This is a genomic window from Tardiphaga sp. vice304 (assembly GCF_007018905.1).
Lineage (GTDB): Bacteria > Pseudomonadota > Alphaproteobacteria > Rhizobiales > Xanthobacteraceae > Tardiphaga.
The window spans coordinates 2,529,500-2,583,148 of sequence record NZ_CP041402.1 but is presented as its reverse complement, the minus strand read 5'-3'; the positions used below and the strand labels follow the sequence as shown (position 1 = coordinate 2,583,148).

Below are 53,649 nucleotides of genomic sequence, written 5' to 3'. Positions count from 1 at the left end.
CTGTTGTTGCAGGAGAACGCGCTAAGCGCAAACCCGCACTGCGCGCAGATTATTGGTGCTCGATTAAGCGCTTTCGGCTTCTGCTTCCATCTGCTCGCCGAACGCATGTTCGACACCGGAAAACAGATTAAGAAAACGAGTGAGACCACCGATGAGAAGCGCATAGGTGCCGATGACAGCTGCGACTAATAGGAATAACGGAGACTTTAGGGCGACCATCGCAAACATAGCCTGCCGGGCTTCTGTCATTATTCGACGAGCTTCACCCTGCGCATACTCATCGACAATCCTTCTGATTGCCTTGCTCGATTCAGATGGACCTTCAGTTTCGCCCGCGGCAATCGCGAATATAAAACGCGTAAGAGTCAACTCGTGAGCAAAGCGGATCAACGAATTGAGTGCGTCGCGCACTTGCCTATACTCGGTCGAATCAAAATCGATGTGCCCTGCATGCGCTAAATCAAACCACTGATCGCGACGCTCGAAGACAATTTGCCTAGCAAAATCGGTGGCTGTCTGCTGCCAAGGACCGAACAGAAAAAGCAAAAGCAAGGAAAATGCAAATAGTCCGGCGATCGCTTCGGCATAAACGGTCATTTGATCAAGTCTCCCGGATGCGTCTGGCCTGTAGTCGTTAAGCCGGAACTACTACGGCCAGAATCAATGATGGTTTCGAGGCGCTTGATTCGCTCCTGTAAATAATCAACTTTCCTGTGACGCAATTTGCGTTCAGCTATAGCCCATATGGTCGTTGCGCTAATGCCTGCCAGCGCTATCGCGAATTTCAGCTCTGCAAATGCCGAGAAAACCAGCGATACTGCGATCGACAGGTTCGTATCTTGACCTCCTAATGCCTCCAGCGCCTGAAACGCGAAGTAGAAAACAGCGACGGTTGCTGCGGACCGTATCGCTGTTCGTATCGTGGCATAGAGTTGATCAACATTGCTTGGAGCGCGGTCGGACACTGCTTGGGACATTTGGCCTCACCTACAACTTGAAGTAGGCATGTTCGCGGCCGAAAATCAAGGTTGCTCACTCGGATACCATGTGCCGGTGCCGAGCCTGTAGCGTGATATCTGACGTTACTGGAAGCAGGCATGGTTGTCGTCATCGATGCTGCGGACAGACGCGCGTTGCGGACCAAGCAACATCGTAAACGTCAGAATTTAGAGTTCGGTTACCGTTTGCAGAAGCCATGAATGTCTCTGGTTCTCGTATAATCAGACTCGACAATCCGTTCTTGTTTCGTTCTAATCACCTCCATGACTGACAGACCCGCGAGCTGGCGCATGCCGACACCGAAACAGATGGACAAACTGGCCGCCGACGCCGCGCGGCGCGCGGCCGTGCCGCCGGAGCCGGTGCCTGGGCCGGGCGATCCCCTGCCCGAGGCCTATTGGGACGCCGTGCTGCGCGATCCTCGCGGCCGCACAAAGGGCGTGCCGATCCAGAGCCGCCGGCTGGCGGAAATCCCGCTTCATCTGTTGCGCGTCTGGTGCCGGCGCTGCGACCGCACCATTGAGATCCAGACTATCGATGCCATCCGGCTCAATGGCCCGAACGCCGTCTGGCAGGACGTCGGCCGAAGGCTGCTCGACAATGGCTGCCAGGAGCGCACCGGCAGCCATGAGGACGACGGCTGCTGGCCGGCGTTCGAGGAGCGCTGACGGGCCGCGCGCACCCGCGCCGCCCTGCGCAGGAGGTGATGTGGTAGCAGTCATTCGCAACGCCGCGAATCGTGGGGAATCGACGACATGACCTATCTCAAGCGAAACTGGATGTGGCTGCTGGCGGTCGTGCTGATCGGCTCGGCCGTGGCCGGCACCTTCGTCTATAAAAGCAAATGCCGCGGCGTCGATGCCTGCGCGGCAGCCGAGGCGGAGAGCCACGAGCGCGACCGGCCGAGCGAGCCGCAGTGATCCTCACAAACGTGGCGGATTACGGCGCATCCGCCTTCGCCCTGCGGGCTCTGGCGGAGGCGCCTAACCCGCCCTACGCATTCGTCAGCTCACCGCAAACTTCATCAGCTTGATCGCGTCGAAGTCCTGCACGCCGCCGCCGACGCGCTTGGTGGTGTAGAACAGCACGCAGGGTTTCGCGCTGTAGGGATCGCGCAGCACGCGGACGCCCTGGCGGTCGACGATCAGATAGCCGCGGCGGAAGTCGCCGAAAGCGATCGACAGCGAGTTCGCCGCGACGTCCGGCATGTCTTCGGTATCGGCCAGCGGAAAGCCGATCAGGCTGGCGCGGCCCGACGCCGTGGCCGGCGGCTGCCACAGATAGGTGCCGGTCGAGTCCTTGAACTTGCGCACGCTGGCCTGGGTGCGCCGGTTCATCACGAAGCTCGCATTCTGCCGGTAGCCCGCCCGCAGCGCATAGATCAGGTCGATCAGCGTGTCGGACGGATTGCTCGCCGCAAAGGAGCCGGCTGCGCCGGAGGCGACGTAGCCGAGGTTGCCCCAGCTCCACGACGCGTTGGCCACATTGGTATAGCTGAGAAAGCCCTTCGGCTTGTTGACGCCGTCGCCACTGACGAAGGCCATGCCCTCCTGCTCGGCGAACACCTGGTCGATCTCGCCGGCCAGCCAGGCGTCGAGATCGACGGCGGCATCATCGAGCAGCGTCGAGGTCGCCGCCGGCATGGCGTAGAGCTCCATCGCCGGGAACGATAGCGCATCCAGCGACGGCGAGGCGGTCTGCGTCCGCGCGCCGGTCTCGCCGACCCAGCCGGTCGCCGGCCCCGTGATCAGGAACGGCTTCTTGTAGACGCTGCCGGAGATCTCGCGGACGCCGGAAATGCTGCGGATCGGCGAGATCACCGCCAGCCGCGCGCCGATCGCCTGCTCCAGCTCGACCGGCACCAGATGGCCGCCGTCGGGATTGGAGCCGATCGTCATCGCCTTGGTCTCGATCGCGCGCAGCCCTCGGTGTCGCCGGAGCGCACATAGGTGTGGAACGCGCTCTTGTGCTCCCTCGCGATCGCCGCCACCTCGTCCGGCCGCCGCCCGCCCTCGATCGCCGGCCGCGCCTGCTTCAGCGCGACCTCGTCGAGCCTTCGGTGCTGCGCGTCGAGCGCGGCGTTGATGCGATCGACCTTCTGCTCCAGCACGACGTCGCCGCGGCCGCGCTCGAGTTTGGCGAGGCGCTCGTCATTGGCCGATTTGAATTCCTCGAACGTCGAGCGCAGCTCGTCGACGCCGTCGCGGCCGGGCGCAAAGCCGGCCTTGTGCTCGGGAGCGGTGTCGGTGATGTCATAATCCATGGTGGTCTCCTGGTTTGTGGGTGATTTCGGGGTGAACGGACATGCGAAGCCGCCACGCGCGACAGCTCGCAACAAGCGGATCGACGGCGTGAATGGGTCGGTCGCGCGGCGTCGGGTTTGTCGCTGGCGCGCTGCATCCCCTGCCGGTCGCCGCGGCAGGATTGATCTGTCGCAATGCGCCGCGCGGTCGAGCGGCGAGTATGTGCGCCCTGCAACGAGAGGGTTCGGACATGACACTGCTTCGTGGAATGATGTTCGCCGCACTGCTGCTGGCGGCGGGTGGCGGCGCGGCCTCGGCCCAGCCGTTCAACGGACCGCCGATGATGATGGATCGCGGCTTCTGGCCGGGCCACGGGCCGGAGAGCGCCCCGGGGTTCGGGCGGATGTGCCGGTCCGGTTCGCGCGCCTTCACGGTCGCCAGCGCCAGCCGCGTCGCCCAGGATCTGCGGCTCGACGACACCCAGCGCGCCGCCTACGAGGCCTATGCCGCCAGCGCCGCGAAGGCCGCCGAGACGATGCGCGCCGCCTGCCCTTCCAGCCCGTCGCGCAGCGTGCCGGCCCGGATGGAGGCGATGGAAAGCCGCGCCGGCGCCATGATAACGGCCATCGCCATGGTGCGCCCGTCGCTCGATACGTTCTATGCCGGCCTCACCGAAGCGCAGAAGGCGCGGTTCGATTCCGGCTCCGGCCGCCGCCACTTCTGGCACATGCGCGAGGCCTGGTAACGCCGCGGTCGCGCCCGGTGGCGATCCGTCCGACGATCACCGTCGCGGCGGGTCGGCGCCCGGGTTGCACGCCCGCAGGCTGAACATGGCTCGCGCCGCGACGCCCTGCAGCGCGCGCTTGCGCTCGGCGCGGCCGCGCAGCGAGGTCGTCGCGCGGCCGCGTCTCGCCGGCGCCGGTACGTCCGCGGCGCCGGTGAGATCTTTGGACAGGCTGCCCTGCTGCATCGCCTGCCAGTCGCGTTCGGCCTGGGCGCGGCCCCGCGACGGCGGCGCCTGTTTCACCGCGTCGATGCGGGCGCCGTCGAGCAGCGGGAAGGTGACGATGGAAATCTCGAACAGATCGACCTGGTACAGATGGCGGATCCGGCTGCGCGGCTCGATCACGCCGCGCTTCGTGCGGTAGCCGATCGACAGCCCGTCGATCGCGCCCGAGCGCAGCAGCGCCAGCAATTCGCGGGCGCGGCGCACGTCCGGAATCAGTTTGCCGCGCGCGCGCAGCCCGCGAAAATCCTCTGTTAGTTCGAGCCAGATGCCGATCGGCTCGGCCGGGTCGTGCTGGAACAGCATCGGGATTTTGCGCAAGCCGCGCGTCTTCAGCGTTTGGGTGAAGGCGCCGGGCATCACCATGTCGCGCGCCTGGTCGACCGCGCCGAACAGGCTGGCATAGCCCTCGATGGTGCCGTCGGCATGCAGCTTCAGCCGCGACGAAGGGGTGAGCGGCGCATGCATCGGCAGCCTCGCAGGGTGCGGGGGAAGAAGTCTGAATTGTTCGGTGCGGCGCCGATGGCCTCCCCCCCCTAGGCGGGAAGGGTCGGCCGAACGGACGACGATGCGACAGCATCGTTGGAAGTGGAGGCCGGGGTGGGGGTGCCACAAGCGACGGCGCGCGTGGCACCCCCACCCGGCCGCGCTATCGCGCGTCCACCCTCTCCACCCGGCGCAGCTGCGCTGCGCCCTGGGGAGAGGGAAGAAAGAAGCCCTACCCGGCCTTGCTGCGTTTCACCGGCTTGCGGCGCGGGGATTGCTCGCGCGGGCGCCTGGTCGTCGCCGCGCGCTGCAAGGCATCCAGTTGCGCCAGAAATTCGCGGAACACGTCGAGATGGTCGGGGCCGGATTTGGTGTCGGGGCGGATCGAGCGCAGCATCTGGTGCAAACTATCCATGATCGCTCCTCGCATGGTCATCATCGGGGCTATCGACCAGCCGCAGCCTTCGCTCGGCGCGGCGGTTGAAGGATTGCAGCTCGCGCACGAAATCGTCGAAGCGGCGCATCGCGGCCACCAGCTCGCGCAGCAGCAGGAACGCCGCGGCACTCGCCGCCAGCGCCCATGACAGCAGAGCGAGATGCGCCAGATCGCCCCGCTCCGAGAAAATCCGGATCAGGTCGGTCATGTCGGTTGAACCTGTGCAGCGGCAATGACGCGGGCTGCGTCAGGCGCCGTCGGGATGATCCGCGGTCCAGGTGTCCGGTGCCGGATTTTGCGCCGGATTTTGCGCCGTGGCCGGCCGGTAGCTCGAGGGCTGCGCGAAGCGCCGCTCCAGATCGATGCGGCTCAGCGGCTCGACGAATTGCACGGCAAAGCCGCTGGCGAGATGCCGCACCACGCGGCCGATACAGGCGCCAACCGCCAGCGGCGTGCCGATCTCCGGCTGCAGTTCGGCCGAGACCGCCGCCCCCGACACCGAGACGTCGATCACGAAACATTCGCGGGTCGAGCCGTCGGCCAGCGTCAAGAGCGCATGCGGGTTGGCGGGAATGATGCGCGCCTGCTTGCGGACGTCCTGCACCCGGATGTCCTTCTGCATCTGCTCCAGCCAGGCCAGCTTGTCGGCCATCTTGCGGCGCATGATCCCGGTCATCGACAGTTCGAGCAGGAATTCACCGCTCTGAACGTCGCTGATGCGGCCTTCGAGCTGGCCGAAATCGCCGAAATAGGGCATCAGCCGATCGCCGATCCGGCCGGTGACCGGTGCATCGACCATCATCCGGAACGGCGAGACCCGGCTGGTGCGGCACGCGAAGCTGCGCGGCCGCCCCTGCGGATCCAGCGAGTGCGGCAGCACATAGTGGCCGCTGACCACGACATTCACCGCACGCTGCTTCAGGAACTCTTTCACGGACATCGGCGACTCCCTGCGGCATCATAGCACCACACATCCACTCGCCTAGAAGTAGTTTTATAACACCAGCCAATTATTTCCGATCCGTTATCAGATCCTTCCACAGGCTCCGAAGCTTCGAACCAAAATGCTCAATCTTTCAGCAGCTTGGCGGCAAGGCAACGGGGAACGAAAAGCCGGTCATCGACCTTGTCAGCCATACTACCACAAAGCGAACAGCAAAACCGGACGGCCAGAGGCCTCCGGCATGGGGCCTTCATGAACATCAACGCCACCGACCGAGCGATCAGCATCTACGAAGCGCTCGCCGACCGCACCGAGACTAAGGGCGCCCGCGAACAGCTGGCACGCCATCTCAACAAGCTCTATGTCCAGGGCGAGCACGACCAGCACCGGCTGACCGTGCACGGCCTGTCCTTCCTGCGGGAGTACGACCGGCAGCGCAACGCCGCCTGAAGGCGGCCACGGAGCTTTGCATGAAACACCTTCACTCCTCTGCGGTCGCCGCGCTGACGCTGTTTGCGCTTGGCCTAATGATGGAGATGCCGGTCGCCGAAGCGCGCGGCGCGGGCTCCAGCATCATGAATTCGCCCGGCTACCAGCGCCGGCTGCAGGAGTCGCGCGGTTATGTGACCAACCAGTCCGGCTCGCTGTTCACACCGCCTTCGGCCAGCGCCGCGCCGCGGCCCAATGTGCGGCCGAAGCCGCGCGATCGTCGCCGCTAGGCGTCATATCAGCCGGTCGCCGCCGTCGATCGGCGCGTAGCCGACGGCTTCGCGTTTCTCGTTCAGCGTCAGGAATTCCGCGGCGCTAACGCGCTGCCAGAGCGCAGAGCGGTCGGCCGACAGCGCGTCGATACGGTCGGTATCGATCGTCACGCGGATGCCGTCGCCGAATTGCGGCGCCAGCCATTGCGACAGCGCGTGGCCAACGCGGCTCGCCAGCGGCAGCACGGTCTGGCGGAAGAACACCCGGTTGGCCTCCTGGAAATTTGCATAGGTGTTGTCGCCGGGAATCCCGAGCAGCATCGGCGGCACGCCGAAGGCCAGCGCGATCTCGCGCGCCGCGGCGTGTTTGGCCTCCAGAAAATCCATGTCCTTGGGCGAATGCGACATCGCCTTCCAGTCGACCCCGCCTTCCAGCAGCAGCGGTCGCCCGGCATTGACCGCGCCCTGATAGCTGCCCTCGAGCTCGCGCTTCAGCCGGTCGAACTGCGTATCCGACAGCACCGAGCCCTCCGGCCCGACATAGACCAGCGCGCCGGACGGCCTGGCGGCATTGTCGAGCAGAGCCTTGTTCCACTTCGCCGCGGCGTTGTGGGTATCGAGCGCGCTGGCCGCGGCTTCGATGGGCGCCAGGCCGTAATGGTCGTCGAGCGGATGAAAGAACGTCAGATGCAGGATCGGCGGCACCGTGCCGTGCTGCTCGAAGCGCACGCTGCGTCCGCCGACGCTGTAATCATAGGCCTCGGCCCAGCCGTCCGCGCCGGGGATCAGCTTGATGCGATCGGGCCGCAGCGCATAGATCTCGCGCACCTCGCGCGACCGCACGCCGTCATCGAGCGCCACCGCCTCGACATAGGCGTTGCCGGCGAGCAGGAGATGCGCGTACAGCGCCTCGAAGAACACACCGCCATCCTGCCGCGGGTTCGGCCGCGTCAGCAGCGACGCCAGCGGATGCGCCTCTTTTTCCTGGGCGCCCTCGAACACCAGAAACTGGCACGCCGCGGCATTCTCCGCGATCAGCCGTACCGCGCGATGCACGATGGCATTGCCGAGATAGCCCTCGCGCGCCAGTCCGCGATAATCCCGCGCCGTCCACCGCGCAATTCCGCCCCCCATCGCCATCAATTTTGCGGTGCGTGAGGCTTTGGCTTCCGGGGCGGCGAGATAGGCTTTCAGGCGATCGAACATGGAATTCTCCGTGCACTCAATTTGGCGGCTGCGCGCCAGCCCGCGAAGCGCGGCTAGAGCTGGCGTATCCGCGGCCCGCTGCTGCGCGCGACGAGCGCCAGCGCCGTCACCGCCCAGACCAGCGCATCGAGCCGGTCCGGTGAGCGGCCCGACGACAACCCGCTGCTGGCGAAATCGCACATCTCGTCTTCCAGCGCGGTGAAGCATCCGGCGTGCTTCACCCGGCCCTGCTCGTACAAGGTCGCGACCGGCTCGGCGCGCAACCACTTACCGCGGGTGGCGCGCACGCTCGTCACCGGCACGCCGGCATCGACCTCGTGGATCACGCTGCGCACCATCTCGCCACCCTGGTTGACCTCGACGACCAGCGCGTCCGCCTCGCATTTTCGCCATAGCGCGATCGCGATATTGGCCCAGGCCGATGGCGTCACCGCCGACACCGTGTCGTCGGCGAGCACGTACACGATGCCGGCCGTACAAATGCCTGCCGCAACGATGCCGCAGGCATCCGCGCGCTTGCCCGACGACACCGGCGGATCGACCGCGACCACGATGCGCTGCAGCGCCGGCGCCTGCGTGACACGGCAGCTTTCCAGCAGCGCGCGCGACCACAATGCGTCTGCGCGGTCCTCGATCAGTTCGCCGTCGAGCTCCTGTCGTCCCAATTGCGTTCCCGCATAGCGGCCGACCACGCTCTGCAGAAAGCTCGGCGCGAGGTTGAAGGCATTGCTTGCCGTCGCCGCGCGCGTCACGGCGCTCGACGGATCCGCCATCAGCCGCTTCAACAGCGCGGTCGGTCGCGGCGTGGTCGTAATCAATTGCCGGGGCTGGCTACCCAGCCGCAGGCCGAACTGCAGCATGTCGAAGGCGGCTTCCGCGTGGCGCCATTTCGCCAGTTCGTCGGACCACGCGCAGGAAAACTGCGGCCCGCGCAAACTCTCCGGATCCTCCGCGGAAAATGCCTGCGCTACCGCGCCGGTGCTCCATTGCAGCCGCTTGCGCGACGACAGCCACACCGGACGCTCGTACCGCGGATGCACGGCAAGCAGGCCGGAGACGCCCTCGATCATCACCTCGCGGACATCATGCTCGGTCTCGCCGACCAGCGCGATCCGCATCTGTCGCTCATGGCCGCCCGGCCCGCGGCCCATCGCCTGGGCGCGCACCCATTCGGCGCCGGCGCGGGTCTTGCCAGCGCCCCGGCCCCCGATCATCAGCCAGGTCAGCCAAGGCGCATCGTTCGGCGCGACGGCGGGCGGCAGCTGATGCGGATGAGCGTGAAGCTCCCACAACGTATCAAGCAGTTCGATCTCGCGGGGCGTCAGCGACGCCATCAACCGGTGGTGCATCCCCTGCTTCAACCATCTGCGCCAATCGTTGCGAAAGGCGTTGACGGAGTTCTTCAAGGTCGCCGGGGCGTTCAACATCATCGGGCTTTTGCGTTTCATCTGCGGCGCGCAGCCGGCGCACTTCGCTCAGCGTGCGCGCCAGCGAGGCCAAGGTGCGGGCGCGGCGTTCGGCCTCGGTGGGCCGCGACTTGCCGGTCATCTTGGCGACGATGGCTTCGATCTCGGCCAGTTCGCGATCGACCGCCTGCGCCACGCGCTCGACCAGCGTCGCGCTGTCTGGCGCCGCGGTATCCAGCCGAGCGGCGGTGCCGCGCTTGGCAGGTGTGGCTTTTTTCGCCGACGTCACCTTGCGGGCCGCCGTCTTTGCCGCTGTCGTGCGAGGAGCGCGCATCGAGACTTCCATGAAAAAGCCCGCGCCGGACAAGGCCGGGCGGGCTGATTGAAATGATAGTTTGGGCGAACTCAATCAGGTACGGAAAAAGACGAACCAGACGACGGCCATCAGCAAGATCGCAAGCCCCGTGCTCATGGTGAGCAGCGCCAGTATCGATGGGCCCGGTTCGGCCTGCCGCGCTTCGGTCGCGGTTTCGACAATCCGAACGTCTTCTTTCCTCGCCATGCTGTCCTCGCTAAAGCCTGCCGATCGGCATTTCCAGCTGGAGTAACGTTGGATATCAGTCGATGTTCCGGCCTGCGTGCCGCGGGCGTGGACCGCAGCTGCGGCGCGGCGGCCTCGAAACCCAGTTGTGGAGCATGCCGTAAACCTACCTTCGCAGCGTCACGCTGTCAAGGCTATAAATCCTAGTTTTTTATTCCTATAAGAAATTGATCCTAGATCACTGGAATCGCGCGGGTTTTCTGCCGCGCATGGTCCTAGCGGGCGCCGCGCGCCCAGGTCGCGCCGGTGGTGTCCGGCGGCGGGCCGCGGTAGTCGATGTTGGCGACGCAATTGCCACGCCAATCGGCGGCGGCCTGCAGGCACTGCTGGTAGCCGAAGAAACGGCAGATCTGCGGCAGCGCAGCGCCCCGCGGAGCGCCGATCAGCACGCAATAGGGCGCCACGCCGGTTTCCTGTCGCACCGCGGGGCGCGCCTCGGCCAGGCTACCGCCGAGTGCGGCGGCCAGAGTGACCAATGCCGCAGCGGCCGTGATCTTGCGTCGAAAAATGCTCATGTGTCGCCTCTTGTGATTCGCAGCCGATCGGGCAACGGCCCTTGTTGAATCGTAGCCCGCGTGCACGCGATGCAACGCTCGGCACCGATCCCGACAAGGCAGCAGCAAGAGATCGCCGGAATGCCATATCGATCGTCGCCGCACCTGCTACAGATAGATCGTAAATCGCCGGGCGCCAGATCCGATCACGCGATTGCGCGCCGGAAAGGCTATTTCAGGGAGGCGTTGATTCCCGCGAAGCGGCCGTTCAGCCTCGTCCCGATGCCCTGCACCGCGACGATGATGACAAGGCTGATACCGGCTGCGATCAGCGCATATTCGATGGCGGTCGCGCCGGATTGATCGTTCCAGAATCGAGCTAGCAAGCGCGGCACCGCGGCCTCCTCGGATGCAGGCACGGGCTTCCCCCACGCCAGAGGTGTCATGCTAACGCCGATTGGTTTCCACAAGGTTCACCGAATACCGCAATTCCGGAGCGTTGGAGGATAGCTGGGGTGTTACGGCTTGAAGAATGCCGGATCGTTCAGCGCCTTGATCAATGTGTCGACCATATCGGCCGCGGCGTGGTCGTCGCGCTCTTCGAGCAATTCCCACATCTTGCGCAAATTGGCGCGCATCGGCGCCTTCAGCGAAGAATCGCGCTCGATCAGCGTGCGCGCGATGCAGAAGGCGATCGCCTCACTGCCCATCTTGGTCTGTTCGACGGTCGGTTTGCTCATGATCCGGTTCCTTGCCGCGCAATCTGCTGCGCGGCTGTTAGGCCGTGAGAGCATTCCGTGTCAATCTAGCGTCGGTCCACTCACCAATTGTATCGCACCGCGCAACGGCCCGCGTAATAGCGCGTCACCTCGGAGAACTCGCCCTCGAACGTGGTGCCCAGCGTGATGCCGTTGCGGAAAGTCAATTGGGCCGCCGCGGTGGTCAGCGCGGCGTTGGCTGCCGGCGACGCGCCGCCCACCACGAACGATGCGCCGGGCAGCGACTGGAACGTGGCCGACGCCGAGCGATCAGTGTTGAAGTCGTACGCCCAGGCGGCGCGGCCGCGTGAGGATCGCGTCGTTGACGAAAAACGACTTGTCCGAGCGCAGGCCGAGTTCGCTGCGGCGCGCTGATGCCCTTGGCGGCCTAGGCCAGTGCGAAGGTCGTCGATCCCGACAACGTGGTCTCCGCATAGGCCGGCAGGTCGAGATACGTCACCTGCCGCCGCGTAAGGCGTCAGCGCGATGCCTAGCCATGGCGTCGCATAGCGGTTGCCGGCTTCGAGTCGTGCCGAATAGGAGTTGGTATCGAAACGCGCGCGCAGCGATTCGGCGCCGACATTGCGCTCCGCTGTCACCTGCTGCCAGCCATAGGCCGCACTCGCGGTGATGTAGGCCGAAGCGATGCTCTGCCGCACGAAGCCGCCGACCTGGAACAGATCGGAGCGCCCGCCGCCGCCACCCGCGACGCTGAAATTCGTCGCGCCGCCGGCCATGGCAAAGCCGACCACGGTCTGCGCCGACAGATGATAGTCGGCGCCCACCGCGACGCCGCCGATCCGGCTGCTCGGTGTGTTTGTGCCGGACGCGGTGTTGCCGTCGGCGGTCTGGGTGCCGCCGAAGCCGGAAGCCCGGACGTTCCAGCGCCCGGCGTAGACGCGCGGCGGCGCCTTGGTGATCATGGCATAGGCGTCGCGCTCTGTGCCCGATCGCTTGCGGCCGGTGAGGCATAGGCGTTCATCGCATCGCCCTCCTCCGCATACCCCAGCGGACCCGGCGCGTCTGCGCCGCGGCCCGCCACGGTCGGATCGGACATGGTGCCGACGAGCTGCGTCGCCGCCATTGCTGGCATCGTTGAAGCCGATTCCGCCGGCGCCGGTCGGGCTGTCGACGCCGCCCAGGCCTCCCGAGGAATTGCCGCTCCTGCCGCCATCGGCACGCGCAGGCTGCACCGTTGTTGTTGCAAGAACCAGGCAGGCAAGCGCCATGCGGGGCACGGCGGCTTTGCTCGCGCGCCGCAGCCCATCGATGGGATTGAAAAGCAATCCGCCTGGCTTGAAACCGATCTGCCAGGACCCACCGACAAAATCACTGCGCGGACGCTAGGGGGCCGCACCCAGGCGCGCAGTGCCGGCGCAACAGGAAATCAAGCTATCCCCGCCGATGCGCTGTTTGCGCCACACTGCGCATCACCTCGCAACGCGCTGCAAGCCTTACTCGCCGAGTTCCGTCGCCGCGGCCTTCGCCGGTCCTGCCAGCACGCGCTCTTCCATCAACATCAGGAACAGCGCCGACAGCGCCAGCATCGCGGCGGAGGCCTCGAACACGTAGCGGAACGCCGTGACCATGTCGGAGGCCGCGATCGCGTGCGCGGAGCCGGCATGGTCGCCGGAGATGGTGATTTCGGTGCCCAGCGCCATCAGCAGGATCGTGGTGAAGGCGGCGACCGTGAACGACGCCACCAGCGCGCGGAAGAAGTTCATCGCGCCGGTCGCAGTGCCGACCTGCGCGCGTGCCACCGCGTTCTGGATCGACACCACGGTGACCGGGAATGTGGTGCCGAGCCCGACCGAGAAGATGCCGAGCGCGGTGAGCAGCGCCCATAGCGGCAGCGGCGTCGCCAGCGCCATGGCCAGGGCCGTCACCGCAGCCAGCGCCGCGCCGGCGATGGGGACGCGCTTGTAGTGCCGGGCGCGCGCCATGCTGCGGCCGGCGATGGCTGCACCGGCGACCGAGATCGCTGCGACCGGGATCAGCGCCAGCCCGGCCTGCGCCGCGGTGAGGCCATAGACGACCTCGTAATACAGCGGCAGATGCACGGTGAGGCCGATCATGGCGCCCATTGCGCAGCCGCTGGCGGCGATGGCAAAGGGCACGACCGGACCGGATAGTACCTGCAGCGGCAGGAACGGCTCGGCGGTGCGCAGCGCGTGCCAGATAAAGGCCATCGCCAGGATGGCGCCCGCGCCCAGCATCAGCAGGATGGTCGGCGACGCCCATGAGAATTTGGTACCGGCCCAGGTCAGCACCAGCATGAAGATCAGTGCCGAGGCCATCAGCAGCACGCCACCGAGCCAATCGACCTTGCGCATGCGGTGAAACACCGGGATCTTCTTCATGTTCGGCAACAGCATGCCGAGCGCCAGGACGCCGAGCGGAATATTGATCCAGAAGATCATCGACCAGTGCAGGTGCTCGGCAAACAGCCCGCCGAGGATCGGCCCGCCGATTCCGGCGGCGACCCATACGCCGCTGAAATAAGCCTGGTACTGGCCGCGTTCGCGCGGCGTCACGACGTCGGAAATCACCGTCTGCACGATCGGCAGGATGCCGCCGCCGCCCAGCCCTTGCAGGCCGCGGCCGAGGATCAGAACCAGCATGTTCGGCGCCAGCGCGCACATCACCGACCCAGCCATGAACAGCGCCAGTGCAATGATGATGGTCACGCGGCGGCCATAAATGTCGCTGAGCGTCCCGAACACCGGAGCCACGGCGGTGGAGGCCAGCAGATAGGCCGTAATCACCCAGGACAGATTGGTGACGTCGCTGAACTGGCGACCGATGGTCGGCAGAGCGGTGGCGACGATGGTCTGGTCGAGCGCTGCGAGAAACATCGTCAGCAGCAGGCTGATCAGGATGGTGCGAACCTCGGCCGGTGTCAGCGGCGGCTTGGCCGGCTGCGGCGCGGTATCGACTTCCATCACGGTGGTCGGCAGATGCGAAATCTCGTCGACCATCTCGTCGGACAGCGCGTGATGATTGGCCGTTGACCGGCTCTCAGGTTCGAACTTGTTCATGGACCGGGCTTCGCGTCGGAGGCGCGAATGACCGCGCGGGTGCAATTTCAGGTGCAATTAACATGCAACTGCATGCAGCGACAGCGCCGCAGCCGCATGGGAGCATCCCGCCATGATCATTTCGCGGCTGCAAAGGCTTCGGAAAGCGCCATACCGCAGACGATTCGCTCGGTAGATTTCATCCTAGATTCTCACCGGATCGAGCAGATCGATAAGGTGTGGCGTTTTGTCGGAGACGATCATGACCTTTTTGTTGAACTTCGGGTTCTTCTTGAGCAGCGCCGCCAGACCGTGCGTCGCAGGCGACCAGTCAGGCCTTACCGTTTTCTTCTTCCTGCTCTTTTCCTTGGCCTGTTCCTTCTCCCAGTCGGCCTTTCGCCCCTTGTCAATATCGGCGACAGGATAGGTCAGATGCACCGTGTAGTCATCGTCGCCGCGCGCCGCGAGCAGCATTTCGAGCGTCTTGCGTTCCGGGTTGCCGTGCTCGCCATCGCCTGAGAAAACATAGTGATCGGCGGTTACGCGCTTGAAGAAAGAAGGTTCCATGTTGTTGTCGCTGCCGTGGTGCGGCACCTTTAGGATCTCGACATGCAACTTGCCCTTCGGCTTCAAAAGCTTGGTGAGTTCGAGCCCCTCCAGGATCTTGTCGCCGCGGGCGTCTCCGGTCAGCAGCATGCGTTTGTCACCGGCTTCCGCGAGCACCACGATGCTGGAAAGGTTGGGAACCGATTCATCGACAAATGCTGCCATTGCGGCCTCCGATGATTTAGCCTTCTTAGTATTGCGGTCGCGCAGCCACTTGTCATGCGCCTTCTGCAGCGCCTGCAACTCCGGTTGCAGCGGCCCGATCACCGTCAACTTCAATCCATTCGCCAGCGTGACGGACTTCGCGGATTTCGACGCCATGATCAGATTGCCGTTGAATTTGTGATTGAGCTGCCAGTCAAGCGCCTCCGCATCGTCACGCAGTTGCCGGCCCTGCGGTATGCTCGCCAGGACGCTGTCGGCCTGAAATTCCGATGGCGTGACTTTCATGAATCGGGCGACTCGTCCCTGCTTCACCGAACTCGCGAGCACCGAGGCGGGGTCGGCTTCAGAACCGCCGGACGATTCCCCGCCTATGGACGCCGTGCCGAAGCCGGCTTCGCGCATCACTTCAGGCGGCTGCGTGCCAAGCAGATCGTCGAAGCTGTTGTGCCACAGGCTGGTCACCTGCAGCCGCGGCGTCGGGGTCTTGCCGCGCTGCTCCTTGGTGAGTTCGAGAATGCCCTTGATATGATCGTCATCGATATGGCTGACCATCACCACATCGACCGGCAGCGGATCGTTTCTGGCAATATTCCGCGCCTTGTGAATCCTGGTCAAACGCGGCTTCATCTGCGGGCCGTAAACCTGCGAGGGTCCGCCATCGATCAGGATCAAATGCGGATCGGCGGCGGATCCGAAATGCAGCATCAGGCAATCGCCCTTGCGGGCGCGCAGGACATCAAGGCTAAAGTGCATGTCAACCTCCTAAATCGATTGAAAGGCGCGCAGCACGTCGAGCATGCCGTGTCCCTGAAAGCTTCGTTCACGGCCGAGATCGGTCGCGCTCTCGCACATGATGCGTTTCAGCCGCCGGGGTTGCCCGATCAGTTCCTCATAGCGCGCCAGCAGCATCGCGGCGGCGCCGCTGACATGCGGTGCCGCCATGCTGGTGCCGGACTCCGAGGCCCATTCCTGGCCGGGAACGGTCGACATTACGCGCTCGCCAGGCGCCACAAGGTCCGGCTTGAGGCGGCCGTCGCCGGTCGGGCCGCGACTCGAGAAAAAGCTGACGCCGTAGGTTTGCGGCCAGCCGCCGTGGGTCGAGCCCACCGTGATAACGCCGTCGCCATTGCCGGGATCGGTGATGCTGAAGGCGGCATAGCTCTCGAAACTGCCATCCTTGGTTTCGAATTTCTGGAAGCCGTGATTGCCCGCCGCTGCGACGACCACGACTCCGCTCTCGATCAACCGTTCGCATTCGTTACAGACCGGTGTGCAGCCGCACGCGTAGTTGCGCACATTGTGCGGGATCGACAGGCTGAGATTGGCGCCGTGAATGGTGATATAATTGTGCCGTTCATTGACGTAGCGAATGTATTGCAGGGCGGCAATGATCGCGAACTCGGTATCCTTCAGAGTCCTTCCCAGCACGCGAAAATCATAGAACTGGATATCGGGACACATGCCGCCGGCATGCTCGCCAATTCGTCTGGCGCCGATGATTCCGGCAACGTGGGTGCCGTGCGGGCTGGCGGGTGGCGGCGGCTTTGACAGCGTGATCAGTTCCTCCACGATATCCCAGTTGCTCGGCCGTTTCTTGTCGGCATCCGCGGCGATTGCTTGCAGGCGGTCATCGATCTCCTTCATGCCCAGACCGGTCGCGTCGGCTATCCGCTCGCGATCGGGCTGTGAAACGTCGTTCGCGCTATTGCTGACGATCTCGCGGATCCGCGTGAAATCGAGTGTCCGCGTGACGCGGGACACGCGGTCCGCCTTCTTCGGCGCGGGCGTCATGAAGGCGTCATGGGTGCCGTCGATGCCCGAGTCGAGCACCGCCCAGACGATCGCCTCGCAATTCACCTTGAACAGGGTCTGGGCCGCGTCGCCCATGACTGCCGGCACCGAGCGGTCGAGCGCGGCCGATGCCGGCCGGTTCAACGACACCTGAAAGACCAGTCCGTTGTCCTTCTTTTTCGGTCGATCTTTCGCGGTTTTGCGAACTGCTTTGGCGACGGCGTGACTGTCCTGTTGCACAACCTCATAAAGGCCGAACATCCCCTCTACGATCTCCGGAATGTGCGGCGCATAACGGGCAAAAGCGGTTTCGAGATCCGGCCTGTCGAGTTGCCCGTCGGCGGGAGGGGGCTGCCGGCTCATCCAGTAGATCAGGCCGGCAAGCGCGATATAGCGTTCAAGCGACGAAAAATTCTCCCGGTCGCGCGCGACTGGAACCGGTATTTTCGCGCCTGCCTGGCGAAACCGCGCGGGATCGAGCACGCGCGCGAGTTTGGCCCGCATGACCTCCTCGATCCGCGACTTGAACCCCTTCTGTGACCACCATTGCGTCAGCGGCACCAGGATGCGCAGCACCTCGTTGAAATGCAATTCAGCGCCGACAATGCCCTGCAGATAGGCAACCTTGGCGCCGGGCTGGACGCCTTCCGCGCGCGGCACCGACTTCAACCTTTCCGCGATCTCATACGCCACGTCAGCGGCCGAGGTATCCTTGCGCGGTGTGATGAGCAGATCCTGTACCGCACCGGGATTCGCGGCGTAGGCGGCCCATACGTCCCCTAGCAGCGGCGAATCCTGCAGCACGCGACGGTCGTCGGCGGGGCCAAGCAGGATTTGCTCGACGAGCAGCGGCGGAATTGAAAACTGTTCGAAGGTCGACGCTGCCTTCTGCCCCACAGGTTCGCCGCGCCGCGCTGCCTGTCGCCTGCCTGCCGTTTTCTTAGCCATCGACGCTGCTCCGGATCACTCGACCAGACCGACCTCATACCTTCGAGGCCGGATAGGGAAAATCCGACGGCCGCTTCAACTCCTTGTTGACATGGGCACGCAGCGCCGCGTCGCAGACCGCATAGCCCCAGTTGATCAGCCGGTCTTGGGTGACATCGTCGATCCGTTTCAGCCGGGTGGCGATTTCCGCGAGTTGCATCGTGCGCGCATGCGGACACGGCAGCGGATCCGCCAACGGATAGTCGGCGATGTCGGTGCGGATGCCCCAATACGCGCCTTTGCGCGCCTCGTCGCTGTCAGGCTTCGTGGCATGCAGCGCGAAGGAGGCGATGACCTGTCTGGTGCGCAGCGCGCGGACCTGGCTGTCGATCATGTTAAGCACGCGATAGGCGTGCTGCGCCCAGTCGCGCTTCGGCTCTTCCTCGGCGTGCATATCGCCGCCGGCATTGGAGACCAGGACGGTCTTGTGCGACTTCCAGACCGTCTCCAGTCCCATATTGTCGTAGACGCCTCCGTCGGTGAGCACGACCTTGGTGGTGAAGGGCGGCCGTTGCAGGTCCATCCCGGAGCCGGGCGTGAAGTCGCTGTCCCTGAGGCGCAGGTCGCAGGGCGACAGCACCGGCGGAAACGCCGACGACGCCGCCACCGCCCGCGCGAGCGGCACCGTCGGGTTCTTCACCTCGCCGACGCGGTAGTCACGCATATAGGGTTTGGAGAATCGCCACAGCACACCCGACTGCACATTGGTGGCATTGATCACGAAGCGCGGCGCGTCCGGCAGGTCCTGCAAGGTCGCGCCTTTGAAGAGGGCGTCGTCATACGCCTGGGCAATGCGGTCGCTGATGGTACCTGGTAGCAACGCGCCGAAGATCACGGACTCCGCGTCGATGGTCTCGGAGGCCAGCAGGCGCAGCGGCTCGACGAAATTCGGAACGAACTTGCCGTGCACGTCAGGCGCCGCAACGCCGAGCTTGTTCCAGACAAGACCGAGAAAGGCTGCCGTGATCGAGCCGCCCGACACGCTGGAGATCCGGGTGATGCCGCCGCTGGGGGCCAGCATACCGGTCTCGTACAGCCGCCACAGCGCACCGATGTGAAACACCATCGCACGATAGCCGCCCCCCGACAGGCTCAACGCCGGCAACGGATCCAGCAACTTCTTCGCTTCTCCGGGAATCGCCCTGACCGGCGAGTTGGCCGAGATGGGAATATCGGACATCGAACACCTCCCGGAAACGATCGCCAGACGAAACACGACCTAAGGATGCATTTTTGCCAGAAACGTTAAAGGGCTGGTGACGGACCGTGAAGTGGACGGGCGCGCGGCGACCTCGCGCCGCATCGACTTCCCGATCGCCCTAAACCGGCCGCTTCTTCAGCCGCGCGCGCTTCGGCAGCACGCCGGGCCAGGTCACGATGTGGTCCTGCAACTCCTCGTCGGGTACGGTTGCTTCGGTGCCCTGCACCCGTCCGCGCACCGAGACGCCGGCCTCGTGGACAGTTTGCGCGCTGCCGGAGATCAGCGGATGCCACCAGTAGAGGTCGCGGCCTTCGGCAACGAGCTTGTAGCCGCAGCTCGGCGGCAGCCAGTTCAGGGTGCGGACATTGTCCGGCGTCAGCCGCACACAGTCCGGCACCTGGTCGGAGCGGTTCGGATAGTCCTTGCAGGCGCACAGCCCGGCATCCAGCAGCTTGCAGGAAACATGCGTGTAATAGATCTGGCCGGTATCCTCGTCTTCCAGCTTCTCCAGGCAGCAGCGCGCGCAGCCATCGCACAGGCTCTCCCACTCGGCGCCGGACATCTCTTCCAACGTCTTGGTTTTCCAGAACATTCCCTCCTGGGCGGAGGGTTTTGGCGGGCGCGTGGTCATGCCGTGAGCGTCGATCCGGGTCGGGGCTGAAACGCCCTTCTAGGTGTTCTCGGGCGGGCTCCGCAAGCACCGCGGCCATCACCGCCCCCGGACCCGCCCGCCGGACACGCATTCGCGTTAGCTTTGCCGGCCAAAATCCGCGCATCGCCATTGGTTTGTCGGCCCCGCTCCGCTAGAAGTTGGACACACCTCCCTCGGCCGTCAAACGGCTTGCCGTCGCAGCGCCTTGGGATTGCCGCAACACTCCAGCAAGCCTGCCCGCAGTGCCCCATCGGGTGGCGCTTGAGCGGCAGCAGACCAAGGATCCCGGTGCGCCAGATCGTGCCATCCAGATGGAAGACCAGGTTCCGGCATTTCATGCTGGATCTGGATGCCCGCATCGATTCCGGGCTGTTTTCGTCCGGCCGCGGCACGCGTGAACTGTATGAGCGGTTCTCGACCTTCATGGACCGGTTCTATGTCGGCCGCTGGAAGCGCTGGGTGTTCATCGAACCCATGTCGGAAATGGCCACGATCGGCCTCGGCGGTCTGATCCTGATGCTGGCGCTGGCGCAGCCGGCGTTTCGCGAGACGGCCGATGACGACTGGCTGAAAAAATCCGACCTCGCCGTGACCTTCCTCGATCGCTACGGCACGCCGATCGGCAATCGCGGCATCAAGCATAACGACTCGATCCCGCTGGAAGACTTCCCGGACAATCTGATCAAGGCGACGCTGGCGACCGAAGACCGACGCTTCTACGATCATTTCGGCATCGACATCGCCGGCACCGCGCGCGCGATGGTCACCAACGCGCAGGCCGGCGGCGTGCGCCAGGGCGGCTCGTCGCTGACCCAGCAGCTTGCCAAGAACCTCTTCCTGTCCAACGAGCGCACCATCGAGCGCAAGGTCAACGAGGCCTTCCTCGCGATTTGGCTCGAAACCCGGCTGACCAAGAACGAGATCCTGAAACTCTATCTCGACCGCGCCTATATGGGCGGCGGCACCTTCGGCGTCGATGGCGCCGCGCATTTCTACTTCAACAAGTCGGCACGCGACGTGAACCTTGCGGAAGCCGCGATGCTCGCCGGCCTGTTCAAGGCGCCGACCAAATACGCCCCGCACATCAACCTGCCCGCCGCGCGTGCCCGCGCCAATCAGGTGCTCGACAACCTCGTCGACGCCGGCTTCATGACCGAGGGCCAGGTGTTCGGCGCCCGCCGCAATCCGGCGACCGCCGTCGACCGCCGCCAGGAGAGCGCGCCGAATTATTATCTCGACTGGGCGTTCGACGAGATGCGCCGGCTGGTCGAGACGTTTCCCAAGTCCTATTCCGAGCGCGTCTTCGTGGTCCGCACCACCATCGACATGAACGTGCAGAACGCGGCAGATGCCGCGATCGAGAACCAGTTGCGCCAGTTCGGCCGCGACTATCATGCCACCCAGGCGGCGACCGTGGTGTCCGATCTCGACGGCGGCGTGCGCGCGATGGTCGGCGGCCGCGACTACGGCGCCAGCCAGTTCAACCGCGCGGTCGACGCGATGCGCCAGCCCGGCTCCTCGTTCAAGCCCTATGTCTACACCACGGCGCTGCTCAACGGCTTCAAGCCGACCTCGATCATCGTCGACGGCCCGGTGTGCATCGGCAACTGGTGCCCGCAGAACTATGGTCACTCTTATTCCGGCGCGGTGACGCTGACCCAGGCGATCACGCATTCGATCAATGTCGTGCCGGTGAAGATCTCGATCGCGCTCGGCGGCAAGTCGCCGAACCCGGCCAAGGCCGGCCGCGCCAAGATCGTCGAAGTGGCGCGCCGCTTCGGCATCAAGGCGCCGCTATTGGACACGCCGTCGCTGCCGATCGGCTCGGCCGAAGTCAGCGTGCTCGAACATGCGGTCGCCTATGCCACCTTCCCCAACAAGGGCAAATCGGTCACGCCGCATGCGGTGCTGGAAGTCCGCACCGGCGCCGGCGATCTGGTCTGGCGCTTCGACCGCGACGGCAAACAGCCCTTGCAGGCGATCCCCGCCTCGGTCGCCGCCGACATGGCGGGGATGATGAGCCACGTCGTCTCGGAAGGCACCGCGCGCCGCGCCGCGCTCGACGGCATCCCGACCGCTGGCAAGACCGGCACCACCAATGCCTATCGCGACGCCTGGTTCGTCGGCTACACCGGCAACTTCTCCTGCGCGGTATGGTACGGCAATGACGATTATTCGCCGACCAACCGCCTGACCGGCGGCGCGATGCCAGCGCAGACCTGGCGTGACATCATGGTCGCCGCGCATCAGGGCATCGAGATCAAGGAAATCCCCGGCATCGGCGCCGGCACCAAGAATCCGGCCGCGGTGCCCTCCGCCAATGTCGCCTCGAGCACGCCGAGCGCCAAGCCCGGCCCGCCGCCGGTGCTGACGCGCCGCGGCGCCGACATTCTGGTGCGCGTCGAGAAGATGCTCGAGGAGGCCAGCAAGACCGCCGGCCGCACCTCGTCGAACGAACCCGTGGCGCCGAAGCCGCGCGCCTCCGCGCTCGCCTTCCCGGACAGCCTGGCCTCGGCCGGCGACGCGCCCGCCGCTGCGCCGGCCCCCGCCTCGCGCAAGAACTGATCCGCAACATGACGGTGCTTATGTGCGGCTGATCCTTCTCTCTCTGCTGGCGCTCGCCATTGCCGCGGCCACCGGCCTCGGCCTGACCTGGACCACCGCGACGCGCGGCACGGATCTGGGCACGCTGACGATCGGCGCCTGGACGGCGCGGCCGCGCACCGGCTCCAGCGACATCGATCCCTATGCCCGCGCCTCGATCGCGCGCTCCGGCGAATTGCCGATCGGCACCGGCGACGGTGTCGCCTTCACCGCCACCACCGATGACGGCAAGAAGCTGCTCGACGGCCGCTGCGACGTCGTGGTGTCGGGCGTGACGCCGGCGGCGCGATTCTGGACGCTGACGCTGTACGATACCAAAGGCGCCCTGGTGCCGAACGCCCTGCAGCGTTACGGCTTCACCAGCCAGGAAATCATCCGCGGCGTCGATGGCGCCTTCGAGGTCCGCATCGCCTCGCGGGCGCGCGCTGGCAACTGGCTGCCGACCTCCGCGATCGAACGCTACGTGCTGATGCTGCGCTTGTACGACACCCCGGTCGGCATCGCCACGCGGACCCAGCGCGACGCGCCGATGCCGTCGATCCGTACGGTGGGCTGCCCATGATCCGGCTGCTGTTCGCCATCGTCGCCGGCATCGTGATCGGCGGCATCGTGCACCTGGTCAGCGTGCTCGCGTTGCCGCGCATCGCGACGCAGGACGCCTATTCGCGGCTCACCGCCATCACCATGGTCAACGCTGTCACGGCGTTGCCTTCGACCGAACCCGGCAAGACGCTGCTGCCGTTCATGGACCCCGCCTTCGCGCTGGCGGTGTGCCGTTACGATCTGTCGAATGGACCGATCAAGCTCGTGGTACCCGTCAGCCAATCCTACACCTCGGTGTCATTCTACACCCGCAGCGAGGTCGCCTATTACGCGATCAACGACCGCTCGGCCGGTCGCCGCATCATCGAGCTCGATCTGATGACCGAAGCGCAGCATGCCGAATTGCCGGAGGACGAAGACGTCACCGCGGCCGACCGGCTGATCATCGATTCCCCGACGCCGACCGGCCTGATCGTGCTGAAGGCGCTCGCCGCCGAGCCCGGCCTGATGCAGCAGGCACAAGCCACGCTCGTCGCCGCGCAATGCGGCGCCCCCGCCGAACCGCCGGGAAAGAAGGGCGCAGGCAAGCGGTAGTCCGCTCCCCGAACGCGATACGAACGATCGATCGCTGAGCCGGGGCCGTAGCCTGGATGACAATCCGGGGCCGGCCTATCCACACGACCGGTATCCCGGATTGCGCCGCCCCGCCGCAAGCGGCGCGCCGACTTCGTCCGGGCTACGTACTCTGTGTACGGGATCTGCTACTTCAACACGGCGCCTGATCGCGCGCCCGGCCGGGCCGCTCCCGCGGCCACGATCGTCAGCTGCGACGCCAGCTTACCGATCAGCATATCGGCGCTCGCGGCCAATCCATCCGGCGTGTGGATCACCAGCCGCTCCAGCGCCCAGCGATACGACGCCACGCGGCGCTGCAGGCACTGCTCGACCCACTGGATGATCAGCGCATTCTCGTCCATCCGCCCCAGCGCATCCTCGCGCTCCTGCGGCGACAGGCTGGATACGAGGCTCAGGCTGGCGTTGCGTTTGCGATCGAGCTCGATCACGCGCGGCGCCGTGCCGTAGAACGCCTCGAAGCGCAGGATGTCATTGCGCACGGCGTCCATCAGCTCATGGTAGCGTGACGTATGCGAGCGGTGCGGCTCGTCGATCAGCATCCGGCCATAGACCGTGCGATCGAACGGCGGCTGCTGCCGCCACGGCGACGGCAGCGGCTGGTAGTCGCCGAACACGCTCTTCCACGCCGGACGCGACAGCGGCGGCTCGATCAGCGGGTACGCCAGGTTGCGCATCGCCTTCTCGCCATCGGTGAGTTGGAATTCGGACGGTCGCAGCCCGACGCTGGCATTGGCCTCACGCCCGATCCAGCTATGCATGTCATCGCTGACGGAACTCTGCCGCGCGCGGCCGAAATCGCCGCCGGAGCAGCCAGCCTGGGTCAACGCGAGCAGAATCAGAAACGGAAACGTGCGCCGGGGCCGAAGGCGGCCCGCAGCTCGAAAGACTGGCATCGGGTTCGTCCGCAATCAGGAACGGGCGCGGCGCTTGCGGCGGCGGCCGGGCGCGGTGCCTTCGTCCGGCCCGGTCGAATCGTCGGTCGGCCGGGTGATGCGGATCGACGGCAGGATCACGATGATCGCGGTCGAGACTGGCGCATCACCCATGCTCAGGCCCGGCCGTCGCGCTGCCGCATCCGCCGGAAACTTGATGATGGTGCCCATGTCCGTCTCTCCGCGCCCATTGCCCGACTGGCCGACGCAGCGCAACTAAAGGCGATCATGGTTAATGGAGCCTTAATGAGGTGACCGACGATGGTTAAGGGGCGCTTAAGCCGAACGGTGTAAATTGATGCAAGTTTTCCCCGGTAAGCGTATCGCCCATGACCACACCTCCGATGTTTCCGGGCTTCGATGGCCTGATGACGCTGTCGCGCCGCGAGGGCGTCGACATCCGTCCGACCTTGCTTCGCGTGCTGACGGATCTCTACGTGCAGGCCTACAGCCACACGATCGACGAGGAAAAACAATTCATCGAGCTCGCCGGCCGGCTGGTCGACGAGGTCGATGACGCCACCCGCGCGGTGGTGCGTGCGCGTCTCGCGGTCTATCCGCACACGCCGCTGGTCATCCTGCAAAAGCTGAAACTGCGACCGGCCGTGCCGGCGCAGGAGCTGCCGCGCGCGCAGCCGATCCCGGTCGCCGCGGCAGCCCCCGTGGCGAAGGCGCCGAGCGAGGTCGAACAGCGGATGGCCGCCACGCTTTTGATGCAGCCGAAGGACGCCACCGAAATCTCCGACCTGTTCTTTGCCGCCACCGCCTCTGAGCGCGCGAAAATCCTGCACGATATTGCCGCGACGCCGCTGAAATCGTCGGCGCGGATCGCGCCGGAGCGCGCCGCACGCGCGATGCACATTCTGGAAATGGCGGCGTTCGCAGAGGATCGCGACAATTTTGCCCGCGAACTGGGCGAGGCGCTGTTGTTGCCGCATCAGGTCGCCGAGCGCGCGGTCAATGATCCGGGCGGCGAGCCGCTGGCCTGCTGCGCCAAGGCGCTCGGCATGAACAGCGCGATTTTCCAGCGGGTGCTGCTGTTTCTCAATCCGGAATTCGGCGCCTCGGTCACCCATGTCTACCGGCTGTCGCGGCTCTATGACGTCTTGAGCGAACGTTCGGCGCTGATCATGGTGGCCGCCTGGCGCGGCGCCATCGTCGCGGCGACGCGTGCGAAATATCGCCCGGCGCTATACGATGACGAGCGCCACCGCGCGCGCGCAGCGGCGCCTGTGGCACGGCCGGCGGTGCAGCCGGGCGGGATGGATGTGACGCGCATCCGGACGACGGGGAAGTAGCAGTAAGCGAGGCACCTCTTGCTTCCTTCCCTCTCCCCTTGTGGGAGAGGGTGGATCGAACATGCGAAGCATGTTCGAGACGGGTGAGGGGGAGCCACAAACTCCGAGCCCTGCCCCTCATCCGTCGCCGACTTCGTCGGCGCCACCTTCTCCCACAAGGGGAGAAGGAAGTAAGATCCGCGCGCCTACCCCTTCACCAGATCCAGGAAATGCCGGCCGGCCTTGTCCTCGGTCTCGACGATCCAGACGTCGGGATCGAACGAGATCTCCTTCATCAACCGCTCCTCGATCTTGCGTTCTTCCACCGGAAGCGGCGGCGACGGCGCAAAGACGCGCTCGACCGGGCGGCTGTCGTCATAGGCCGATTGCGGCGCCGGTGCGTAGAGCATCGCGTTGCCGTTCAAGAGCGCGACCTTGACGAACACCGCGCCCGCCTCCTCCGCGCCACGCCGCCGCACCGCGCCGAACACGCCTTCGGATTGGCAACGCCGCAGATAGGCGGCGACCCAGATGGATGATTTGAGTCTCATGAGGAGGCTATAGCAGAGCTGGGTCCGAGGTGCACCTAACCTCGCCCCGCTTGCGGGGAGAGGGAAGAACGCCCGCTTATTCGATCGGCCGGCCCGTCACCGTCGCCAGCTCTTTCACCATGCGGTCGGAGATCTGACCAGTCACCGGCAGCTTGCGTTCGCGCTCGAAGCGCTGGATGGCGGCTTGCGTATCGGAGCCGGCGGTGCCGGTCGGCTTGAGCTGGCCGTAGCCATATTCGGTGAGCGCGCGCTGCACGGCGGCGACGCGGCGCGAACTGACGATCAGATCGCCGAGCGGATCGCGCGCGACATTCGGCACCGGCGCCGGCGGGCGCGCCACCGCGCTGGAAGCGGCCGGCGGCGTGGTGGATTTGACCAGCCCGGCCATCGGGTCGGCAACGGCGCGCTCGACCGGCTTGCTCTCGCTCTTGCCATCGACCGGCTTGGCGTCGAGCAACCGCGAATCCAGCTTGGTATCGTTCGGCCGCAGCATCGCATCCGCCGGGCGCGGCTTCGGCAACAGATTCGCCATGGACGGCGCCGGCATCGGCACCGTCACGCTGGAGCCGAACATCGGCGACGGGTGATGCCCGGCCTGCAGGAAGATCGCGTTGCCGATGATGGCGCTGACCGCAGCGAACGCGATCAATCCGGCCACCATGTCCTTCGGACTGTGCAGCAGCATGCGCAGCAGCAGGCCGCGCTCGGCCGGCGCCTCGATGACGGCGACGGCGCGGCTGCGCGACTTCCTCGGCTTGGGGGAATTTTCTTTAGGCACTCTTCTTCACCTGACGGGCTGGATCGGAGGAAACCGCGCGCACGACCGGCGGCAGCGTGGCGATGTTGCTGACGGGTTCAGCGGCGCGCGTGAATTCGAGCGGCAGCGCCACCGTGATCGAGGTGCCCTCGCCGATCCGGCTCTGCACCTTGATCTCGCCGTGATGCATGGCGACCAGGCTCTTGACGATCGACAGGCCGAGGCCGGTGCCTTCGTGGCGGCGCTGATAGGTCGAGCCTGCCTGAAAGAACGGATCGCCGATCCGCTTCAGATCATCCGAGGCGATGCCGACGCCGGTGTCGGAGACAACCAGCACCAGCCTGTTATCCTCGACGCTGGCCGCGACGCTGACCATGCCGCCGCGCTCGGTGAACTTGATGGCGTTGGACACCAGATTGAGCACGATCTGCTTGAACGCGCGCAGATCGCCGTTCACGTCCGGCAAATCCTTCGGCGCGTCGGTGACGAGATCGATGCCGTTCTCGCGCGCCTTCAGGGCCAAGAGGTTGCAGCAGTTGATCAGTGCCGGACGCGGCGCGAAAGGTGCCGGATCGATCTCGAAACTGCCGGATTCGAGCTTCGACATGTCCAGGATGCCGTTCACCACCGATAGCAGATGATGGCCGGAATCATTGATGAGCTGCGCATATTCATGCCGCTTGGCCGCATCGATCATCAGCACGTCATCCTGCACGATCATCTCGGAGAAACCGATGATGGCGTTCAGCGGCGTGCGCAGCTCGTGGCTCATGGTGGCGAGAAAACGGCTCTTGGATTCGTCGGCACGCTCGGCTTCGGCGCGCGCGGCGGCCAGCGCCTGCTCCTGCATTTTGCGGTCGGTGACGTCGCGCAGCACGGCGACGACTTCGGCATCGCGCGTGGCGCGCTTGTCGGAGCTCTCTTCCATCGGGCGGCAGCGCATCTCGACCCAGATAAATTCGCCGGCCGATGATCGCAGACGGTCATGGCTGCGCGCAACGTCGCGGCGCAGGCGAAATTCGACGCTGCGCGATTCGCCGCCGCGGCCGGCATCGGATAGAGCGGTGAGATAGGCCGGGCGATCGGCGACATGGACGCGGTCGAACAGGCCCTGCCCGAGCAGACGCTGCGCGGAGCTACCGACCAGGGTTTCCGCCGCCGGCGAGATGAACTGCACCGCGCCGTTGCGATGGTGGCGCGAGATCACATCCGACATGTTGCGCGCCAGCAGGCGATAGCGGTCTTCCTCGTCATTGAGCAGCGCCACGCTGGTGCGCGTCAGAGATTCCGCGCCGAAGGCAAGGCCCGCGGCATAGAGCGTGGCGGATGCAATGCCGAACGCCATCAACACGCCATGCGGCGCACCGCTGGCATGCGCCGGCAACAGGTCGAAACCGCTGAGCGCGATCAGCAGGGTGACGCAGGCCAGCGCCAGCGCCGAGGCAAAACCGACGATGCGCCGCGACGCCGACAGCGCGGCCTCGATCGGCAGCACGATCAGCCAGATGGCGGCAAAGGAATCGATGCCGCCGGTGAACACGGCCGTCATCATGATGAGTCCGGCGAGTGCGATCGATGACAGGATCTGCGCGCTCTCGTAGCGGCCGGTGCGCGACAGGAAGTACGACAACAGGATCGGCGCGATCAGCCACGCAAAGGCTGCCACCTCGATCGCATTCGGCGCGCCGCGCAGCGCAAGATAGACGGGGAATGCCGCGAGCGCCGCCAGGCTGCCGAGCAGCCGCGGCGCCATGAAGGCGCGGTGTCGCGCGCCCGTCAGCGCGTCAACACGCGCCGAGGGATGCAGCATGGCATCAAGACATTCGCGGATGATATTCAATACGGTCACGGCTCTCGCGCTACGGCTTGCTCGTCCAACTTCAGACGCGCCGGAACGCCTCCTTTATCGTTGTCCACAACCTGTCAGAGCGGAATTAAGCGAACGCTAAAACACGGGACCTCAACGCCGGCCTTCGCGATTGGGTGCTGTTTTGCCGGGGTTTTGCGATTTTCTTCCAATGGGATGGTGAACGACAGGTTTAGAGCGGCGCGCACTTATGGTTTCGAAAGTATGGATGAAGGCGGCGTCGCGTGGCGCGACCCGCACATCCATCAATGAAAAATTTACGTCGAATCGAACCATGCGTTTTTTCGGCCTATTTTCGACGATTTAACGACATCGAAAATACTTGGCCTTTATCGAGCCATGCTAGCTGTGGGCGACGCGATCAATCGCCACGACAGACGTGAAGACACCAACGGGGTACGCGATGTTCTTCCTGCTTCGCATGGCATTCTGGCTCGGGCTGGTGCTCGTGCTGCTGCCCAGGGACAAGACGCCTGAGTCGGACAAGCAGCCCACGCTCGGCACCTCCGAGGCGATGTCGGCGGCGGGGGCGGCGGTGTCCGACATGAGCCAGTTCTGCACGCGCCAGCCGGCCGCCTGCGAGGTCGGCGGCCATGCCGCGACCGTGCTCGGCGAACGCGCCAAGGAAGGCGCCAAGAAGATCTATCAGATCATCACCGACAAGAAGCCCGACACCACCGGCTCGATATCCGGCGAAGACGACGTGCCGGACGACAGCGCGGCCGCACGGCCGGACACGCTGGTGCCCGACGATCTCGCCGCCGAATGGCGGGCGCCGTAGCGGCGCGGCTGTCAGGAGCGGTCGCTTTCCCCGCCGTCTGCCCCTATATAGGGCTGGCAACCAGAAGCGGGCCCCGATGACCACTATCGACGACATTCGAGACAATTTCGAACTGCTGGAAGACTGGGACGACCGCTACCGGTACGTCATCGAGCTCGGCCGCACGCTGAAACCGCTGCCAGACGCCGACCACAACGCCGAGAACAAGGTCAATGGCTGCACCAGCCAGGTCTGGCTGGCGCGCCAGTTGGCGCGCAGCGACGCCGGCGAGCCGGTGCTGAGCTATCTCGGCGACAGCGACGCCCACATCGTCCGCGGGTTGATGGCGATCCTGCTGACGCTGATGTCCGATCGCCCGGCGAAAGACATTCTGGCAACCGACGCGATCCAGGTATTCGACGAGCTCGGCTTCAAGGAACATTTGACGCCGCAGCGCTCCAACGGCTTGCGCGCCATGGTCGACCGCATCCGCAGAGATGCGACGGAAACGCTGGCGACGACTTAGCTGTCATTCCGGGGCGCGAGAGCGAAAGCTCGAGGGAACCCGGAACCCCGATATGTTCAAAACATCTCGGGATTCCGGGCCTGCGCCATCCGGCTGCGCGTCTGTCGCATCCCGGAACGACAGCGTGTGACCTAACTCTCGAACGCCACATCGTCCGCCAGCCAGGTCCGCAGCTTGGCGCCCCGCCCCCGCGTCTCCGCGGCGAAACCATAATGCCGCGCCAGCCGGTCCAGCCCGAGTTGCAGCACGATCTTGGCCGAGCGCGCCGGCCAGCCCCGCTCGCGCTCGACGTCCTCGAGCCCGCGCAGGAAACAGCAGACATCCATCAGCACGCCGGAAAATTCCGGCCCGCAGGCCTCCATGGCCTGGCTGAGCCGCTGCCGCGACGTCACCATCACGTCGGTCATTTCGGCCGGGCTGGCGCCCGAGCCGCGTGGCCGGCCGCCCGGCGCGTCCCAGTTCGCGGTCATGCGCGGCGCAAGATTGCCGCGGGTGAAGTCGGCCCGCAGCTTTTCTCCGGCGATGAACTGGTGCGGGCTGATCATCGCCCGCCCGTCGCGGCCCTTCCGCCTGGCCAGCCAGGCCAGCGGGCTCTCGCTGTCATTGACCAGCACGGCGGCGACGCCGTCCTCGGTCAGGATCTGCCGCGTCTCCAGCGACAGATGCCGGGCGCGCTGCGGGTCGATGGTCTCGGACGGACGTTTCGGCGGGCGGGAAGCTTTCATCGGACACCTCGTTTAGGATAATAATCCAACACACCCCAATCGAGGACACAAGTCCTTTTTGTCGCAATCTCGATATTTATTCCTAGACGGTGACAGACGGCTCGCGGCGCCGCGGGGCGCCTTCGGTCATGACCGTGGGTCGGGTGAGACTTACTTGCGGCGGCGGCGCTGCTGGCCGAGGCCCATCTTCTTGGCGAGCTGCGAGCGCGCCACCGCATAATTCGGCGCCACCATCGGGTAGTCCGGCGGCAGACTCCATTTTTCGCGGTACTGTTCCGGCGTCATCGAATATTGCGTGCGCAGATGCCGCTTCAGCGATTTGAAGCGCTTGCCGTCTTCCAGGCAGACCAGATAGTCCGCGGTCATCGACTTCTTCACCGACACCGCGGGCTTGCTCGGCTCGGCGGCGACCTCGACCTTGCCGCCCGACACGCGCAGCAACGCCGCATGGATCTGTCCGATCAGGGCCGGCAGTTCCGCGGCCGGCGTCGGGTTGTTGCCGACATAGGCCGCCACAATGCTGGCCGTGAGCTCGATCACATTGCTGCCTGCGGTCTCGGCCATGTCAGTCTTTCGCGATTTCGGGACGTCGTTTCTACTTGAAGACTATGACCGATGGCTCGCGATGATAACAATAACGAAGGTTTGATCGACGGCTATATTTGCAGTGGAAAGACTAGAGGTGGGTTCGCCCGCAAGCGCAGAGCGAGGCAGGCCTGGGATCGCTTCGCCTGCGCCGTCGCTACGCCCGCTGGTCGAGGTGTTCGCGCAGATCATCGATCGAGGCGAAGCGCATCATGCCTTCCGGCATCTGCGCCTCGATCGAGCCGTCGGAATACAGCGAATAGGCCATGCCATCGACGACGCCGGATTTCAGCACGGTGACCGCGTCAGCCTCCGCCGCCGGCGCTTCACGGCGCGGCGGAGCCGGTGGCACATAGCGCTCCGGGATCAATGGCGGCTCGGCGGCGGCGGGACGGCCCGGCAGTTCGGGACGGGCACGCTCGGCCGGCCAGGCCTCGGTAAAACCCGGGCGGGGTGCCGACTCGGACGGCTTGCCATCGGCTTCGGCGGCGCCGCGTTCGGCCTCGGCGCGCTCGCGCTCGCGGCGCGTCGAGGAAAACAGCAGGTTGCGGCGCTTCGGCTCCTCAGGTTCCTCGGCAGCGGGCGCTTCCGCCGGCACGGCGCGATTTCGCGACGCGTCGTCCTGCCACGGCGGGGTGCCCCCTGCCCGCTCGGCGGCAGGCTCGTCGCGGCTGAACAGCGGCCGCGTCGCCGGCGCCTCGGTGTCGTCGGACGCCTTGTCCGGGCCTGGGCCCGGCAATTCGTGGCGCGGCGGTCGCGGCATTGCAGTTGCCGCGCTGTCCACGGCAGCGGGCACAAAATTACGGATTTCGCGCACCACGATCGCCAGGCTGATCATGATCAGGCCGGTGCAGGCACCGATCGTGCCGGTCAGGATCAGCGTGTTGCCAAAGCCGAATTCCTTGACCGGGATCCCGAGCGCGATCGCGACAAGACCCGCAAGGATAACGCCGATACCGGCAATCAGCAGCAAAATCATTGTCTTGAAACTCCCGCGCAACGTTGGGCGTGTCGTTCGCCGGTGTCACAATAACGACTAACGCCGCAGATCGCCAAATGGCAAAGCCGGATTCACAGCTTCTGCGTCTCACAGGCTTCCGAACAGGCGCGCTGTCGTTCAGCCGACGTTCAAATATAACGCCGTAGGTTGCAGGTCCATCGGGCGTGGCTCACCACGCGAATTGCAGGATGAATGCCTTGAATAGGGCACGAATACTGCACTGCATTAAGAACTATCGGCCACAATTGCAGATTACGACGTCCGGAAAGTGCGCTATATCGATGCCGGGGAAGACGCTCACAGGGCACTGATGTGAGCATCGGGGGATACTGGGTTACCAACCATCATGTCATCCATCACGACTTCGGCCATCGACCTGCCGCAACGGCGCTCGGTGGAACGGACCTGCGACGACCTCGCCATACTCACGCTGGTGGTCGTCGGCATCGTCGCGGGCTTTACCTTCCGCGATTACGGCCTCGGCTGGGACGACTACACCCACGCTGAATACGCCGACCTGCTGCTGAAGATGTACGGCACCGGGTTCAAGGACCTCAGCGCGCTGTCGTTCGCCAATCTCTATATGTATGGCGGCGGCTTCGACATGGCCGCCGCCCTGTTGCACAGAATTATCCCGCTGGAATTGTTCGAGACCCGCCGGCTGCTCGGTGCCGTGGTCGGCATCATCGGCCTCACGGTCACCTGGCGGCTCGGCCGCCGCGTCGGCGGCGCTGTCGGCGGCCTCGCCACGCTGCTGCTGCTGGCGCTGTGCCCGACCTTCTACGGCCACATGTTCATGAATCCGAAGGATGCGCCCTTCGCGGTGTCGATGGTCATCCTGATGCTCGGCCTGGTCCGCCTCGCCGAGGAATATCCGAAGCCCTCGGCGCGCACCGTGCTGATCCTCGGCCTCGGCGCCGGCCTCGCGATCGGCTCGCGCATCCTCGCCGGCCTGGCCCTGATCTATACGCTAATCGGCTTCCTGCCGCTGTGGGCCGGCGACATTCGCACCCACGGCTGGCGCGAAGCCGGCCATCGCTTTCTTCACGTGCTCTACGTGCTGATCCCAGGCCTCGTGCTGGGCTATCTGGTGATGGGGCTGATCTGGCCGTGGTCGATCCTCGAGCCCGGCAACCCGGTGCATGCGCTGACCTACTTCTCGGCGTTCTTCGAGAAGCCGTGGAAGGAAATGTTCGACGGCGCGATGATCTCGGTGCCGGACATGCCGTGGTCCTATCTGCCGACCTTGTTCGCGCTGCAGCTCCCCGAAGTGCTGCTGTTCCTGACGCTCGGCGGCGTGGTGCTGACGATCTTTTCGCTGTCGCGCGACGACGTGGCGCCGCGCCGCAAGACCATCCTGCTGATGCTGACTTTTGCAGCGATGCTGCCGCTCTTGATCGCGATGGTGAAGCGCCCGGCGCTGTATAACGGCATCCGGCATTTCATCTTCGTGATCCCGCCGATGACCGTGCTGGCCGGCGCCGCCTTTGCCTGGGGCATGGACTGGCTGCGCGTCAACCACCGCGGCGCGCAGGCCGCCGTGGTCGCCCTGTTCTCGTTCGGCCTGGCGCTGCCGATGGCCGAGATGATCCGGCTGCATCCCTATCAGTACACGCATTTCAACTACATCGCCGGCACGGTGCGCCAGGCCGATGCGCTGTTCATGCTGGACTATTGGGGCCTCGCCTTGAAGCAGGCCTCCGATGCGCTGAAGCAGGAGATCATCGAGCGCCAGGAAAGCCCGCCCGTGGGCCGAAAATGGAAGGTCGCGGTATGCGGCCCGCAGCGCCCGGCGCAGGTGGCGCTCGGCCCGGATTTCACGATCGGCTGGGACAGCCAGTCGGCCGATTTTGCGATGACGCTCGGCGAATTCTACTGCAAGGGCCTCACGGCGCCGGTGATTGCCGAGATCAAGCGCGACGACGTCGTGTTCGCGAAGGTCTACGACATCCGCGGCAGCAGTATTTCGAGCCTGCTGGCGATCCCGGCGCCGTAGGGCTTTGCTCCTTGTCCCGGACGCGGTGCGGCCCTCTGTGCCGCTCCGCAGAACCGTGACCGTACGCTGCTCCGAGTCTGTGGCCGCCGTTAGGTCCGCGCCGCTTGAAATCTCACCTCGCCGTTGTTCAGAAAACACGTCTTGCTGAACAGGCTTAGATCGACCGGATTGGGCAATCGCACATCTGCAAGATCCGGGCATGGCTTAGCCGACGGATCGAATTTGCGATCGATCTGCGAGATGAACACGAAGATCAGACCCTGTCGGCGCGCAAACGCCTGCAGCGCGAAGACCTGCACTCCCAGGTCCGGATTGCCGCGCTTCTGGTCCAGTAGTTGAAGGTAGTCGACCACGACCAGCGTGCCCCGCGGCGCGTCCGCCAATGCCGCGATGATGTAGTCGGCGCTGATGTCGTCGGAATTATCGAAGCCGAACAGGCCGTCGAAATCCGCGGGCGCGACGCCGATCGCACGAAAACGATCGAGCACGTCGCATTCGGCATATTCCAGCGAGAAGAACACGCTCTGCCGGCCCGCCTTCATGGCTTCCACTGCCAGTTTCAGGCTCATCAGCGTCTTGCCGTGCCCCGGGCGTGCGCCCACCAGCACGAGATCGCCGGCCGACAACTGCGCGAACAATCCTGTTACCGGCGCAGCCGTGGGTACGCGCGCCACCAGCAGGCTCCAGGCGGCAAAGCCTTCTTGCGCGGCTATCCAGTCAAGTGCCGCATGCAGGGGAATGCGCTCCTTGCGCGCCAGAATTCTGGCGCTGCGCTTGAGTTGGTGAATCGGTGCGGAAAGGCGCATGTCGTGAACCTCCTGATGCGAGCGATGTCACAACCCCTCCTTATGCGTATGCTCGAACAGTTGGTTCAATGAGCGCAGAGCCCTGCATGCAAAATGCTTTCCCGACGGAGGGGGGAGGCGTGGACCGCGCCAGAATCAGAGTGTAGTTGAATTCCACCGACAGGCAATTTTTGCCTTCGCCGCATCGTACGGATCGAATCCAGCGTCGTATGCCCAGTCGCCGAAGTGTTGGAATAGGCCCCCACGGGCCTGCAAGGTCTCGTGATGGCCTCACCCTTCAAGCCATAGACTAATCTCGAATTTGTAATACACTGTATTACAAATCAGGAGTCATCCGATGGCCGTCGAATTGTCCGATCCGATCTCGATCCGCCTGCCACGCGATGTTCTTGCCGCGGTTGAGCAGGTCGCCAAGACCGCGGACCGGAGCAGGAGCTGGGTGCTCGTTCATGCGCTACGGCGCTACCTGATGACGGAAGGCGCCGATATCCTGGCGGTGGTTGAAGGTCGCGCTCAGATCGCCAATGGTGATGCCCACGACATGGACGACGTGCTGGATGACATCGAGCGCATCATCCGGAAACCTGCCGACGTCGCCTGATGCGCAAGGTCCGGCTGTCCGGAAATGCCCGCGCTTTTCTGCAACGCGAAGCAAAATACCTTCGCGAGCGCAGCCCGACCGCGGCAGAAGCGTTCCTCGAACGGCTCCGCGAAGCGCGACGTAACCTCGCGCAATTCCCGGAAATTGGCCGCAGGAAGGCAGCGCTGCCCGTCGAAGGGGCCATGCGGCTGATCGTTGCCGATTACATCCTCGATTACGATCTGGTCGCAGGCGGCGTCGAGATCGCATCCATTCGCCATACGCGGCAGCTCGATCCCGACTTGGAATATGAAGCTGATCTGGACCTGGAAATACGACCGGACCCATCATCTGCGCAGGAACGTGACTCGTAGGGTTCAACAGGTGCGCCTGCAAGCGCCTCAGGAACCGGCCGGAGCGCGGAGTGTCATTCCGTTTCGGACGACGTTCGCGCCGGCGTGGCGCGCAGCAGCACTGCGCTGCCCACCCCACACCGTCCCCAACGCGATGCCTCCCAGTATCATCGCCATCGCCGCCAGCAGCGACGGGCTGACGGGCTCGCCGAGCAAAAACGCTGAAGCCGCGACGCCCATCACCGGCGTGGCCAGCAAGCCGAGCGAAGTAACCGTAGCCGGCAGGCTGCGGTTGATCAGCACCAGAGCCCAGTGCGCCAGCGCGGTGCCGATCACGCCGGCGAACAGCAGCGCGCCGGCAAGTTCGCCGGTCCACACGATGTGCGGCACACCGTCAACCATCAGCGCGATCGCCGCCAGCAGCAGCGTCGCCAAGAGCGCCTGCCAGAACACCAGTTGAAACGGCGACGATATCCAGTTGTGGCTCCGGACGTAAACGATATTGGCGGCCCAGCACAGCGAGGCGAGCAGCAGCAGTCCATTTCCGGTCAACGCCTGCCGGTCGCCCCAGTCGAGCGCCAGCGGATTGAACATCAGTGCGACCCCCGCCATGCCCACGACGATTCCGGCGACGCGCTGCAGGCTGATCCTCTCGCGCAGCAGCAGCCACGCCGCCGGCGCCACCCACAGCGGCGTGGTGTAGCCGAGCACGATCGAGCGGCCGACCGGGACTACCTGCAGCGCGAAGCACACCAGCACCGAGAACGCGCCCATGTGCAAAACGGCAACGGTGAAGACCACCGGGATGTCGCCCCGGCGCGGGACGATCAACTGGCCGCGCGCCAGCAACATGACGAACAGGGCGACCGTGCCCACCGCCGAGCGCAGCGTGGTGGTCCACAGCGGCGAAATGCTTTGCACCAGGGTTTTGGTCACAACCCAGTTCACCCCCCACGCCACCACCACGACGGCGAATAACAGGAGCGCGGTCCGGCGCGAGAGAAAGTCATCGGTCATTGATTGATCGTCCCGGTCACGGTGCGCCGCTTCGGGCACTCGACAGCGCCACGACGCTAGGCTTTACTGGCCTGCAACAAAGATCCATTTTTATAAATATGACTGGGCCAGTCAGTTGGGCGACATTCTTGCAGGTTTGATCGATGTCGAGCGCGGCGACGTCACGCTGACGCGGCAATTGTACGATCAGCTGCGCGCGACGATGCTGAGCGGCGCTTGGCCGCCGGGCCATCGGCTGCCGTCCAGCCGCGAGCTGGCGCGGCAGCTCGGCCTGTCCCGCAACACCGTTTCCGGGGTCATCGACCAGCTCGCCATGGAAGGCTATCTCGACGTCGCGCAGGGGCGCCGCCCCACCGTGACGGCCACCAACGCGTCGAAGCTGGTCGGCGGCCGAACGATCGCCCGCCAATCCGCGAAACCGCTTCACGCCTCGCGCTGGGGCGAACGCTTGCGCATTGCCGACTGGCCGTTCCGCGAGGGCCCGCCGCGCCCGCTGGCGCCGGCGCATGCCGATGCGCGGGCGTTTCCGCACGACATCTGGGCACGCTGCCTGCGCCGCGCGGCGCGACATGCGCCGCATGGCACAGCCGGCGTCAACCGCGCGTCCTTGCGATCGGCCCTGCTCCGGCATCTCGTCGAACATCGCGGCGTGCGCGCCGACAGCAGCCAGATCATCATCCTGCCTTCCGCGCAGTCGGCGGTCGAACTGACGGCGCGCCTGGTGCTCAATGCCGGCGAGATCGCCTGGGTCGAGAGCCCCGGCTATGGCGGCGCGCGCGCGGCCATGCAGTCGGCGGGCGCCGATGTGCGCGGCGTCAAGCTGGATCGTGGTGGCCTCGATTGGAAGGGCCGTCGCGACAGGCCTCGGCTGATCTTCGTGACCCCGTCCCACCAGCATCCCACCGGCCGGCTGATGCCGATCAACCGGCGACGCGAGCTGCTACGCTTTGCCAACGAGGCCGGCGCCGCCGTGATCGAGGACGACTACGACAGCGAGATCCACTATGACGGCCGCCCGATTGCATCGCTGCAAGGCCTCGACGATTCCGGCCGCGTGATCTACATCGGCACCTTCTCGAAATCGACGTTCGCCGATATCCGGTGCGGCTACGCCATCGTGCCGCCCGACCTGGTGGATGTGTTCGAGACCGCGCAGCGTCACAGCGGCCAGATCATGCCGGCGCCGGTGCAGGACGCGCTGGCCGAATTCATCGATGACGGTCACTTCGCAGCCCACATCCGCAAGATGACGCGCATCTACCGCGCCCGCCGCGACCGCCTGATCGCAACGCTCACAGCCGTCGCCGGTGCGCATCTGACGCTGGAGCCGCCAGCCGGAGGCGTGCAATTGCTGGCGCATCTGGATTCCCGCTGCGACGACCGTGCGATCGCCACACGGCTGGCTGCGGCCGGCGTCACGGCGCGCCCGCTGTCGCCGCATTTTACGGGCGAGGTCGGCGGCCGCGGCCTGTTCCTTGGCTTTGCCGCATGGAACGAAGCCGAAATCGACATCGCCGCCGCGACCATCGGCCGGGTGCTCGGCGAAATGATCGCGCCCCCTCGAAAGCGCCGATCCAAAGCACCGGCCAAGCGGACTCCGCCGCCAACGCCATAGACCAGCGCCGCCGTCCGGCACCCGCCTCCGTCTTCAGTGCCGGACCGCCGTGGCGCTGCCTTGGGTGCAGCGGAGGTCGAGGGCGAAGCGGATCTTGTCATTGTCGAGCAGGTAGTCGGCCTCGCGAATGCCCTTGTCGAGCAGCGCCTGCTGAAGCCCGTGCCAGTCCGCGAACTGGCCCGTGCCGGCCATCCTCAGCGCCAGCCGATAGACATCGATGTCATGTTTCTGCATGGTTACACTCCGTCGTTGTGCAGCGATATCATCGCACCTTGCGTCACGCCCGCCATGCGCAAAATCAAATCATCGTCCGTGATGGCCGTCTTGGGCACATGACTGCCGCGCAAATAGGTAGTGGGTTAGTTTGAAATTCCGTCTGGAGTTCGACCAGCCCGCGTGCGATTATGACCACATGTCATACAAGAACCATTTTACCATCGAGCTGGAGTGCCCTAAGTGCGGCCATGCTGGAGCCGCGAAGGTCCATGAGAACGACTATCCCGGATCGAATGACGATTCTGTTCACTATGATTCCATGCCGGATGGCATGGCGTTCGACTTGGGAGGGGTCAAGTGCAAATGCGGCGAGGTATTTAGTGCCCCATAACCCCAAGCGCCCCCGCGACCCAAGCCAGCTTGCTAAATTCATCGTCGATCTGGCGACGGGGGAAGCTGAGACACTACAGGCGACGCCAAAACAAACGGCGGCGCGGAAAGGCGGCGTAAAGGGTGGTCCAGCGAGAGCTAAATCTCTGACATCTGAGGAGCGATCAGAGATCGCGCGGACGGCAGCAAGCGCCCGCTGGAAAAAGTCAGATTAGACCTCTTCTTCCTCGTCAACGACCTCGCTGGCCTTCCGCCACTCTACGTCGGGTGTGAAGTCGAGCGCCATTTGGATGGGCTCCAGATCATGGTTTTGCGCGTTCCAACGGTCGGCATCGTAAGTGAGATGGACCGCATCACCGACCATTTGCTCGCGCCGCTTGGTAAGTGATCGATGCATTTGAGGCCTTGTTGCATCTTCAATATCAACAAATACAAAAGAGACTTGCCCATCTGCATGTTCAATCGGCAAGGAGTGATAGGCCCGATACGGTCTTTTGGTTTGTTCGTCCCGCCGCAGATCTTCCCGCGCCGCGACGCTGATTTCACGAGCCAAAAGCTCTAAAGGGCTTTTCGGCTGAGGCAATTCAACGCCGTTTCTCAAAGCAAACTCAGCAATTTTCTTGGGATCAAGCTCCGTTTCACCGGACTTAATTCTGTAGAGTGCGATAATTTTCTGAAGCTGCTTTTTACCGGCCATGGATGGTTGCCCTATGTTTCGATTGGATGGATATTGCCCCAACCGTCAACCTCGGCGGCCGGAAGTATGAACTCGCGAACACTCGCGAGGTGGTTTCGGAAGTGAGTGAATTTCCCAGTTCTAAATTGGAGCTGCCCCGCTACTAATCCGGGGTGAACCTTAAGTACCTTGGCAAAGCCGATCAGGTCTCGCTCAGTAAAATACGGGGCTTTCCGCGCTATGAATGCGTCCATGTCCCTTTTTGGAACACAAAATTCACGCGCTTGATCATTGGCAATCCGTTCCTGCTCTTCCAGGTCGTGGTCGGGCGTCCGCCCCACATCGACGTCGATTATTGGCTTCATCAGTCCGTCCCGCCGCCGGACATGCTCAAGCTCATGTCGGAGAACAAAGAGAAAATTATCAATGCGGTCGAAGCGAAGCGACATGCCAATAACCGGCGTCGAGTCATTCAGCCAAAAGCAAACGCCGTCGATCTTGCCTCCCGGTAAACCCTCCACAATAACGAACCGAATACCGGCCTCAGCAAGGATCCTCGGCACTCGCTCCATATGTTCTGGATGGCTTCGAAGCGTCGCAATTTTCGATATGGCGTCCTCAAGCTTTTGTGGTGAATACGAGCCGATTAGCATCTCGCTCGCTATAGTCTTCACTCGGTGCAGCCATGCCAGTTGAGCAGGAGTGGCATTTCCGCCAACGTCGGTTTTCTTTGCCGCGAACGAAAATGCCGAAGCATCTTCGATGCGGTTTACTTTGAAGAAACGACAAAGCGCCGACTGAACCATCTCCGGGTCTCGGGCGTCCTCTACATCAACCCAACCTCGGCCGATCATTTCAGCGATAGGAAGATTGCCGTATATGCGGGCGCGCAATGCGCGCTTTGGGTCCGGCCTCAATTCGAGCTTGGCTTTAGCGAGGTCGTACTGGCTTTGCAGGGCGACAAACTTCTCTGCTGGAACGCCAAATACATCCTCAAGTGCGAGAGCCATTGCCGCATCAACCGGCCGCTTATCCCCGGCCATTTTACTGACAATCGGGTCACTCACGCCGAGCACCATCGCCAAGACGCGGTTCGACCAACCGCGCTCTTTCAAAAGCTCGGTAATGAGTTGGCCGGGTGTTCTGGCGGCAATTTCGGTCATGTTGTTTCCGTTATAGCGAGTTTGCGCAAAAAGGCAAACTTACCTTTATGCTTGACTAAATGCATTAAAAGGTTAGTTTGAAATGCATGAACAAGCTCGACTCAGCCGAACGCGCTCGCATCCTCCACCTTCTATGCGAGGGCAATAGTATCCGCGCAATTACCCGACTGACCGGCGTGAGCAAAATCACCGTCTCAAAGCTGCTTATCGACGCGGGCAAGGCTTGCATGGCATTCCACGATGCTAACGTGCGGCAGGTCGAGGCAAAGCGCATTCAGGTCGATGAAATTTGGTCGTTCACCTACGCCAAGCAAAAGAATGTGGCGAAGGCGAAGGCTGCCCCGGCTCAGGCTGGCGACACATGGACGTGGACAGCGTTGGATGCCGACTCCAAAATGATCGTTTCCTATTTCGTCGGCGGACGGGATGGTGAGTGCGCCATGTGGTTTATGGACGACCTTCGTTCGCGCCTTGCCAATCGGGTTCAACTTACCTCGGACGGTCACAGGGCTTATCTGGAAGCCGTTGAAGGGGCTTTCGGCGGGGATGTCGATTACGCTCAGCTTGTGAAGATTTACGGCTCGTCACCAGAAAGCGCGAGGGGCCGGTACAGCCCCGCCGAATGCACAGGTGCCCGTAAAGAGCGCGTCGAAGGTTCGCCCGATCCTGCGCATATTTCGACGTCGTATGTGGAGCGGAGCAATCTCACGATCCGCATGCACATGCGCCGCTTTACGCGATTGACAAACGGCTTCAGCAAAAAGGTTGAGAATCACGCCTACGCGGTCGCACTTCACATGATGTACTACAATTTTGTCCGTACGCATTCGAAGCTGCGCATGTCGCCTGCAATGGCTGCTGGCGTGTCGGACCGGCTTTGGGAAGTTTCTGATATCGTGGCGCTGGTTGTGGCTCAGGAGGCCGAGAAGGTTACTAAGGTTCGAGGCCCTTATAAAAAACGCGGCGCGGAAATTTCAAACTGACCCACTACCCGCAAATACCGTGGCTTGCTGGCGCTCCGGCCCGAGCCTAGGCTCTAAGTCTGTAACCATAAAAACCCGGGAGAAATTATATGTCGCCAGCCGAAGCGCGCCTCAAGGAAGTGCCATCCGACATGACCGAGGCCGAATGGGCCCAGCGCGTCAACCTCGCCGCCGCCTACCGGCTGGTGGCCTATTACGGCTGGGACGACCTCGTCGATACCCACATTTCGGCCCGCGTCCCCGGCCCCGAACATCACTTCCTGATCAACCCCTACGGGCTGATGTTCGACGAGATCACCGCCTCCAGCCTGGTCAAGATCGACCTGCATGGCAACCAGCTTTCGGAGAGCGAGTACAGCATCAACCCGGCCGGCTTCACCATCCATTCGGCGATCCACGAGGTCCGCGAGGACGCCGGCTGCGTGATGCATCTGCATACGCCGGACGGCACCGCGGTCGCCTCCTGCCTGGAAGGCCTGCAGCCGCTGAACCAGACCGCGCAGCTCGTCACGCATGACCTCGCCTATCACGACTATGAGGGCATCGCGCTCGACCATGACGAGCGCCCGCGGCTGCAGAAGGACTTGGGCACCAAGAACTTCATGCTGCTGCGCAATCACGGCACGCTGACGGTCGGCCGCTCGGTGGCCTCGGCCTTCGAGCGCATGTTCCATCTGGAACGCGCCTGCACCATGCAGGTCCGCACCCGAATGCTCGGCCCCGTCGCCTATCCGGTCGATCAAGCGGTGATCGACAAGAATACGACCGTCGTCTCCAACCCCGACCGTGCCGAGTTGCGCTCCACCCGCCTGGTCTGGCCGCCGCTGCTGCGCAAGCTCGACCGGCTCGACCCCTCTTACAAGAACTGAGTTTCGTGCTAGATTGAGTCCACAAGACCTCTGCACTGAATCAAAACGCCGTCCAATTCCGGACGGCGTTTTTTTGTGTCTCCCTGTCATTCCGGGGCGCGAGCGCATCAGCGCGAGCGAACCCGGAATCTGGAGATGACGGCGCGCTGAACACTCCGGGATCCCGGGTTCGCTCGGGCTACGCCCTCTCGCCCCGGGATGACAAACGTTCGTTTGTCACTTCTTCCCCTCGGCCAGCGCCGCCAAAATCCGCACCCAGGAGCGGATGCCCTTGTGGAAGCTCTTCAGGTCGTATTTCTCGTTCGGCGAATGGATGTTGTCGTCATCCAGCCCGAAACCGATCAGAACGGTGTCGAGCCCGAGCGTGCGCTTGAAATCCGCGACGATCGGGATCGAGGCGCCGGAGCCGATCAACAGCGCCTCCTTGCCCCATTCGTCGGTCAGCGCGGCCCGCGCCAAAGCCAGCGGCTTCATGTTCCAGTCGAGCGCAATCGCCGGCGCATTGGAATGATCGAGGAATTCGGCGGTGCAGTCGGCCGGCAGCCGTGCCGTCACGAAGGCGCGGAAAGCGTCGCGAATCTTCATCGGGTCCTGCCCGGCGACGATGCGGAACGAGACTTTTGCCGAGGCATGCGACGCGATCACCGTCTTGGAGCCCTCGCCGGTGTAGCCGCCGAAAATGCCGTTGATGTCGCAGCTCGGCCGCGACGTGATCTGTTCGATCAGCTCGCGGTTCTTTTCGCCGGCGGGCAGCGACAGACCGATCGGGCCGAGGAAGGATTCCGCGGTGAGACCCAGGCTCTTCCACTGCGAAAGAATGTCCGCCGGCAGATCCTGCACGCCGTCATAAAAGCCGGGAATGGCGATGCGGCCGTTGTCGTCATGCAGCGCGCCCAGGATCTTGGTCAGCACGCGGATCGGATTCTGCGCGCCGCCGCCATAGATGCCGGAATGCAGGTCGCGGTTGGCGGCGGTGATCTTGACCTCCTCATAGACCAGGCCGCGCAGCGATGTCGTGATCGCCGGCGTGTTCGGATCCCACATGCCGGTGTCGCAGACCAGCGCGAAGTCGGCGGCAAGATCTTGCTTGTGCTGTTCGAGAAACGGCACGAAATTCTTCGAGCCGACCTCCTCCTCGCCTTCGATGCAGATGGTGAGGTCGATCGGCAGTGAGCCGGTGACGTTGACGAAAGCACGGCACGCCTCGACGAAGGTCGAGAGCTGGCCCTTGTCGTCCTGCGCGCCGCGCGCCACGATGATGTCGCGGCCGTCGGCATGCTTGGTCACCACCGGCTCGAACGGCGGGCGGTGCCACAATTCCAGCGGATCGACCGGCTGCACGTCGTAGTGCCCGTAGAACAGCACATGCGGCCGCTTGCCGGTGTTGCCGCGGGCCTTGGCGACAATCGCCGGATGGCCCGCGGTCGGGCGCACCTCGGTATCAAAACCGAGCGTCGCGATATCCGCAGCGAGATGGTCAGCCGCCTTTTTGCAGTCGGCGGCAAACGCCGGATCGGCCGAAATCGACTTGATCCGCAGCAGCGCAAACAGCCGCTCCAGGCTGGCATCGAAATCGGCATCGACGCGATCGAGAACGGTCTGCAAAGATGATGTGGTCATACGCATTCCTTAGAGGTTGATCAGGTGGAGCGCACCGGCCGAGCGCTCCCTCTCCCCGTTGGGGAGAGGGCTGGGGTGAGGGGGCACCGGCCCATCGAGCGCGCGCCGCCCCCTCACCCGCCCGGCTTCGCCGGTCGACCTCTCCCCAACGGGGAGAGGTGAAGAAGATCATCGTCCCGGTCAGGGTACAAGGCGTTCCGACGTCTGCGGCGCGTGATGCATATGCCAGATCAGACCGCCCGCCAGCAGCGCGGTCGCCAGCAGATTATTGCCCCAGGCCTGCCAGAATGCAGGAAACACCGGCAGCGACAGCACCATCAAGGCCATCGACACACCGATCAACGTCCAGGTGCCCGTACGCACCGCGGGCCGATCATCGAACGCCGCGCGATGCATCAACACGGTGAGCGGCAGGAACAGCCACATGAAGTAATATTGCCGCGCCAGCGGCGAGGCCACCGTCATCAGGCAGAACAGGATGCCGAGCTCTTCGGCGGTCGAGCGCTCCGTCATCCTGCGATAGGCGGGAATCGCCCAGATGAAGCCGAGCCCGGTCAGCCCGGACACCGCGATCACGATCCAGTTCGCCGTCTTGTAGGGCACGTCGATGACGTTCATGTATTCGGGCGCATGCTGGGGGTCGTCGAGATAGTAATTGATCGGCCGCACCAGACGGTGCGTCATCGCGATCACGGACTGGTTGACCCACGACCAGTTCTGCTCGTCGCGCTGGCCAAAGCCCTTCTCCGAGCTGGAGCCGACCATCGCATTGAACCAGGTCTTGAGCTCGGTGGCGTTGCGCTCGAAGCCGCGCACCGGCGCCGGCATCACATAGAGCAGCGCCAAGGTCGCCACGATCATGCTGGCAGAGGCCGCCCAGTGCCGCCGCCACAGCAGATAGGGCAGCACCGCAATCGGAAACACCTTGATCGCGGTCGCCAGCGCAAACATGCTGCCGCCGAGCCATGGCCGGCCCTTCTGCATCCACCAGAAGCCAAGCAGCATCAAGGCCAGCAGCACCAGATTGGGCTGACCGAGGTCATATTGGTCGAACACGAAGGTGATGGTGGCAATGCCCGGCAGCGCGGCAAGCCACGGCGTCGGGATTTTTTTCGAGCCGGTCATCGCATTGCTGAGCTGGCTGGTGATGGCCCACGCCGCCGAGTTCAGCACGCATAGCGTGAGATAGAACGGAATCTTGCCGAACCAGGTCGGCAGCGCCAGCAACACCGCCGGCGGCGGCGGATAGATGAAGTCGAGCGTGCCGCGGGTCTGACGAGCATAGAGGTCTCCGCCCTGCAGCACCTGCTGGCCGGCCCAATACCACAACGAATAATCCTTGGTCTTGCCGTGGCTGAAAATCTCCGGGACCAGCACATCGGCGGTCAACAGCAGGCAGCAGAACAGGAACAGCACGTCGAGCGGCTGCCGCAACGATGGCCATCGCAATACCGGCGTCGCGCCGTTCATCTCAGTCACTTCACCGTTCCCCGGTCATCATTGGTGGCGCCGGGTTAGCAGACAACACGGGCGCTGCAAACCGAGCGATGTCGTCCCGGCAAGCGAGCCCCAGCGAGCGCAAGCCGGGACCCATAGCCGCTGTCGACTCGAGGCGCTGGGGCGACGTCCCGGGTTGGCTTCAACCTCGGAGTCTATGGGTCCCGGCTCGGCGCTCGCTCTGCTCGCTGGGCCGGGACGACATGTGGAGAAGCTGCGCCTCCATCAATTCGGCAGAATCTCCACCACCCGCGCGTCGCTCTTGTCGCGCGGGACCGCGAGCGGCACGAGGCGCCGCGTCGGAGCGATTGCGGCCAGCGTCGCGATATCGGCCGGCGTCAACATGGCCAGTGCCGGAACCGGCAATTGTGCGATCGCCGCCAGCGGCAGCACCCGTACCGGCGCGGCGACGCTGGCCAGAATGTTGACGTTGGAAGCGCTGCTGCTGACATAGAGCGGGCCCGGCCGCAGCGCGCGTACCGCCTCGATCTGAAGTGCTGCGATCCTGGTCTGCCGGAACGCATCGGGGAACAGCGGCATCGCCACCCAGCCGAGCAGCACCAGATAACAGGAGATCGCGATCACCACGGTGTTGCCGGCGCCGATCAGCCACGGCCGACTCGACCACCAGCGATCGAACAGCACGCCGCCGAGCACCGCGAGCGCCAGATTGGCCGGCATCGCATAGCGCGTCGCCACGCCGCCCGGCCACGCGACCAGCACCATCGTGCCGACGCCGGCATACATCAGCGCGGCGAACAACAATCCGTTGTCGCGCAGATCGTCCCGGCGCCACAGCGCGACGATCGCAGGTCCCAGCAACAGCGAGCCCGGCAGCCATTCGACGAACAGGCTGGCAATGAAATCCAGATGGTCGCGCAGCCAGTGCGACGCGTCCATGCCGTCGGCGAGGCGGGAATGGCTGCGCCAATGCGCGACGTCGCCGGGCTGCAGCACCGCGACATACCAGGCGCCGACGATCATCGCACCCACCGCATTGGCGAGAATGAATCCAGGCAGGTCGCGCCAGCGCTGCTTCAGCAACAGATAGACGCCGACGCCGAGCGTGAAATAGGCGATCGGCTGCGGCCCCTTGACCAGCCCGGCGGCGCCGAGCAGTAAGCCTGCCGCGACCCAGCGCGACAGCGCGACGTGGCCGTGCTGCTCGCCCTTCCACCACACCACGAAGGCGCCGAACAGCAGCACCGATAGTGTCACGTCGGGCTCGGCGGTGATGAACTTCTGCCCGACCATGGAACAGGCAAACCAGCACAGCGCGCCGAATACTGCGGGCGGCGTTCGCGTCAGCGGCCGCACCAGATGGAACACCATCAGTCCGCCGGCGAGCAGGAACATCAGATGCGGCAGCCGCGCGCTCCACACGCCGACGCCGCCGAACAGCGACCCCAAACCGGCCGCGATCCACGACAGCAGAACCGGGCGCTCGACAAAGCGCACGCCATAGAGATGCGGCGCCAGCCAGTGGCCGTCCTCGACCGCGCCGCGCGCCAGGCCGATGACGGTGCCCTCTTCGTAATGCACGCCGCGCAGCCCCACTGCGGGATACGCGAACACCGCCCACAGCAGCACGACCCACAGCCAACCTGGCACCTCTGCGGCGCGCAGCCGCGCGACCTGCACGAGAAACCAGGCATGGGAACGATCGGTGATGGCTGAAGAGGTCATCGAGTCGGTTGGTCCATAGGTCACCAAGGGCAGCGCGCAGAGCCGTAGCCCGGATGCCAATCCGGGGCCAGCCCATCCATCAAAGCTGCCGGCCCCGGATTGCGTCACCGCCCGCGCCAGGCGCGTGCGCCAACTTCATCCGGGCTACGAACTAGCGCTTCATGATTCCGCCGAGCGTGCCGCGGACGATTTCGCGGCCGATCGAACTGCCGAGCGAGCCGCCCACCGATTTGCCCAGGCTCGCCACGATGCCGCCGACCACCTTGTTGGTGACCGAGCGCGTCACGCTGCGCGCGATCACCTGTCCGGTCGACAGCCGGCCGCGCCGGCCCGCGCCGGTGCCGAAGATCGCGCCGACAATCCCGCCGAGCTGGCCGAGAAATCCGCCACCGTCGGGTGCGCTGCCATCCGCCGGCGCCGCGGTGCCGGCGATGCGCCGCTGCAGCATCTCGGAGGCCGAATCGCGATCGACCATGGTGTCGTATTTGCCCTTCATCGGACTGCCATTGATGATCGCCGCGCGCTCAGGCGATGTCAGCGGCCCGATCCGCGCGGTCGGCGGCCGCACCATCACGCGCTCGACCATCGCCGGCGTGCCGTTGCCCTCGAGGAACGAGACCAGCGCCTCGCCCTTGCCAAGCTCGGTGATGACCTTCGCGGTATCCAGCTTCGGATTGGCGCGAAAGGTTTGCGCCGCGGCGGCGACCGCCTTCTGGTCGCGCGGCGTGAAGGCGCGCAGCGCGTGCTGCACGCGGTTGCCGAGCTGCGCCAGCACCTTGTCCGGCACGTCGATCGGGTTCTGCGTCACGAAATAGACGCCGACGCCCTTGGAGCGGATCAGGCGAACGACCTGCTCGATCTTGTCCATCAGGGCCTTCGGCGCGTCGTTGAACAACAGGTGCGCCTCGTCGAAGAAAAACACCAGCTTCGGCTTCGGCGGATCGCCGGCCTCGGGCAGTTGCTCGAACAGTTCCGACAGCATCCACAGCAGGAACGTCGCATACAGCTTCGGGCTCTGCATCAGCCTGTCGGCGACCAGGATGTTGACCATGCCGCGGCCGTCGCGGTCGGTGCGCATGAAGTCCTTGATGTCGAGCGCGGGCTCGCCGAAGAACATCGTGCCGCCCTGGTTCTCCAGCACCAGCAACTGGCGCTGGATGGTGCCGACAGTCTGTTTGGTGACATTGCCGAATTTCTGCGCTGCAGCGCGGATCACGGCCATCTCTTCGGTGTCGCCGGCCTCGTCGAGCGCCTTCTTGGTGGCTGGCACGATCGCGTCCAGGACCGCGCGCAGATCTTTCATGTCGAGCAACGGCAGGCCGTTGTCGTCGGCCACGCGAAAAGCAACGTTGAGCACGCCTTCCTGCACGTCGTTGAGATCGAGCATGCGCGACAGCAGCAGCGGTCCCATTTCCGAGACGGTGGCGCGTACCGGATGGCCCTGTTCGCCGAACACGTCCCAAAACACCGTCGAGAACTGGTCGGGCTGGAAGGTCAGCGCCATTTCCCTGGCGCGCGCCAGAATGAAGTCCTTGGCTTCGCCGACTTCGGCAATGCCCGACAGGTCGCCCTTGATGTCGGCGGCGAACACCGGCACGCCGGCGCGGGCAAAGCCCTCCGCCATCACCTGTAGAGATACGGTCTTGCCCGTTCCCGTCGCGCCAGTGACAAGACCATGGCGATTGGCGAGGCCAAGCGTCAGCCATGCCGGTTCCTCGCTTTTGCCGATAAAGATTTTGTCGTCGGTGTCGCCGGACTTGATCTCGGTCATCGCCATCCATGGGCCTCTGTCGCACATTGGAAAAAATTGTATGCCGTATTCATTGAACCTTACTTCATTCCAGCGGCTGATGAAACGCCGGGCGAACGCTGCTCGCATCTGCAGCGAATTGACCAAAATTTCACGTTTGCGCTTGCATTGATGCAACACACACCGCGCGATGAGTCTGAATCGACTGTCGTGTGGCTTCAGCGTCCTTGTAATTCAAAAAACACGGGCACAAGATAAATTCACAAATGGGGCCGGCACTCCACCGGCAGAGGCGGGGCGTTACATGGATGAGTTGATCGCACAGCTGACCGCCAAGGTCGGCATCGAGAAGGATGTTGCGGAAAAAACCGTCGGGATCATTCTTGGCTTTTTGCGCAAGGACGGACCGGCCGAGCCGGTCGATGAACTGGTCAAGAGCATCCCCGGCGCCGAAGAAGCAATTGCAGCAAACAGCAGCGGCGGCGGTCTCTCGAGCCTGATGGGCGGCGGACTGATGGCGCTTGGCTCCCGTCTGATGGGCCTCGGCCTCGGCATGGGAGAAATCCAGAGCGTGGCGCGCGAATTATTCAAATTTGGCCGCGCCAAGATCGGCTCCGATGCTATGGACAAGATCATCGCCGGCACGCCGGGTCTAAGCCAGTTCGCCTGAGCCAGTTCGCCTGACCGTCAGTTACGTCGGCCTTTTCTGCGATGACACGTCCTGCATGCGCCAAGCACCTTACCGTTCGAGTATCATGACATATCCCATCTCCAAGATCGACGGTCTGACGGCCTTTGCCGCGACCAGGCTTAAGAAAGCCGGCATCCGCACCATGGAAAGCCTGCTGGAAGCCGCCCATACCGCCAAGGGCCGCAAGGAGCTCTCCGCCAAGACCGGATTCAGCGAACAGCAATTGCTGGAATGGGCCAACCTCGCCGATTACCTGCGGATTCCCGGCATGGGCAAGGCCAAGGCCGAGCTGCTGCGCGCCTCCGGCGTCAACACGGTGCGCGAATTGATCCACCGCAACCCGGCCCGCCTTGCGCAGGCGATGAAAGACGCCAACGACAAGCGCAAGCTGGTGCAGATGATGCCGTCGGAAAAATCCGTCGGGCAGTTGATCGAGAAGGCGCGGCAATTGCCGCTGAAGATCACGTATTGATGTGAGCGGTAGGGTGGGCAAAGCGCCGGCACGCGCAGCCTGGCGGCGCGTGCCCGCCGCCACGCAAATGGTGGGCACGGCGCAAGGGCGCCTTTGCCCACCCTACGCGCATAACGCTCTCGCGCCCCGGAATGACAGTCAATCTTGACTCCCCTCCCCCCGTCGCGCAAAGCCAGCGCATGAGCGCTGGCCCTGCACATCCCATCTCCTGCCATCCGGTGCTGACGGCGATGTTTGCCCGGCCCTATCCCGCCGTGATGGGCATCCTCAATGTCACGCCGGATTCATTCTCCGATGGCGGCCAGTTCGACGCGCCGGAGCGCGCGCTGGCGCAGGCGCGCCGCATGATAGCGGAAGGCGCCGACATTCTCGACATTGGCGCGGAATCGACGAGGCCCTATGGCTCCCGGCCCATCAGCGCCGACGAAGAGTGGCTGCGGCTTGCGCCGGTACTGGCCGACGTCGTGGCGCTCGGCACGCCGGTATCGATCGACAGCATGAAGGCCGCCGTCGTCGCCAAGGCGCTCGCCACCGGCGCAGCCATCGCCAATGACGTCTGGGGCCTGCAGCGCGATCCCGACATGGCGCGCGTGGTCGCCGAACACGACGTCCCGGTCGTGGTCATGCACAACCGTGACGACGTCGATGGCGGGATCGATATTGTCGATGACATCAAGCGTTTCTTCGACCGCACGCTCGCCATCGCCGCGAAGGCCGGCATCGCACGGCAAAATCTCGTGCTCGATCCCGGCATCGGTTTCGGCAAGACGCCGCAGCAGAGCATGATCGCGCTGGCGCGCCTGCGCGAGCTCGAAAGCTTCGGCCTGCCGGTCCTGGTCGGTGCCAGCAGAAAGAAATTCATCTCGACCGTCGTGCCGTCCGAGCCGCAGCAGCGGCTCGGCGGCTCGATCGCCGCGCATCTGCTGTCGGCACAGCGCGGCGCCACCATCATTCGCGCGCACGACGTCGCCGAAACCGTCCAGGCGCTGCGCGTCGCAGCCTGCATCGAGGAACAGACATGAGCGATACGATCTTCATCACGGGCGTCTCGGTGCATGCCCATCACGGCGTGATGGACCACGAATCCCATGTCGGCCAGCGTTTCGTGATCGATCTCGAACTGACGGCCGACATCGCCGCCGCCTCGCGCAGCGACCGCCTCAGCGATACCGTGTCCTACGCCAACGTCGTGGCGACCGCGACCTCGGCCTTCAAGGACGCCAATTACAAGCTGCTGGAGCGCGCCGCAGGGGCGGTGGCCGAAGCGATACTGGCGGCGTTTCCGAAGATCAGCACAGTCAAGGTCACCGTGCACAAGCCGCACGCGCCGATCGCTGCGATCTTCGACGATGTCGGCGTCATTCTCATCCGCTCGAGGTCCTGACATGGCCAGTGTCCTGATTGCACTCGGCGGCAATATCGGCGACGTCCGCGACACCTTTCGCCGCGCGATCTCCAATATCTGCGGCATGACCCAGGCGGCGCTGATTGCGCGCTCGTCGGACTACGCGACGGCTCCGGTCGGCGGCGTGCCGCAGGACGATTATGTGAATGCCGTGATCGAGATCGAGACCGAACTCGATCCGCATGCTTTGCTGTTCACCCTGCACCGCATCGAGCAGAAGTTCGGCCGCAACCGCGTCGCCGAGACCCGCTGGGGCCCGCGCGGCCTCGACCTCGACATGATCGCCTATGATGACGTGGTGATTGCCAAGCCGGAACTCACTCTGCCTCACCCCCGCGCCACCGAACGCGCCTTCGTGCTGGTGCCGCTGGCCGAGATCGCACCGGACCGCGAAATCGCCGGTATGACCGTCGCCGACTGGCTGAAGCAGGTCCGCACCAACGACATCCGCAAGCTGCCGGGACTGAATTAAGCGCGGGCCTCTCCACGTCGTCCCGGCGAACGCCGGGACCCGTAGCCTCCGGCCCGCCAACAGAAACGCCACAGGTCCCGAGTGCCTTCGCAAACTCGGCGGGTATGGGTCCCGGCGTTCGCCGGGACGACAAGTGGATAGGCCATACCGCCACATGACATGTCCGCGCGCAGCGCGGCAGCCATCCCCCACCCCCATTGGCTTCGCCGCCCCGACGTGGCATTTTCGGGTCAATAACGAAGCAATGCCCGGGAGTGACGTGTTTTCATGCCGACTGCGATGGACGATCTTGTACTGGCTGCGGATTTTGCGCCGGCGACCTCCGACGACTGGCGCAGGCTGGTCGATGGCGTGCTGAAGGGCGCGCCGTTCGAAAGACTGGTCAGCAAGACCTATGACGGCATCAAGATCCAGCCGCTCTACCCCCGCGCCACAGACGCCGCCCCGATCGCCGCGCGCGCCGCAGGCGCGCCGTGGCAGATCATGCAGCGCATCGACCATCCCGACGCCGCGCGGGCCAACGCGCAGGCGCTGCACGACCTCGAAAACGGCGCCACCGGCCTTGCGCTGATCTTCGCCGGCGCCAACGGCGCGCGCGGCTTCGGCCTGGAAGCCACGCCCGAGACGATCGAGAAGCTGCTCGACGGCATCTTCCTCGACGCCGGCATCGCGATCGAGTTGCACGCCGGCCCGCAATCGCGGATGGCCGCGATCCATCTGGCGGATTACATCAAGGCGAAGGGCATCGATCCCGCCAAATGCGAGATCCGCTTCGGCTATGATCCGATCGGCGCCACCGCGGTATGGGGCCAGAGCGCCTATAATTGGTGGGAGATGGCGCCCGCCGTCACCGAGGCGATCAAGAAACTGTCGGCCTCCGGCTTCAACGGCCCGTTCGCGGTCGCCGATGGCCGCATCATTCACGACGCCG

62 protein-coding genes and 1 pseudogene (1 of these 63 running past the window's edge) are annotated in these 53,649 nt (G+C 64.5%); 23 read left to right on the top strand and 40 right to left on the bottom strand.

Features of this window, described 5'->3' with window-relative positions; genetic code table 11:
- Positions 1 to 63: 63 nt before the first annotated feature.
- Both FNL56_RS12195 and FNL56_RS12190 read right to left on the bottom strand, forming a co-directional pair.
- A complete protein-coding gene (locus FNL56_RS12195; RefSeq protein ID WP_143572996.1) occupies positions 64 to 597 on the bottom strand; it encodes a hypothetical protein in 534 nt (177 codons plus the stop codon).
- Positions 594 to 977 (bottom strand): hypothetical protein, encoded by a 384-nt coding sequence (locus FNL56_RS12190; protein WP_143572995.1) that lies wholly within the window; start codon positions 975 to 977, stop codon positions 594 to 596. Before FNL56_RS12190 ends, FNL56_RS12195 begins: the two co-directional genes overlap by 4 nt.
- 312 nt (positions 978 to 1,289) lie before the next feature.
- Here FNL56_RS12190 and FNL56_RS12185 point away from each other — a divergent pair, with 312 nt between their 5' ends.
- Positions 1,290 to 1,667, top strand: coding sequence for a hypothetical protein (locus tag FNL56_RS12185; RefSeq protein ID WP_168202915.1), 378 nt, complete (start codon positions 1,290 to 1,292; stop codon positions 1,665 to 1,667).
- An 87-nt stretch (positions 1,668 to 1,754) separates the two neighbouring features.
- Complete coding sequence (locus FNL56_RS27675; protein ID WP_168202914.1) at positions 1,755 to 1,919, top strand: hypothetical protein; 165 nt, start codon at positions 1,755 to 1,757, stop codon at positions 1,917 to 1,919.
- A gap of 84 nt (positions 1,920 to 2,003) precedes the next feature.
- Here FNL56_RS27675 and FNL56_RS12180 read toward each other — a convergent pair.
- Both FNL56_RS12180 and FNL56_RS28395 read right to left on the bottom strand, forming a co-directional pair.
- A pseudogene (locus FNL56_RS12180) lies at positions 2,004 to 2,996 on the bottom strand (phage major capsid protein); the annotation flags it as partial.
- Complete coding sequence (locus FNL56_RS28395) at positions 2,894 to 3,262, bottom strand: phage major capsid protein (protein ID WP_246661534.1); 369 nt, start codon at positions 3,260 to 3,262, stop codon at positions 2,894 to 2,896. The gene FNL56_RS28395 and the pseudogene FNL56_RS12180, both read right to left, overlap by 103 nt.
- 230 nt (positions 3,263 to 3,492) lie before the next feature.
- Here FNL56_RS28395 and FNL56_RS12175 point away from each other — a divergent pair, with 230 nt between their 5' ends.
- Positions 3,493 to 3,987, top strand: a complete 495-nt coding sequence (locus tag FNL56_RS12175; RefSeq protein ID WP_168202913.1) for a Spy/CpxP family protein refolding chaperone — start codon at positions 3,493 to 3,495, stop codon at positions 3,985 to 3,987.
- Positions 3,988 to 4,023: 36 nt separating this feature from the next.
- Here FNL56_RS12175 and FNL56_RS12170 read toward each other — a convergent pair whose 3' ends face one another.
- The 4 genes from FNL56_RS12170 to FNL56_RS12155 all read right to left on the bottom strand — a co-directional run bounded on the left by FNL56_RS12170 (position 4,024) and on the right by FNL56_RS12155 (position 6,110).
- Positions 4,024 to 4,716 carry an HK97 family phage prohead protease gene (locus FNL56_RS12170; protein WP_143572991.1) on the bottom strand — a complete coding sequence of 231 codons (693 nt, stop codon included), beginning with the start codon at positions 4,714 to 4,716 and terminating at the stop codon, positions 4,024 to 4,026.
- Positions 4,717 to 4,966: 250 nt separating this feature from the next.
- The gene (locus FNL56_RS12165; protein WP_143572990.1) at positions 4,967 to 5,149 is read right to left on the bottom strand and encodes a hypothetical protein; all 183 of its coding nucleotides are present in this window, start codon (positions 5,147 to 5,149) and stop codon (positions 4,967 to 4,969) included.
- Positions 5,142 to 5,378 (bottom strand): hypothetical protein, encoded by a 237-nt coding sequence (locus tag FNL56_RS12160; protein ID WP_143572989.1) that lies wholly within the window; start codon positions 5,376 to 5,378, stop codon positions 5,142 to 5,144. Before FNL56_RS12160 ends, FNL56_RS12165 begins: the two co-directional genes overlap by 8 nt.
- 39 nt (positions 5,379 to 5,417) lie before the next feature.
- A complete protein-coding gene (locus FNL56_RS12155) occupies positions 5,418 to 6,110 on the bottom strand; it encodes a PilZ domain-containing protein (RefSeq protein ID WP_143577851.1) in 693 nt (230 codons plus the stop codon).
- Positions 6,111 to 6,365: 255 nt separating this feature from the next.
- Between FNL56_RS12155 and FNL56_RS12150 the strand changes: the two genes are divergently transcribed.
- Both FNL56_RS12150 and FNL56_RS12145 read left to right on the top strand, forming a co-directional pair.
- Positions 6,366 to 6,563, top strand: a complete 198-nt coding sequence (locus FNL56_RS12150; protein ID WP_143572987.1) for a hypothetical protein — start codon at positions 6,366 to 6,368, stop codon at positions 6,561 to 6,563.
- 20 nt (positions 6,564 to 6,583) lie between these two features.
- Entirely contained in the window at positions 6,584 to 6,832 is a 249-nt protein-coding gene (locus tag FNL56_RS12145) for a hypothetical protein (protein WP_143572986.1), read from the top strand.
- Between the two features lie 3 nt (positions 6,833 to 6,835).
- On the opposite strand, the gene FNL56_RS12140 is transcribed toward FNL56_RS12145, so the two are convergent.
- The 14 genes from FNL56_RS12140 to FNL56_RS12085 all read right to left on the bottom strand — a co-directional run bounded on the left by FNL56_RS12140 (position 6,836) and on the right by FNL56_RS12085 (position 19,677).
- A complete protein-coding gene (locus FNL56_RS12140; protein WP_143572985.1) occupies positions 6,836 to 8,020 on the bottom strand; it encodes a phage portal protein in 1,185 nt (394 codons plus the stop codon).
- A gap of 53 nt (positions 8,021 to 8,073) precedes the next feature.
- Complete coding sequence (locus FNL56_RS12135) at positions 8,074 to 9,354, bottom strand: DNA-packaging protein (protein ID WP_441351296.1); 1,281 nt, start codon at positions 9,352 to 9,354, stop codon at positions 8,074 to 8,076.
- The gene (locus FNL56_RS12130; protein WP_143572984.1) at positions 9,317 to 9,772 is read right to left on the bottom strand and encodes a hypothetical protein; all 456 of its coding nucleotides are present in this window, start codon (positions 9,770 to 9,772) and stop codon (positions 9,317 to 9,319) included. The genes FNL56_RS12135 and FNL56_RS12130 overlap by 38 nt, the downstream gene beginning before the upstream one ends.
- A 63-nt stretch (positions 9,773 to 9,835) precedes the next feature.
- Positions 9,836 to 9,988, bottom strand: coding sequence for a hypothetical protein (locus FNL56_RS27670; RefSeq protein ID WP_168202911.1), 153 nt, complete (start codon positions 9,986 to 9,988; stop codon positions 9,836 to 9,838).
- 254 nt (positions 9,989 to 10,242) lie between these two features.
- Complete coding sequence (locus FNL56_RS12125; protein WP_143572983.1) at positions 10,243 to 10,542, bottom strand: DUF3551 domain-containing protein; 300 nt, start codon at positions 10,540 to 10,542, stop codon at positions 10,243 to 10,245.
- 209 nt (positions 10,543 to 10,751) lie between these two features.
- A complete protein-coding gene (locus FNL56_RS12120) occupies positions 10,752 to 10,916 on the bottom strand; it encodes a Flp family type IVb pilin (RefSeq protein ID WP_168203073.1) in 165 nt (54 codons plus the stop codon).
- Positions 10,917 to 11,039: 123 nt separating this feature from the next.
- Positions 11,040 to 11,261 carry a hypothetical protein gene (locus tag FNL56_RS12115; protein ID WP_143572981.1) on the bottom strand — a complete coding sequence of 74 codons (222 nt, stop codon included), beginning with the start codon at positions 11,259 to 11,261 and terminating at the stop codon, positions 11,040 to 11,042.
- 80 nt (positions 11,262 to 11,341) lie between these two features.
- The gene (locus tag FNL56_RS12110; RefSeq protein ID WP_246660941.1) at positions 11,342 to 12,202 is read right to left on the bottom strand and encodes an autotransporter outer membrane beta-barrel domain-containing protein; all 861 of its coding nucleotides are present in this window, start codon (positions 12,200 to 12,202) and stop codon (positions 11,342 to 11,344) included.
- Positions 12,199 to 12,363 (bottom strand): hypothetical protein, encoded by a 165-nt coding sequence (locus tag FNL56_RS28390; protein WP_246661647.1) that lies wholly within the window; start codon positions 12,361 to 12,363, stop codon positions 12,199 to 12,201. The genes FNL56_RS12110 and FNL56_RS28390 overlap by 4 nt, the downstream gene beginning before the upstream one ends.
- Positions 12,364 to 12,733: 370 nt before the next feature.
- Complete coding sequence (locus tag FNL56_RS12105; protein ID WP_143572980.1) at positions 12,734 to 14,317, bottom strand: MFS transporter; 1,584 nt, start codon at positions 14,315 to 14,317, stop codon at positions 12,734 to 12,736.
- A gap of 183 nt (positions 14,318 to 14,500) precedes the next feature.
- Positions 14,501 to 15,820 carry an MBL fold metallo-hydrolase gene (locus tag FNL56_RS12100; protein WP_143577849.1) on the bottom strand — a complete coding sequence of 440 codons (1,320 nt, stop codon included), beginning with the start codon at positions 15,818 to 15,820 and terminating at the stop codon, positions 14,501 to 14,503.
- Between the two features lie 9 nt (positions 15,821 to 15,829).
- Positions 15,830 to 17,806, bottom strand: coding sequence for a S8 family peptidase (locus tag FNL56_RS12095; protein ID WP_143577848.1), 1,977 nt, complete (start codon positions 17,804 to 17,806; stop codon positions 15,830 to 15,832).
- A 34-nt stretch (positions 17,807 to 17,840) separates the two neighbouring features.
- Positions 17,841 to 19,025, bottom strand: a complete 1,185-nt coding sequence (locus tag FNL56_RS12090; protein WP_143578892.1) for a patatin-like phospholipase family protein — start codon at positions 19,023 to 19,025, stop codon at positions 17,841 to 17,843.
- A gap of 139 nt (positions 19,026 to 19,164) precedes the next feature.
- The gene (locus tag FNL56_RS12085) at positions 19,165 to 19,677 is read right to left on the bottom strand and encodes a YcgN family cysteine cluster protein (RefSeq protein ID WP_143572976.1); all 513 of its coding nucleotides are present in this window, start codon (positions 19,675 to 19,677) and stop codon (positions 19,165 to 19,167) included.
- 309 nt (positions 19,678 to 19,986) lie between these two features.
- Between FNL56_RS12085 and FNL56_RS12080 the strand changes: the two genes are divergently transcribed.
- From FNL56_RS12080 to FNL56_RS12070, 3 genes are read left to right on the top strand one after another with little or no spacing between them, the layout of a single operon-like run.
- A complete protein-coding gene (locus FNL56_RS12080) occupies positions 19,987 to 22,263 on the top strand; it encodes a transglycosylase domain-containing protein (protein WP_143577846.1) in 2,277 nt (758 codons plus the stop codon).
- A 22-nt stretch (positions 22,264 to 22,285) separates the two neighbouring features.
- The gene (locus FNL56_RS12075) at positions 22,286 to 22,864 is read left to right on the top strand and encodes a DUF1214 domain-containing protein (protein WP_143572974.1); all 579 of its coding nucleotides are present in this window, start codon (positions 22,286 to 22,288) and stop codon (positions 22,862 to 22,864) included.
- Complete coding sequence (locus FNL56_RS12070; protein ID WP_143582016.1) at positions 22,861 to 23,439, top strand: DUF1254 domain-containing protein; 579 nt, start codon at positions 22,861 to 22,863, stop codon at positions 23,437 to 23,439. The genes FNL56_RS12075 and FNL56_RS12070 overlap by 4 nt, the downstream gene beginning before the upstream one ends.
- Before the next feature lie 167 nt (positions 23,440 to 23,606).
- On the opposite strand, the gene FNL56_RS12065 is transcribed toward FNL56_RS12070, so the two are convergent.
- Together FNL56_RS12065 and FNL56_RS12060 are read right to left on the bottom strand one after the other, a co-directional pair.
- The gene (locus FNL56_RS12065; RefSeq protein WP_143572972.1) at positions 23,607 to 24,374 is read right to left on the bottom strand and encodes a hypothetical protein; all 768 of its coding nucleotides are present in this window, start codon (positions 24,372 to 24,374) and stop codon (positions 23,607 to 23,609) included.
- Between the two features lie 15 nt (positions 24,375 to 24,389).
- Positions 24,390 to 24,584: a hypothetical protein gene (locus tag FNL56_RS12060; RefSeq protein ID WP_143572971.1), complete on the bottom strand. Its 195-nt coding sequence runs from the start codon at positions 24,582 to 24,584 to the stop codon at positions 24,390 to 24,392.
- Between the two features lie 158 nt (positions 24,585 to 24,742).
- On the opposite strand from FNL56_RS12060, the gene FNL56_RS12055 reads away from it, so the two are divergent.
- A complete protein-coding gene (locus tag FNL56_RS12055) occupies positions 24,743 to 25,711 on the top strand; it encodes a DUF2336 domain-containing protein (protein WP_143582015.1) in 969 nt (322 codons plus the stop codon).
- 185 nt (positions 25,712 to 25,896) lie between these two features.
- On the opposite strand, the gene FNL56_RS12050 is transcribed toward FNL56_RS12055, so the two are convergent.
- The 4 genes from FNL56_RS12050 to FNL56_RS12035 all read right to left on the bottom strand — a co-directional run bounded on the left by FNL56_RS12050 (position 25,897) and on the right by FNL56_RS12035 (position 29,141).
- A complete protein-coding gene (locus tag FNL56_RS12050) occupies positions 25,897 to 26,241 on the bottom strand; it encodes a DUF1491 family protein (RefSeq protein WP_143572969.1) in 345 nt (114 codons plus the stop codon).
- A gap of 76 nt (positions 26,242 to 26,317) precedes the next feature.
- Positions 26,318 to 27,019, bottom strand: a complete 702-nt coding sequence (locus tag FNL56_RS12045) for a peptidoglycan-binding domain-containing protein (protein ID WP_210245497.1) — start codon at positions 27,017 to 27,019, stop codon at positions 26,318 to 26,320.
- A complete protein-coding gene (locus tag FNL56_RS12040; protein ID WP_143572968.1) occupies positions 27,012 to 28,847 on the bottom strand; it encodes a PAS domain-containing sensor histidine kinase in 1,836 nt (611 codons plus the stop codon). Before FNL56_RS12040 ends, FNL56_RS12045 begins: the two co-directional genes overlap by 8 nt.
- A 111-nt stretch (positions 28,848 to 28,958) precedes the next feature.
- On the bottom strand, positions 28,959 to 29,141 hold the full coding sequence (locus tag FNL56_RS12035; RefSeq protein ID WP_143572967.1) for a hypothetical protein: 183 nt from the start codon (positions 29,139 to 29,141) through the stop codon (positions 28,959 to 28,961).
- A 127-nt stretch (positions 29,142 to 29,268) separates the two neighbouring features.
- Here FNL56_RS12035 and FNL56_RS12030 point away from each other — a divergent pair, with 127 nt between their 5' ends.
- Positions 29,269 to 29,646 (top strand): DUF5330 domain-containing protein, encoded by a 378-nt coding sequence (locus FNL56_RS12030; protein ID WP_143572966.1) that lies wholly within the window; start codon positions 29,269 to 29,271, stop codon positions 29,644 to 29,646.
- A gap of 76 nt (positions 29,647 to 29,722) precedes the next feature.
- Positions 29,723 to 30,151, top strand: coding sequence for a SufE family protein (locus tag FNL56_RS12025; protein WP_143572965.1), 429 nt, complete (start codon positions 29,723 to 29,725; stop codon positions 30,149 to 30,151).
- A gap of 131 nt (positions 30,152 to 30,282) precedes the next feature.
- Here FNL56_RS12025 and FNL56_RS12020 read toward each other — a convergent pair whose 3' ends face one another.
- The 3 genes from FNL56_RS12020 to FNL56_RS12010 all read right to left on the bottom strand — a co-directional run bounded on the left by FNL56_RS12020 (position 30,283) and on the right by FNL56_RS12010 (position 32,440).
- Positions 30,283 to 30,876: a DUF6456 domain-containing protein gene (locus FNL56_RS12020; RefSeq protein WP_143572964.1), complete on the bottom strand. Its 594-nt coding sequence runs from the start codon at positions 30,874 to 30,876 to the stop codon at positions 30,283 to 30,285.
- A 150-nt stretch (positions 30,877 to 31,026) separates the two neighbouring features.
- Entirely contained in the window at positions 31,027 to 31,440 is a 414-nt protein-coding gene (locus FNL56_RS12015) for a MucR family transcriptional regulator (protein ID WP_143572963.1), read from the bottom strand.
- Positions 31,441 to 31,618: 178 nt separating this feature from the next.
- Positions 31,619 to 32,440 (bottom strand): DUF308 domain-containing protein, encoded by an 822-nt coding sequence (locus FNL56_RS12010; protein ID WP_143572962.1) that lies wholly within the window; start codon positions 32,438 to 32,440, stop codon positions 31,619 to 31,621.
- A 367-nt stretch (positions 32,441 to 32,807) separates the two neighbouring features.
- Here FNL56_RS12010 and FNL56_RS12005 point away from each other — a divergent pair, with 367 nt between their 5' ends.
- Positions 32,808 to 34,457, top strand: a complete 1,650-nt coding sequence (locus FNL56_RS12005) for a glycosyltransferase family 39 protein (protein WP_143577844.1) — start codon at positions 32,808 to 32,810, stop codon at positions 34,455 to 34,457.
- A gap of 89 nt (positions 34,458 to 34,546) precedes the next feature.
- Here the strand turns inward: FNL56_RS12005 and FNL56_RS12000 are convergent, their stop codons facing one another.
- On the bottom strand, positions 34,547 to 35,263 hold the full coding sequence (locus FNL56_RS12000; RefSeq protein WP_143572960.1) for a DNA helicase: 717 nt from the start codon (positions 35,261 to 35,263) through the stop codon (positions 34,547 to 34,549).
- Between the two features lie 337 nt (positions 35,264 to 35,600).
- On the opposite strand from FNL56_RS12000, the gene FNL56_RS11995 reads away from it, so the two are divergent.
- Both FNL56_RS11995 and FNL56_RS11990 read left to right on the top strand, forming a co-directional pair.
- Positions 35,601 to 35,864 carry a CopG family ribbon-helix-helix protein gene (locus FNL56_RS11995; protein WP_143582014.1) on the top strand — a complete coding sequence of 88 codons (264 nt, stop codon included), beginning with the start codon at positions 35,601 to 35,603 and terminating at the stop codon, positions 35,862 to 35,864.
- A complete protein-coding gene (locus FNL56_RS11990) occupies positions 35,864 to 36,217 on the top strand; it encodes a type II toxin-antitoxin system RelE/ParE family toxin (protein ID WP_143572958.1) in 354 nt (117 codons plus the stop codon). Before FNL56_RS11995 ends, FNL56_RS11990 begins: the two co-directional genes overlap by 1 nt.
- A gap of 27 nt (positions 36,218 to 36,244) precedes the next feature.
- On the opposite strand, the gene FNL56_RS11985 is transcribed toward FNL56_RS11990, so the two are convergent.
- Positions 36,245 to 37,213 (bottom strand): DMT family transporter, encoded by a 969-nt coding sequence (locus FNL56_RS11985; RefSeq protein WP_143572957.1) that lies wholly within the window; start codon positions 37,211 to 37,213, stop codon positions 36,245 to 36,247.
- Between the two features lie 115 nt (positions 37,214 to 37,328).
- Here FNL56_RS11985 and pdxR point away from each other — a divergent pair, with 115 nt between their 5' ends.
- Positions 37,329 to 38,828, top strand: a complete 1,500-nt coding sequence (pdxR, locus tag FNL56_RS11980; protein WP_143572956.1) for a MocR-like pyridoxine biosynthesis transcription factor PdxR — start codon at positions 37,329 to 37,331, stop codon at positions 38,826 to 38,828.
- Between the two features lie 33 nt (positions 38,829 to 38,861).
- On the opposite strand, the gene FNL56_RS11975 is transcribed toward pdxR, so the two are convergent.
- From FNL56_RS11975 to FNL56_RS11960, 3 genes are all read right to left on the bottom strand, one after another.
- Positions 38,862 to 39,062, bottom strand: a complete 201-nt coding sequence (locus FNL56_RS11975) for a hypothetical protein (RefSeq protein ID WP_143572954.1) — start codon at positions 39,060 to 39,062, stop codon at positions 38,862 to 38,864.
- Positions 39,063 to 39,645: 583 nt separating this feature from the next.
- Positions 39,646 to 40,131, bottom strand: coding sequence for a hypothetical protein (locus FNL56_RS11965; protein WP_143582013.1), 486 nt, complete (start codon positions 40,129 to 40,131; stop codon positions 39,646 to 39,648).
- A gap of 11 nt (positions 40,132 to 40,142) precedes the next feature.
- Positions 40,143 to 41,273 carry a helix-turn-helix domain-containing protein gene (locus tag FNL56_RS11960; protein ID WP_143582012.1) on the bottom strand — a complete coding sequence of 377 codons (1,131 nt, stop codon included), beginning with the start codon at positions 41,271 to 41,273 and terminating at the stop codon, positions 40,143 to 40,145.
- Positions 41,274 to 41,359: 86 nt separating this feature from the next.
- On the opposite strand from FNL56_RS11960, the gene FNL56_RS11955 reads away from it, so the two are divergent.
- Both FNL56_RS11955 and FNL56_RS11950 read left to right on the top strand, forming a co-directional pair.
- On the top strand, positions 41,360 to 42,256 hold the full coding sequence (locus FNL56_RS11955; protein WP_143582011.1) for a helix-turn-helix domain-containing protein: 897 nt from the start codon (positions 41,360 to 41,362) through the stop codon (positions 42,254 to 42,256).
- 89 nt (positions 42,257 to 42,345) lie between these two features.
- Positions 42,346 to 43,125 (top strand): class II aldolase/adducin family protein, encoded by a 780-nt coding sequence (locus tag FNL56_RS11950; RefSeq protein WP_143572952.1) that lies wholly within the window; start codon positions 42,346 to 42,348, stop codon positions 43,123 to 43,125.
- Positions 43,126 to 43,341: 216 nt separating this feature from the next.
- Here the strand turns inward: FNL56_RS11950 and FNL56_RS11945 are convergent, their stop codons facing one another.
- The 4 genes from FNL56_RS11945 to FNL56_RS11930 form a co-directional block, all read right to left on the bottom strand.
- Complete coding sequence (locus FNL56_RS11945; RefSeq protein WP_143577842.1) at positions 43,342 to 44,745, bottom strand: M20/M25/M40 family metallo-hydrolase; 1,404 nt, start codon at positions 44,743 to 44,745, stop codon at positions 43,342 to 43,344.
- A 180-nt stretch (positions 44,746 to 44,925) separates the two neighbouring features.
- Complete coding sequence (locus tag FNL56_RS11940; protein ID WP_143578584.1) at positions 44,926 to 46,215, bottom strand: glycosyltransferase family 87 protein; 1,290 nt, start codon at positions 46,213 to 46,215, stop codon at positions 44,926 to 44,928.
- A 252-nt stretch (positions 46,216 to 46,467) separates the two neighbouring features.
- Complete coding sequence (locus FNL56_RS11935; RefSeq protein ID WP_143572949.1) at positions 46,468 to 47,928, bottom strand: ArnT family glycosyltransferase; 1,461 nt, start codon at positions 47,926 to 47,928, stop codon at positions 46,468 to 46,470.
- Between the two features lie 151 nt (positions 47,929 to 48,079).
- Complete coding sequence (locus tag FNL56_RS11930) at positions 48,080 to 49,705, bottom strand: helicase HerA-like domain-containing protein (protein WP_143572947.1); 1,626 nt, start codon at positions 49,703 to 49,705, stop codon at positions 48,080 to 48,082.
- A gap of 277 nt (positions 49,706 to 49,982) precedes the next feature.
- Between FNL56_RS11930 and FNL56_RS11925 the strand changes: the two genes are divergently transcribed.
- From FNL56_RS11925 to FNL56_RS11900, 6 genes are all read left to right on the top strand, one after another.
- Positions 49,983 to 50,348: a DUF2267 domain-containing protein gene (locus FNL56_RS11925; protein ID WP_168203072.1), complete on the top strand. Its 366-nt coding sequence runs from the start codon at positions 49,983 to 49,985 to the stop codon at positions 50,346 to 50,348.
- An 85-nt stretch (positions 50,349 to 50,433) separates the two neighbouring features.
- Positions 50,434 to 50,841, top strand: coding sequence for a DUF4332 domain-containing protein (locus tag FNL56_RS11920; RefSeq protein ID WP_143572943.1), 408 nt, complete (start codon positions 50,434 to 50,436; stop codon positions 50,839 to 50,841).
- A gap of 179 nt (positions 50,842 to 51,020) precedes the next feature.
- Complete coding sequence (folP, locus tag FNL56_RS11915; protein WP_143572941.1) at positions 51,021 to 51,863, top strand: dihydropteroate synthase; 843 nt, start codon at positions 51,021 to 51,023, stop codon at positions 51,861 to 51,863.
- Entirely contained in the window at positions 51,860 to 52,225 is a 366-nt protein-coding gene (gene folB / locus FNL56_RS11910) for a dihydroneopterin aldolase (protein ID WP_143572940.1), read from the top strand. Before folP ends, folB begins: the two co-directional genes overlap by 4 nt.
- Position 52,226: 1 nt before the next feature.
- Positions 52,227 to 52,718 (top strand): 2-amino-4-hydroxy-6-hydroxymethyldihydropteridine diphosphokinase, encoded by a 492-nt coding sequence (gene folK, locus FNL56_RS11905; RefSeq protein WP_143572939.1) that lies wholly within the window; start codon positions 52,227 to 52,229, stop codon positions 52,716 to 52,718.
- A gap of 267 nt (positions 52,719 to 52,985) precedes the next feature.
- Positions 52,986 to 53,649 carry the beginning of a methylmalonyl-CoA mutase family protein gene (locus FNL56_RS11900; protein WP_143572937.1) on the top strand. It continues 1,202 nt past the right edge of the window, so the window shows 664 of its 1,866 coding nt (coding positions 1-664); it begins with the start codon at positions 52,986 to 52,988; its stop codon lies off the right edge, out of view.

Bases quoted from the DNA above. Each gene is read 5' to 3' on its own strand.
- FNL56_RS12195 (WP_143572996.1), bottom strand. From the start codon at position 597: ATGACCGTTTATGCCGAAGCGATCGCCGGACTATTTGCATTTTCCTTG.
- FNL56_RS12190 (WP_143572995.1), bottom strand. From the start codon at position 977: ATGTCCCAAGCAGTGTCCGACCGCGCTCCAAGCAATGTTGATCAACTC.
- FNL56_RS12185 (WP_168202915.1), top strand. From the start codon at position 1,290: ATGCCGACACCGAAACAGATGGACAAACTGGCCGCCGACGCCGCGCGG.
- FNL56_RS27675 (WP_168202914.1), top strand. From the start codon at position 1,755: ATGACCTATCTCAAGCGAAACTGGATGTGGCTGCTGGCGGTCGTGCTG.
- FNL56_RS28395 (WP_246661534.1), bottom strand. From the start codon at position 3,262: ATGGATTATGACATCACCGACACCGCTCCCGAGCACAAGGCCGGCTTT.
- FNL56_RS12175 (WP_168202913.1), top strand. From the start codon at position 3,493: ATGACACTGCTTCGTGGAATGATGTTCGCCGCACTGCTGCTGGCGGCG.
- FNL56_RS12170 (WP_143572991.1), bottom strand. From the start codon at position 4,716: ATGCATGCGCCGCTCACCCCTTCGTCGCGGCTGAAGCTGCATGCCGAC.
- FNL56_RS12165 (WP_143572990.1), bottom strand. From the start codon at position 5,149: ATGGATAGTTTGCACCAGATGCTGCGCTCGATCCGCCCCGACACCAAA.
- FNL56_RS12160 (WP_143572989.1), bottom strand. From the start codon at position 5,378: ATGACCGACCTGATCCGGATTTTCTCGGAGCGGGGCGATCTGGCGCAT.
- FNL56_RS12155 (WP_143577851.1), bottom strand. From the start codon at position 6,110: ATGTCCGTGAAAGAGTTCCTGAAGCAGCGTGCGGTGAATGTCGTGGTC.
- FNL56_RS12150 (WP_143572987.1), top strand. From the start codon at position 6,366: ATGAACATCAACGCCACCGACCGAGCGATCAGCATCTACGAAGCGCTC.
- FNL56_RS12145 (WP_143572986.1), top strand. From the start codon at position 6,584: ATGAAACACCTTCACTCCTCTGCGGTCGCCGCGCTGACGCTGTTTGCG.
- FNL56_RS12140 (WP_143572985.1), bottom strand. From the start codon at position 8,020: ATGTTCGATCGCCTGAAAGCCTATCTCGCCGCCCCGGAAGCCAAAGCC.
- FNL56_RS12135 (WP_441351296.1), bottom strand. From the start codon at position 9,354: ATGGCGTCGCTGACGCCCCGCGAGATCGAACTGCTTGATACGTTGTGG.
- FNL56_RS12130 (WP_143572984.1), bottom strand. From the start codon at position 9,772: ATGGAAGTCTCGATGCGCGCTCCTCGCACGACAGCGGCAAAGACGGCG.
- FNL56_RS27670 (WP_168202911.1), bottom strand. From the start codon at position 9,988: ATGGCGAGGAAAGAAGACGTTCGGATTGTCGAAACCGCGACCGAAGCG.
- FNL56_RS12125 (WP_143572983.1), bottom strand. From the start codon at position 10,542: ATGAGCATTTTTCGACGCAAGATCACGGCCGCTGCGGCATTGGTCACT.
- FNL56_RS12115 (WP_143572981.1), bottom strand. From the start codon at position 11,261: ATGAGCAAACCGACCGTCGAACAGACCAAGATGGGCAGTGAGGCGATC.
- FNL56_RS12110 (WP_246660941.1), bottom strand. From the start codon at position 12,202: ATGATCACCAAGGCGCCGCCGCGCGTCTACGCCGGGCGCTGGAACGTC.
- FNL56_RS28390 (WP_246661647.1), bottom strand. From the start codon at position 12,363: ATGGCGGCGACGCAGCTCGTCGGCACCATGTCCGATCCGACCGTGGCG.
- FNL56_RS12105 (WP_143572980.1), bottom strand. From the start codon at position 14,317: ATGAACAAGTTCGAACCTGAGAGCCGGTCAACGGCCAATCATCACGCG.
- FNL56_RS12100 (WP_143577849.1), bottom strand. From the start codon at position 15,820: ATGCACTTTAGCCTTGATGTCCTGCGCGCCCGCAAGGGCGATTGCCTG.
- FNL56_RS12095 (WP_143577848.1), bottom strand. From the start codon at position 17,806: ATGGCTAAGAAAACGGCAGGCAGGCGACAGGCAGCGCGGCGCGGCGAA.
- FNL56_RS12090 (WP_143578892.1), bottom strand. From the start codon at position 19,025: ATGTCCGATATTCCCATCTCGGCCAACTCGCCGGTCAGGGCGATTCCC.
- FNL56_RS12085 (WP_143572976.1), bottom strand. From the start codon at position 19,677: ATGACCACGCGCCCGCCAAAACCCTCCGCCCAGGAGGGAATGTTCTGG.
- FNL56_RS12070 (WP_143582016.1), top strand. From the start codon at position 22,861: ATGATCCGGCTGCTGTTCGCCATCGTCGCCGGCATCGTGATCGGCGGC.
- FNL56_RS12065 (WP_143572972.1), bottom strand. From the start codon at position 24,374: ATGCCAGTCTTTCGAGCTGCGGGCCGCCTTCGGCCCCGGCGCACGTTT.
- FNL56_RS12060 (WP_143572971.1), bottom strand. From the start codon at position 24,584: ATGGGCACCATCATCAAGTTTCCGGCGGATGCGGCAGCGCGACGGCCG.
- FNL56_RS12055 (WP_143582015.1), top strand. From the start codon at position 24,743: ATGACCACACCTCCGATGTTTCCGGGCTTCGATGGCCTGATGACGCTG.
- FNL56_RS12050 (WP_143572969.1), bottom strand. From the start codon at position 26,241: ATGAGACTCAAATCATCCATCTGGGTCGCCGCCTATCTGCGGCGTTGC.
- FNL56_RS12035 (WP_143572967.1), bottom strand. From the start codon at position 29,141: ATGGTTCGATTCGACGTAAATTTTTCATTGATGGATGTGCGGGTCGCG.
- FNL56_RS12030 (WP_143572966.1), top strand. From the start codon at position 29,269: ATGTTCTTCCTGCTTCGCATGGCATTCTGGCTCGGGCTGGTGCTCGTG.
- FNL56_RS12025 (WP_143572965.1), top strand. From the start codon at position 29,723: ATGACCACTATCGACGACATTCGAGACAATTTCGAACTGCTGGAAGAC.
- FNL56_RS12020 (WP_143572964.1), bottom strand. From the start codon at position 30,876: ATGAAAGCTTCCCGCCCGCCGAAACGTCCGTCCGAGACCATCGACCCG.
- FNL56_RS12015 (WP_143572963.1), bottom strand. From the start codon at position 31,440: ATGGCCGAGACCGCAGGCAGCAATGTGATCGAGCTCACGGCCAGCATT.
- FNL56_RS12010 (WP_143572962.1), bottom strand. From the start codon at position 32,440: ATGATTTTGCTGCTGATTGCCGGTATCGGCGTTATCCTTGCGGGTCTT.
- FNL56_RS12005 (WP_143577844.1), top strand. From the start codon at position 32,808: ATGTCATCCATCACGACTTCGGCCATCGACCTGCCGCAACGGCGCTCG.
- FNL56_RS12000 (WP_143572960.1), bottom strand. From the start codon at position 35,263: ATGCGCCTTTCCGCACCGATTCACCAACTCAAGCGCAGCGCCAGAATT.
- FNL56_RS11995 (WP_143582014.1), top strand. From the start codon at position 35,601: ATGGCCGTCGAATTGTCCGATCCGATCTCGATCCGCCTGCCACGCGAT.
- FNL56_RS11990 (WP_143572958.1), top strand. From the start codon at position 35,864: ATGCGCAAGGTCCGGCTGTCCGGAAATGCCCGCGCTTTTCTGCAACGC.
- FNL56_RS11985 (WP_143572957.1), bottom strand. From the start codon at position 37,213: ATGACCGATGACTTTCTCTCGCGCCGGACCGCGCTCCTGTTATTCGCC.
- FNL56_RS11975 (WP_143572954.1), bottom strand. From the start codon at position 39,062: ATGCAGAAACATGACATCGATGTCTATCGGCTGGCGCTGAGGATGGCC.
- FNL56_RS11965 (WP_143582013.1), bottom strand. From the start codon at position 40,131: ATGGCCGGTAAAAAGCAGCTTCAGAAAATTATCGCACTCTACAGAATT.
- FNL56_RS11960 (WP_143582012.1), bottom strand. From the start codon at position 41,273: ATGACCGAAATTGCCGCCAGAACACCCGGCCAACTCATTACCGAGCTT.
- FNL56_RS11955 (WP_143582011.1), top strand. From the start codon at position 41,360: ATGAACAAGCTCGACTCAGCCGAACGCGCTCGCATCCTCCACCTTCTA.
- FNL56_RS11950 (WP_143572952.1), top strand. From the start codon at position 42,346: ATGTCGCCAGCCGAAGCGCGCCTCAAGGAAGTGCCATCCGACATGACC.
- FNL56_RS11945 (WP_143577842.1), bottom strand. From the start codon at position 44,745: ATGACCACATCATCTTTGCAGACCGTTCTCGATCGCGTCGATGCCGAT.
- FNL56_RS11940 (WP_143578584.1), bottom strand. From the start codon at position 46,215: ATGAACGGCGCGACGCCGGTATTGCGATGGCCATCGTTGCGGCAGCCG.
- FNL56_RS11935 (WP_143572949.1), bottom strand. From the start codon at position 47,928: ATGACCTCTTCAGCCATCACCGATCGTTCCCATGCCTGGTTTCTCGTG.
- FNL56_RS11930 (WP_143572947.1), bottom strand. From the start codon at position 49,705: ATGGCGATGACCGAGATCAAGTCCGGCGACACCGACGACAAAATCTTT.
- FNL56_RS11925 (WP_168203072.1), top strand. From the start codon at position 49,983: ATGGATGAGTTGATCGCACAGCTGACCGCCAAGGTCGGCATCGAGAAG.
- FNL56_RS11920 (WP_143572943.1), top strand. From the start codon at position 50,434: ATGACATATCCCATCTCCAAGATCGACGGTCTGACGGCCTTTGCCGCG.
- folP (WP_143572941.1), top strand. From the start codon at position 51,021: ATGAGCGCTGGCCCTGCACATCCCATCTCCTGCCATCCGGTGCTGACG.
- folB (WP_143572940.1), top strand. From the start codon at position 51,860: ATGAGCGATACGATCTTCATCACGGGCGTCTCGGTGCATGCCCATCAC.
- folK (WP_143572939.1), top strand. From the start codon at position 52,227: ATGGCCAGTGTCCTGATTGCACTCGGCGGCAATATCGGCGACGTCCGC.